This window comes from Streptomyces sp. NPDC111628, assembly GCF_055635195.1.
The window spans coordinates 871486-927341 of the sequence record NZ_JBVKBZ010000001.1 but is presented as its reverse complement, the minus strand read 5'-3'; the positions used below and the strand labels follow the sequence as shown (position 1 = coordinate 927341).

Here is a 55856-nt window from a genome sequence, read left to right as displayed (position 1 = left end):
TCCGGCACGACCCCGAACTCGGCCTCCCTCGCCTGGAACACGGTCTCCGGCGCCACCGGCTACAACGTCTACCGCGACGGCACGAAGGTGACCGCGGTGACCGGCACGTCGGCGACGGTGACCGGCCTCGCGGCCTCGACGTCGTACTCCTTCCAGGTCACGGCGACGAACGCGGCCGGTGAGTCCACGAAGTCGGCGGCGGTCACGGCCCGCACCACGGCGCCCGACGACGGCGGCGGGGACGGCGGCGACCTGCCCAAGCACGCGGTGACCGGCTACTGGCAGAACTTCAACAACGGGGCGACGGTCCAGAAGATCTCCGACGTGCCGTCCGCGTACGACATCATCGCGGTGGCCTTCGCCGACGCGACCACGACGCCGGGCGCGGTCACCTTCAACCTCGACTCGGCCGGACTCGGCGGTTACACCGTCGACCAGTTCAAGGCGGACGTACGGGCCAAGCAGGCCGCGGGCAAGAAGGTCATCATCTCGGTGGGCGGCGAGAAGGGCACCGTCTCGGTGAACAGCTCCGCCTCCGCGACGAACTTCGCGAACTCCGTGTACTCGGTGATGCAGGAGTACGGCTTCGACGGCGTCGACATCGACCTGGAGAACGGTCTCAACCCGACCTACATGACCCAGGCCCTGCGCGCCCTGTCGGCGAAGGCGGGCCCGGACATGATCCTCACGATGGCCCCGCAGACCATCGACATGCAGTCGACGCAGGGCGGCTACTTCCAGACCGCGCTGAACGTGAAGGACATCCTCACGGTCGTCAACATGCAGTACTACAACAGCGGCACGATGCTCGGCTGCGACGGCAAGGTGTACGCCCAGGGCACGGTCGACTTCCTCACCGCCCTGGCCTGCATCCAGCTGGAGGGCGGCCTCGCCCCGTCCCAGGTGGGCCTGGGCCTGCCGGCCTCGACCCGCGCGGCGGGCGGCGGCTACGTCTCCCCGTCGGTGGTGAACGCCGCCCTGGACTGCCTCACCAAGGCGACCAACTGCGGCTCCTTCAAGCCCTCGAAGACGTACCCCGACCTGCGGGGCGCGATGACCTGGTCCACCAACTGGGACGCGACGGCTGGCAACAGCTGGTCGAACGCGGTGGGCGCACACGTGCACGCCCTGCCGTAGGTCCTGCCACCCCCACCAGGTCCGGCTGATCCAATTCCGGCCCCCGCCCACTGCCACGTGGGCGGGGGCCTGCCGCTGCACGAGTGTGACCTGCGCCCTCAAGGTGCCCCGTACGCCGCCGCGCTCGCCCTTGGCAGCGTCGCCCACATGCGTGTCCCGCCGCCCGGCTCCCTCGCCTCGCCGAAGCCCCACGTGCCGTCGCAGGCGCGGCAGACGCAGGCCAGGACGCGGAGGGCCGCGCGGCGGCGGGTGTCGCAGGCGGTGGCCAGGTGGGGGCTGGTGTGGCGGGGGTGACTGTCGTAGGCGATCAGGCGGAGGGTGGAGAAGCGGTAGCGGAGGGTCAGGTAGTAGTTCGAGGATTCCGTGAATTGGGCGGCGACGGCCGTCAGTTCGCCCACCGCTTGCAGGGCCGGGTCCAGCATGTCCGTCAGGCCGTGCGCCCGCAGGACCTCCCGCGCCGTCGCCCGCGCGAGCGCTGCGCTGGCCAGTGCGGCGGGGAGCGTGAGGCTGTAGGCCAGGGTTTCGGGGATGGGTGGTGTCGGGTCCGCCGGGTAGGTAGGGGCGGCGGGGCAGCGGGTCGCGGGCACGGGTGACTCCTTCGTCGGGCGGGTGGGCGGTCGGTGGCTCCGTCGCGCGGCCAGGCAGGCCTGCGCGATGCACTGCCGACCTCTGTGTGACAGTTGCTTCACTGAAGGTAGTTTTCAATGTGGGTACATTGCCACTTGGTTGGAGAAAATGACCCGATCGTGGTGTGCGGGTGCAGAAGGGCGGCAGACTGCTGCGTGATCGCAGGGGAAGGAAGGGCATGCCTCCGAGAACGACACCGACCGAGCGTCAGCGGCGACTGGGCGCCGAGCTGCGCAAGATGCGGATCGCTGCGGGCATAACGGCCGATCAGGCCGCCGGCCTGCTGGGACTCGACCGGGCGAAGGTCTCCAACATCGAGACCGGCATCCGCAGCATCAGTCCGGAGCGGCTGCGCACCCTCGCCTGCAACTGCGACTGTTCCGACGAGGCCTACGTCGAGGCGCTCGTCCGCATGGCCCGGCCGGGCGGGCGCGGATGGTGGGAGCGGTACCGGGGATCGCTCTCCGCGGGGCTGCTCGACATCGCCGAGTTCGAGGCACGGGCAACCCGTATGCGCACCGTCCACATCGCGCACATTCCTGGGTTGCTGCAAACCAGCGACCACGCCCTCGAACTCTTCCGGGCCGTCCTTCCTCCGTTGCCGGAGCACGAGGCCGCGCTGCGGCTTGCCTACCGCGTCGAACGGCAGCAGGTACTGGAGGGCGATGACCCGCCCGAGTACGTCGCCGTCGTCCACGAGGCCGCCGTGCGGATGCAGTTCGGTGGCCCCAATGTCGCTCGGGCGCAGTTGGAGCATCTGGTCGCGGTCTCGGAGCGCCCGGCCGTGCGGCTGGTGGTCGTGCCCTTCGCCGCCGGGGCCTTCCCGGGCTCCGGGCAAATCTTCAACTACCTGGAGGGGCCGGTGCATCAGCTGGACACCGTCCAGATCGACAGCACCCACGGGCCGGAATTCCTCAGCGGTGAGACGCAGCTCGCGAAGTACCGTACGCATCTGGACCGGATGGAGCGCATCGCCCTGTCTCCGCAGGCGTCCCGCGACTTCATCCGGGACGTCGCCAACGGCCTGTGAGGAGACGCACCATGGACGACATCACCTGGGAAGAGCCGTTCTGCGGGGAGGGAGCGAGCTGCTTCCGCCTCGGCACCGACACCACCGGCAACGGCTACGTCGCCATAGCCGGGGCCGAGGACAGCCCCCTCACCGACAGCCGGGAGGCGCTGCGGCGCATGATCCTCGACATCAAGGCGGGGAAGGCCGACCACCTGCTGTGAATCCTGCTGTGAAGTCCGTATGAAACATTTTCCGGGGTCCACCGCATCAATGAGGTGAAGGCGGTACACCACGGCGGGGACTCGGGGGAACGGACGGATGAGGCAGGGGCGGGCGGACGAGTACGCCGAGTTCGCTGCGGCACGTGCCGGGCATCTGTACCGGTCCGCGTGTCTGCTCACCGCCGGGGACACGCATCTGGCCGAGGATCTCGTGCAGGAGACCTTCGGCCGGCTCTACGTGCGGTGGGGACGGGTGTCGCGGGCGGACAACCCGGCCGCCTACGCGCAGACCGTGCTCACCCGCACCTTCCTCGCCCATCAGCGGCGGCGCAGCAGCGGGGAGCGGGCGACCGACGTGTTCCCCGACCTGCCCGGCACCGGTGACGGGGACGCGTCCCTGCGGCTGACGCTGCTGGACGCGCTCGCGCGGTTGCCCGCCAAGGACCGGGCCGTCGTCGTCCTGCGGTACTGGGACGACCGTTCGGTCGCGCAGACCGCCGACGTGCTCGGCGTCAGTTCGGCGGCGGTGCGGACCCGGTGCTCGCGGGCGCTCGGACGGCTGCGGGAACTGCTGGGCGAGAACCTCTCGGAGTACGCCAGACCATAGAGACCACAGGCGGCCACTGCCCTGGCCGTCCCTTGTCAGCCGCTCCGCGCGGCACATCTCTACCCACGTGTGGAAAGGGTGGTTCACCATGCTCGAAAACGATCGTCAGGACCCCTTCGAGGACCGGCTGGGCGCCGCCCTGCGCGACGCCGGTGACGGCTTCGAGACCGATCGGGCGGCCCTCGTCACCGCCGGGCGGCTCCGGGGGCGCCGGGCCCTGCTGCGGCGCAGGGCGGCCGTGGTGAGCGGGGTGGCCGGGGTCGCGCTGGCCGGGGTGGGCGGGGTGCTGGTCCTGCCCGCGGACGAACCGGCCGGTCCCACGCGGTCCACCGTCGCCTCCGGCGGCAGCCCGACCGCCGCCGCGGCCGCCTTCTCCGGCGACGACCTGCTGAGCGAACTCAAGGGCCTCCTTCCCCGGGGCACGTACGGGAAGGAGTCGGCCCGGGGCTCGGACCACCGGCTGGGTCCGACCGCACAGCTCGTGTACGACGACGGTGCCGGGGCCGCGGCCATCGGCATGGGCTTCGCACGGGTGGAGCCGGGGAGCGCCGGGGTGCGGGAGCTGATGGCGTGTCCCGACCACGACGTCACGCCGTACGACGACTGCTCCTCCGAGCGGCTCCCCGACGGTTCGCTGCTCAAGCTGTACCAGGGCTACGAGTATCCGGACCTGCGCGTGGACACCAAGCTCTGGACCGCCGACCTCGTCACCGCCCGGGGACAGCACGTCAGCGTCTCCGAGTGGAACTCCCCCGCCGAGAAGGACGCGCCGGTCAGTCGCGACGAGCCTCCCCTGTCGACGGAGCGGCTGCGGACGCTCGTCACCGCCGGGGTGTGGCGCGAGGTGGTCGACGCCATCCCCCCGAGCCCGAAGCCGTCGCGGTCGGCCGCGCCCCGCACCGAGCGGCCCGAGGTCTCCGGGAAGTCGGTCGCCGCCACGCTCTCCGAGCTGCTCCCCGGGAAGCTGGACGTCGTCGCGCACGGCGGGCAGGAGTCGGAGTACGCCTACGTCGTCGTGGACGACGGCCGGGGCCGCAGCCTGGTCCAGATCAACGTGCAGTACGGCATGGGGGACGTCGCCTGGCAGTTGTACGCCGACGGCGAGACCCTGCCCGACGGCACCCGCGTCGCGACCCGGCAGGGGCCCGGCGAGAAGGCCGGTTCGGGCGTGGTGATGTGGACCGTGGACACGCTGCGTCCCGGGGCCGCGGGCTTCCGCGTGGTGATCAGCGCCTTCAACACCGGGGACCAGGACAAGGCCGCCACCCGTGACACCCCCGCGCTGACCATGGAGCAGCTGCGGAAGATCGCGCTCAGCGGGAAGTGGGACCGGCTGCGGTAGGGGCGGGGCTGGGCGGGTGTCCGGCGCTCCTGCTTCGCTCGAAGCGTTCCGTCCGCCGTCCACGGTCTGCGGTCCGCCGACGGCCGTCCTGAAGTCTGCACGTTCGACCACGTGGTCTGCCCGCGCGCACCTGGCTCCGCGCGCGTTCCTGCGGGTATCCAGGAAAGTCCTCGTCTGCACATCACCGCACAGCCAAGGAAGAGGTACTCCGTTGCGCGATCAAGCCGTCGACAAGACCACCGGAGGCGGCGCCGGTCGGCAGCCGCATCGTCAGCGCTCGACACGCGGCAGGACCGCGGCCCGTGGGATCCCCGGGGCCCAGACCTCCGTGGGCAATGCCGGAGTGGTCCAGATGCTGCGCATGGCCGGGCACCCCTGGGCCCAGGAACGGCACCAGCACGGCCCCGGCTGCGCACATCGGACCGCGGCGCCCTCGGGCGGCCTCGGTACGCCCGCGGTGCAGCGGCAGATCAGCGTGCGGGACGCGCAGTCGGCGACCCCGCAGGGCATGAACAGCGCCGGGGACGTGAAGGACTTCCTCTCCCGGCACCGCGTGTCGGTACCCGCCGAATACGCCCGGCTCAACCGGGTGACCGAGACCCGCGCGGCTGCCGTGCACTATCGCCTCGATGCGACGATCGACGAAATGCTGAGCGACAGCGATTCGCACGTCTACGAGGACAGCGAAGGCGGCGCGCGGAGACTGGCCGCCGACATCTGCCACCGGATCGGCCCGCCGACCGGTGCCGCCGCGGGCCAGGCGCAGTTCGGCAGCGGGGCTTCACCCTTCTCCCAGAGGCCCACTGCCGCGGGACGCACCCCCGGCCAGTCCGCCGGTCCGGCCGGGGCCGGACGCAGGACGATCATGGACAACCTGGCAGGCAGGGCCGCAGACGAAATGGCCGGTGCCACGCCGCAGACGTCGGTGGCGGAGGCCGCGATGCAGGGGGCGACCGGCGCCGTCACCGGGCGCGTCGATGTGCTGTCCGGCAACATCCCCAAGTGGGAGGACGTCAGAGACGGCGCCCGCCTGGTCGCCTACCTCGGATCCGAGGCGAACGTCTCCAAGGCGGACGAAATGGTGGAGAAGTTCGCGCAGCAGAGCCCGGCGGAAAGGGAGAGGGTCCTCCAGAACTGGGAGGAGATGAAGCGCACCTACGCCTCGAACTTCGCCGCGAAACAGGTCACTTCTATCGGCGTCGGTACCGTGCTGGGCCGACTCGCAGGCGCACTCATCCCTGGTGGCGGGGCGGTGACCATGGCTACCGGAATGGTCTCCGTGGGCAACGGCTTGGCCGAACTCGGCAAGAACTTCAGGCAGTTCGAGCAAAACAACCCCGCGATCGGGACCGCCGTCAGGACACACGCGGACCATTCCCTGGAGAAACTCAGCCAACGGTCGCGCGAGTCGACCATGGACGTCCAGATGCAGTCGGAGTGGGGATAGTCCGACATCCCTGACCGGACCGGACCGGTCCGGTCCGGTCCGGTCCGGTCCGGTCCGGTCCGGTCCCGTCAGAAGAACTCCGACCACGGCTGGTCCCAGACCTGCTTCACGCACAGGACGAGGAACAGCAGCCCGGCCACGGTGAGCATGCCGTTGCTGAGGCTGCCGTTGCGCCACTCTCTCGGTGTGCGGGAGGAGTTGAGGAGCCACATCAGGGTGAGGGCGAGGAAGGGCATGAAGGCGGCGCCCAGGACGCCGTAGATGATGATCAGGCGGAAGGGCTCGTCCTGGAAGAGCAGGACGATGGGCGGGAAGGTGAGCCACAGCAGGTAGGCGCGGAAGGCCCAGGAGCGTTCGCGGCGGCCCGAGGCCAGTTCGTCGCCCCGCGCCTCGCGCTCACCGCGCCGTCGGGCCAGGAAGTCGGCGAACATCAGGCTCACGCCGTGCCAGACGCCGATCAGCGAGGTGAAGCTGGTGGCGAAGAAGCCGATCAGGAAGAGCTTGCCGGTCGCCGTGCCGTACTCCTGCTCCAGGATGTCGCCGAGCTGGATCAGGCCCTTGTCGCCGCCCGCGATCGCGATGTTCGCCGAGTGGAGCATCTCGGCGCCCACGAAGAGCATCGCGACGACGAAGATGCCGGTCGTGGCGTAGGCGACCCGGTTGTCCAGGCGCATGATCTTCATCCAGCCGGTGTTGGTCCAGCCCTTGGCGTTGACCCAGTAGCCGTACGCGGCCAGCGTGATGGTGCCGCCCACGCCGCCGATCAGGCCCAGGGTGTTGAGGACCGAGTCCTTCTCGTCCGGGAGGACCGGGAGGAGTCCGGCGAAGGCGTCGCCCAGGTTGGGCGTGACGCGGATCGCCAGGTACACCGTCACCACGAACATGACGCCCACCAGGACCGTCATGACCTTCTCGAAGACGTTGTACTTGTTGAACCAGACGAAGACCAGGCCCACCAGGCCGCAGGCGATGCCCCACCATTCGAGGTCCATGACGTCCGGGAAGAGGGCCTGGAGGGGGAGGGCGCTGGACGACATCGCCGCAGCGCCGTAGACGAAGCCCCAGATCACCGCGTAGATCGCGAAGAACCACGTGGTCCAGGGGCCGATGCTCGCCCAGCCGTCGAAGAGGGTGCGGCCGGTGGCCAGGTGCCAGCGGCCGCATGCCTCGGCGAGGGAGATCTTCACCAGGCAGCCGATGACCGCCGCCCACAGCAGGGTGTAGCCGAAGTTGCTGCCCGCGATGAGGGTGGCCACGAGGTCGCCGGCGCCCACACCGGTCGCGGCGACGACGATGCCGGGGCCGATGTGGCGCCAACTGGACTTACGGGGGGCCTGGTCGGCCCCGACCGATACGCCTGCGTCTGAGGTGTTGCCCGTGGTGTCCGCCATGGAGGTCAAGAAAGCCCATGGCCGCCGGTGCGACAAGAGGGCGTGCACGGATCTTCACCCGAAACGCTTACTCCGCGCGGGACTTGGCCCCCTCGGCGTCCTTCTCTTCCGAGTCCGCCGGGTCCGCCGTCTCTGCCGTGTCCGCGGTCTCCTCGGCCTCCGCTTCGGACTCCGCCTCGGTTTCGGCCTCCGCCTCGCCGTCCTCGAAGTACGCGTCCAGGACCTCGTCCAGGGCCGATTCCCACTCGGCGAAGCGGCTTCGGGAGGTGGCCTCGATCTCGATCGGGTACCAGCGGCGGTCCGGCGTGTGCACCGTGACCGTGAACCGCTTGCCGAAGCGGCCGGTCTCCGTCTCGACGGCCCCGACCTCGTCCCAGCGGAACTCACAGCCCTGGTCGTCGAGGGAGAGACGTACGCCCTTGTGGTCGGCGACGATCTTGGCGCGGCGGTCGGACGCCTCGAAGACGGGGCCGTCCACGGGGGCCTCGTCCTCCGGTTCCCGGGCCTCCTCGGCGTCCTCCGCGTCCTCGGCGGGCGGTTCGCCGACGGCCGCGGTCTCCGCGGGCTCCGCGTCGGCGTCCTTCTCCGCCTCCGCCTCGTCGCGTCTCACGTCCTCGGGCTCACCGGACACGGGTGCGGTGAGCCCGGGGATGAATGCCGGGTCGAATCCGGCGCCTTCCAGGGGCTGGCTCGTCGATCCTCTGCGCTGCTCCACGCGGGCAGTATGGTCGACGATCCTGTGTCGGACACAGCCAGCCCCAACTTCGTTATCAGACGCCTACACGAAGAGGCTCACCACCGCGGCCACCACGAACCCGGCGACCGACAGGACGCTCTCCAGCACGGTCCACGTCTTGAGCGTGTCCCGCTCGCTGATGCCGAAGTACTTGGCGACCATCCAGAAACCGCCGTCGTTGACGTGCGAGGCGAAGATGGAGCCGGCCGAGATGGCCATGATGACCAGCGCGACGAACGCCTGCGAGTGGTCGCCCTCGGCGAGCAGCGGCGCCACGATGCCCGCCGTCGTCACGATGGCCACCGTCGCCGAGCCCTGCGCGACCCGCAGCACCACGGAGATCAGGTAGGCGAGGACGATCACCGGCAGGCCGACGTCGTTGAAGGTGTCGGAGAGGGCCTGGGCGACGCCGCTGGCCTTGAGGACGGCGCCGAAGACACCGCCCGCGCCGACCACCAGCAGGATGTTGCCGACCGGCTTCAGCGAGGCCGTCGAGACGGTCTCCAGGGACTTGCGGGACCAGCCGCGCCGGATGCCGAGCAGGTAGTAGGCGAGGAGCAGGGCGATGGTCAGGGCGACGAACGGGTTGCCGAAGAACTCGATCACGGAGCGGAGCGTGGACGGGTCCAGGGCGATGGAGGAGAAGGTCGCGGCGAGGATCAGGATCAGCGGGGTGCCGATGATGCCGAGGACCGTGCCGAGCGCGACCGGGGTCTCGGTGGGCGCGACGCCCGCCTTGCGCTGCTCCTCGATGACGGCCTGCTTGGCCTCCTCGGACGCCTCGACCATGTCCTGCGGCACGGGCACGAAGATGCGGCGGCCGATCCAGGCGGAGAACACCCAGGCGGCGAGGACGGCGGGGATGCCGCAGACGATGCCCATGAGGATGATCCAGCCGAGCTTGACGTTCAGCAGTCCGGCGGCGGCCACCGGTCCGGGGTGCGGCGGCAGGAAGGCGTGGGTCATGGAGAGACCGGCCAGCAGCGGCAGGCAGTAGAGCAGGATCGACTTGCCGGAGCGCTTGGCGGCGGCGTAGACGATGGGCGCGAGGACGAAGATGCCCACGTCGAAGAAGACCGGGATGCCGAAGATCAGGCCGGTGAGGCCCATGGCGAGCGGGGCGCGCTTCTCCCCGAAGAGGCCGAGGAGGCGTGAGGCCAGCACCTGTGCGCCGCCGCTGACTTCGAGGATCGCGCCGAGCATGGTGCCCAGGCCGATGATGATGGCGACGTGGCCGAGGATGCCGCCCATGCCGGACTCGATGGTCGAGACGGCGTCCGACTTCTGGACGGTGCCGAAGAGTTCGGTGACCGACAGTCCGGCGAGCAGGCCGACGGCTATGGAGACGGCGAGCAGCGCGACGAAGGGCTGGAGCCGCACCTTGATGATGAGGTAGAGCAGCAGCGCGATGCCGATGGCGGCGACGGTCAGCAGACCCGCGGTGCCGTCGATCAGGGTGAGCAGACCGCCGGTGTGGGGTGGGGCCTCGGAGGCGGCGGCGAGGGGGAGGGACGAGTAGGACATTCGGGGGTCCTCTGGATAAGTACATGGAGCTTTCGGGCAGGGTGGAGCGCGGCACGGCGTCCCCGGGGGTGGGGGACGCCGTGCCGTTCACAGGCAGTCGGGCAGGCGGGGTGGAGGGACGGTCAGCCGAGGACGGCGAGCGCGTCGATCTCGATGAGGAGGCCCGCGGGCAGACCGACGTAGACGGTCGTGCGCGCGGCGGGCGGCTGGGTGAGGCCCTGCTCCTCGAAGTAGGCGTTGTAGATCTCGTTCATCTCGGCGAAGTGGTCCACGTCCGTGAGGTAGACGCGGAGCATCATCACGTCGTCCCAGGAGGCGCCGCCCTCCGCCAGGATCGCCTTGACGTTGGCGAGGGTCTGGAGGGTCTGCTCGCGCAGGGTCGGACCGGCCGGGGTGGGGGCCTTGCCCTCCTCGTGGGGGAGGAAGCCGACCTGGCCGGCGACCTGGAGGATGTTGCCCTTCTTCACACCGTGGCTGAACTTCGCCGGGGGGACGGTGTGGGTCGCGGGGACGAGAGCGATCTTGTCGGTCATGCGGTGACTTCCTTGGCTGGGGTCCTGCCGGAGTACTCGCCGCTGATGGCGTCCGCCGTACGGCGCACCAGCGGGAGCAGGGTGAGGAGTTCGTCGGCGGTGACGACGACGTTCGGCGCGGAGACCGACATGGCGGCGACCACCCGGCCGGCCGCACCCCGGATGGGCGCGGCGACGCAGTTGATGGACTCCTCGTGGCCACCGAGGTCGGTGGCCCAGCCCTGTTCGCGCACCTTGGCGAGTTCCTTGAGGAACCCGTCGGCGTTCGGTGTCGAACGGGCCGTGTACATGGGGTAGTCGAGCTGCTCGGCCACGGCCCGGCGCTCGTCCTCGGGAAGGTCGGCGAGCAGCAGCTTGGCGACGGCCGCGACGGTGATGGCGACGGGCTTGCCGATCCGGGAGTACATGCGGACCGGGTAGCGGCTCTCGACCTTGTCGATGTAGAGGACCTCGTCCTCCTCGTGGACGGCGAGGTGGACGGTGTGTCCGACCTGTTCGTTGAGGCGTACGAGGTGGGGGTGGGCGATCTCGCGGACGTCGAGGTTCTCCATCGCCTCCTGGGCGAGGGAGATGAGCCGGGCGCCGAGGCGGTAGCGCTGGTCGGACTGCCGGTAGACGAAGCCGTGCTCGTGGAGGGTGCGCAGCAGGCGCAGGGCCGTGGACTTGTGCACGCCCAGGCGCTCGGCGACCCGGCCCAGGTCGGCGGGGCCCTCGGCGAGCAGCGGCAGGATGCTGAGCGCGCGGTCGACGGTCTGACTCATGGCGTACGTACCTCCTCGTCGGCCCCTCGGACGTCCTGTGTCCAGCCGGGGCCGAGTCGCAGTCTCCCCCACTCGGTGTCGTCGAGGGCGGCCAGGCGGTCGGCGTGGTCGCGGGCGGGGGGCGCGGCGAGGTCGCCGGGGACGGTGAGGGCGGCGGCGGCCATGAGGTGGCCGTGGCGCAGCCGCTCGCGCACCGGGAGCCCGCGCAGGGTGGCGGAGAGGAACCCGGCGGCGAAGGCGTCGCCCGCGCCGACGGCGGCGACGACGTCGACGTGCAGGGCGGGCACGGTGGTGACGTCGGCGCCGTGGAAGGCGGTGGCGCCGCTCGCGCCCTGCTTGACGACGAGCAGATCCGGCTCGGGCAGCGCGGCGCGGACGGCCTCGGGTCCGCCGAGACCCCAGGCGTCCCGTGCCTCGTCGTCGCCCACGAAGACGAGGTCGGCGCCGCGGGCCAGTTCCAGGAGCACCTCGGGGCCGTGTCCGTGACGGGCGTCGCGCCACAGGCCCGGGCGGTGGTTGACGTCGAAGGAGACGAGGGGCCGGCCGGGGCGGCGGGCGGTCAGCTCGCGCGTCAGGCCGAGGCAGTCGGCGGAGAGCGCGGGGGTGATGCCGGACAGGTGCAGGACGCGGCCGGAGCGGATCGCGTCGAGGTCCATGGTGTCGACGGACATCGCGGAGGCGGCCGAGCCCGCCCGGTAGTAGGCCACCTCGTGCGCGTCGGTGGCGCGGTCGCCCGCGGTGCGGAAGTAGATGCCGGTCGGGCGGGCGGGATCGCGGCGCACGGCGGAGACGTCGACGCCGTAGGCGCCGATCGCCTCGACGAGGTGGTCGCCGAAGCCGTCGGCGCCGACCCGGCCGGTCCAGCGCGCGGAGTGTCCGGCGGCGGCGAGCACGCAGGCCACGTTGGACTCGGCGCCGCCGATGGCGCGGTCGAAGGAGGGGACGTCGGCGAGGCGCCCGGGCCGGGAGGGCAGGAAGGTGACCATGGACTCGCCGAGCGCGACGACGTCCATGACGTCGGGGGCGGTGCTGGTGGGTCCGATGGCGGTCACGATGGTGGGGGCTCCTCGTCGCGTCTCGTGGGCGGCGGCTCCGTTGACCGCGCGTTCGCCGAGATGTTAGACAGCAGTAAGCGATATACGCAATGGTCGTTGCAGACTTTGCAACGCATCAGATCAGGGAGGCTCCATGGCCCTCGACTCCGGCCCCACCGACGGCCGCGACGCTCTCGCCAGGCTGGCCGAGGAGCACGTCGACCACCGCTTCAAGGGCCTCCCGCCGGACGCGTACGGCCTGACCCTCGCCGAGCTGGCCGGACAGCGCCGCAACCTCTTCACCGGTGGTTTCACCACCCCGGTCCTCGCGCTGTCCGCCGAGGGCCTGGAGCACAACCTGAAGCTCATGGAGACGTACTCCGCCCGGCACGGCCTCGCCTTCGCGCCGCACGGCAAGACCTCCATGGCGCCGCAGCTCTTCCACCGCCAGATCGAGCACGGCGCCTGGGGCATCACCCTCGCCGTGCCGCACCAGGTACGGGTGGCGCGGGCGTTCGGCATCCAGCGGGTCTTCCTGGCCAACGAACTGGTCGACGCCGCCGCCCTCGACTGGATCTCCGCCGAGCTGGACGCCGACCCCGGCTTCCGCTTCGTCTGCTACGCCGACTCCGTGCGCGGCGTCGAGCTGATGGACGCGGCCCTGTCGGGGGCGGGGGCCCGCCGCCCGGTGGACGTCGTGGTCGAGCTGGGCGCCGGTGAGGGCGCCCGGACCGGTGTGCGCACCGAGGCCGAGTGCGCGGCGGTCGCCGACGCGGTGGCCGCCACCCGGACGCTGCGGCTGGCCGGGGTCGCCGGGTACGAGGGCGAGGTGCCGGACGCCGACCCGGAGCGCGTGCACGCGTGGCTGCGGCGGCTGGTCGCGCTGGCCGCCGACTTCGACAAGGCCGGGCGGTTCGCCGGGACCGGCCTCGACGAGATCGTGCTGAGCGCGGGCGGCAGCGCCTGGTTCGACGCGGTCGCCGACGTGTTCGCCGAGGTCCCCGACCTCTCCCTGCCCGTCCTGAAGCTGCTGCGCTCGGGCGCGTACGTCTCCCACGACGACGGCCACTACCGCGAGCTGACCCCCTTCAACCGGGTCCCCGCGGAGGGTGCCCTGGAGCCCGCCTTCCGGCTGTGGAGCCAGGTCGTCTCCCGCCCCTCCCCCGAGCAGGCGTTCACCAACGCGGGCAAGCGGGACGCGGCGTACGACCTCCACCTGCCCTTCGCCCAGGTGGTGCGCCCCTCGGACGGCGGCCCGGAGCGCCCCGCGACCGGCATCGAGGTGACCGGTCTGTCCGACCAGCACGCGTGGGTGCGCACGACCGGGGAGGCGGAGCTGGAGGTCGGTGACTGGCTCGGGACCGGCCTGTCCCACCCGTGCACCTCCTTCGACAAGTGGCAGCTCATCCCGGTCGCCGAGGCGGACGGGACGGTCGTCGACTACATCCGCACGTTCTTCTAGAGGACCGGGTAGAGGATCCAAGCAGCGGATCCAGGAGGAGTCAGGCATGGAAGAGCTGGTCATCAGGGACGCCGACGTCGTGGACGGCTCCGGCGGCGACTCCTACCGCGCCGACGTCGTGGTCGACGGCGGCCGGATCGTCTCGATCGTCAAGGAGGCAGCGGCCGCCGGGTGCCAGCGCCCCAAGGCGCGCCGGGAACTGGACGCCGAGGGACTGGTCCTGGCCCCCGGCTTCATCGACATGCACGCCCACAGCGACCTGGCGCTGCTGCGGGACCCGGACCACAGCGCCAAGGCCGCCCAGGGCGTCACCCTGGAGGTCATCGGCCAGGACGGGCTGTCGTACGCGCCGGTCGACGACCGCACCCTCGGCGAGGTGCGCCGGGCGATCGCCGGGTGGAACGGCCACGGGGACGACGTCGACTTCGACTGGCGGTCGGTCGGCGAGTACCTGGACCGGCTCGACCGGGGCATCGCGGTCAACGCCGCGTACCTGATCCCGCAGGGCACGGTGCGCGCCCTCGCCGTCGGCTGGGACGACCGGGAGGCGACCGAGGCGGAGCTGGCGCACATGCGGCGCCTGGTCGCCGAGGGCCTGGAGCAGGGCGCGGTCGGCATGTCGTCGGGGCTGACGTACACGCCCGGCATGTACGCCAAGGACGCCGAGCTGACCGAGCTGTGCCGGGTGGTGGCGTCGTACGGCGGCTACTACTGCCCGCACCACCGCTCGTACGGGGCGGGGGCCCTGAAGGCGTACGAGGAGATGGTGGAGCTGACCCGGGAGGCGGACTGCCCGCTGCACCTGGCGCACGCCACCATGAACTTCGGCGTCAACAAGGGCAAGGCGCCCGAGCTGCTGACCCTGCTCGACGAGGCACTCGCGGGCGGCGCCGACATCACCCTCGACACCTACCCGTACACCCCCGGCTGCACCACCCTCGTGGCGCTGCTGCCGAGCTGGGCGAGCGAGGGCGGACCGGAGCAGATCCTGAAGCGGCTGGCGGACGACGACACCGCCGAGCGCATCCGGCACCACATGGAGGAGATCGGCTCCGACGGCTCCCACGGGGTGCCCATGGAGTGGGAGACGATCGAGATCTCCGGCACGGGGGACCCGGCGCTGGCGGAGTACGTCGGCCGCACGGTGCTGGAGTCGGCGCGGCTGCGCGGCGAGAGCCCGTGGACGGTCGCCCGGCACCTGCTGCTGGCCGACCGGCTGGCGCCGACCATCCTCCAGCACGTCGGCCACGAGGAGAACGTCCGCGCGATCATGCGGCACCGGGTGCACACCGGCGGCTCGGACGGCATCCTCCAGGGCGCCAAGCCGCACCCGCGCGCCTACGGCACGTTCCCGCACTACCTGGGCCACTACGTGCGCGAGCTGGGCGTGCTCCCGCTGGAGGAGTGCGTCGCCCACCTCACCTCGCGCCCGGCGGCCCGGCTGCGGCTGCCGGACCGGGGTCTGGTCCGCGAGGGCTACCGGGCCGACCTGGTGCTCTTCGATCCGGGGACGGTGGCCGCGGGCAGCACCTTCGAGGAGCCGCGGGTGCTGCCGACGGGCATCCCGTACGTGCTGGTGGACGGGCGGTTCGTGATGGAGGACGGGCGGCGCACCGACGTGCTGGCCGGACGGTCGGTGCGCCGGGTCCCGCGCTGAGCCGGGGCCGGTCCGGCTGGAGCCGCCGGGCCGGTCCGGGGCCGTGTCGTCAGGGCTTGGGCAGGACGCAGCCGCTGCGCGAGAGGTCGAGCTTGTTGTCGAGGCCGAAGCAGCCGGGGATCTGATAGGTCTGCTGGCCGTAGTTGATGCCCTCGTGGACCGTCACGGTGCCGTCCTCGGCGACCTCGCAGGGGTTGTTGTCGGTGCAGCGGCCGCCGTCCTCGTTGCCCGTGTTGTTGACGGCGACGACCTCGCCGGTGGCGTTGTCGACGACGGGCGATCCGGAGGTGCCGCCGATGGTCTGGCAGGCGGAGGTGTAGCGGACCGAGTCCTTCCAGGTCCACTCCCCCTCCTTCAGGCGGTACGCGAACCCGTCGACGTCGCAGGCGTAGGTGCGCTTCCAGTAGCCGGAGACGACGGTGATCGGGGTGCCGGCCGTGGGGCGGGTGTCGTCGAGGGTGAGCGGGCTGATCCCGTAGGAGCCGCGGATCTGGGCGTACGTGCTGGTGAGCTGGTAGAGCGAGACGTCGGTGTCGGTCATCGTCGCGTAGGCGATCTTGCCGGCCCGCAGGGTGCCGACGCGGGTGCCGGAGGCGTTGAGCAGCCCGAAGGTGCGGCTGGAGGGCTGGTCCACGACAACCTCGCCGGCCGCCGGGAAGCCGGTCTCCAGACAGTGGCCGTTGGACATGACCAGCGCCGGGTCGTCGTCCTCGGAGGCGGGCAGGCGCACGAGGGAGCCGGAGCAGTTGCTGAGCGCGACGGTGCCGGCGAAGGACACGGCGCGGGCGGCGGGGGCGGCGGCGGGGGCCGCGGACGACGCCGGAGCCGCGGGTGACGCGGCCGCCGGTGCCACGCCGACCCCGGTGACGGCCAGGGTGGCGAGCGCGGCAAGGAGAGGCTTGTTCATGTGGGGGTCCCCTCTATGGAGGGCACCGGCCGGAGATCGTCCGGACGGCGCCGTATTGTCATGAGCATTCTCATGACGGAGAGGGGTGCGGACAAGGGCCGGTAACCGGCCGTCAGTTGGCGCGAACCGGCCCACCGGGCGCCGTCACGAGCGGCCGCGACCACCCGGACGGGCGCGTCTCACGTGGTGGAAGACACGGCCCATGGGTCGTAACCGGGTCGTAAGCTCGCGGACATGCAGGTGATCCAGTCGACCAAGCTCGCCAACGTCTGTTACGAGATCCGGGGCCCGGTGCTCGAGGAGGCGATGCGGCTGGAGGCGGCCGGGCACCGCATCCTGAAGCTGAACACCGGGAACCCGGCGGCCTTCGGCTTCGAGTGCCCGCCGGAGATCCTGGAGGACATCCTCCGCAACGTCTCCACGGCGCACGGCTACGGCGACGCGAAGGGCCTGCTGGCGGCGCGCCGGGCGGTCGTCATGCACAACCAGACCCTCGGCATCGAGACGGACGTCGAGCACGTCTTCATCGGCAACGGCGTCTCCGAGCTGATCGTGATGGCGATGCAGGGCCTGCTCGACGACGGCGACGAGGTCCTCGTCCCGGCACCGGACTACCCGCTGTGGACGGCCGCCGTCTCGCTCTCCGGCGGTACGGCGGTGCACTACCGCTGCGACGAGCAGTCCGACTGGATGCCCGACCTCGCGGACGTGGAGCGGAAGATCACCGACCGCACCAAGGCGCTGGTGATCATCAACCCGAACAACCCGACGGGCGCGGTCTACGACGACGCGATGCTGCGCGGGCTGACGGACATCGCGCGCCGGCACAACCTGCTGGTCTGCTCGGACGAGATCTACGACAAGATCCTCTACGACGACGCCACCCACACCCCGACCGCCGCGATCGCTCCCGACCTGCTCACGCTCACCTTCAACGGCATGTCGAAGGCGTACCGGGTGGCCGGTTACCGGGTCGGCTGGATGTCGATCTCCGGGCCGCGCGCGCACGCCGAGTCCTACATCGAGGGCCTGACGATCCTGGCGAACATGCGCCTGTGCGCCAACATGCCGGGCCAGCACGGCGTGGTCGCGGCGCTCAGCGGGCGGCAGACCATCAACGAGCTGGTGCTGCCGGGCGGCCGGCTGCGCGAGCAGCGGGACGCCGCCCACGAGGCGCTGACCAGCATTCCCGGCGTGACCTGCGTGAAGCCGAAGGGCGCGCTGTACCTCTTCCCGCGGCTCGACCCCAAGGTCTTCAAGATCAAGGACGACCGGCGGATGGTCCTGGACCTGCTGCGCCAGGAGAAGATCATGGTCGTCCAGGGCACCGGCTTCAACTGGCCCGAGCCCGACCACTTCCGGGTGGTGACCCTGCCGACGGCCGCGGACCTGCGCGAGGCGGTGGGCCGGATCGGGAACTTCCTGGACGGGTACGGCCAGCACTGAGCATCCCGACCGAGTATCCCGAACGCCGTCAACTTTAGATTGGATCTAATGTAGGATGGTTTCCTGAAGCACTCAGGAGGCCATCCATGTACGAGCCGATCCGCAGCAAGTCGGTCCACAGCACGATGGCCGGCACCCCCACGGACTTCCCCCGCCGGTCCCGGGACGAGGAGCTGGACATCCAGCTCGCGGGCCACCTCGCGGCACTGCTCGCGGTCACCGACGAGCTGCGCGCCCTGGCACCCGACACCGGCCTGGACGCCGCCGCCGAGCGGCTCGCCGAGCAGGTGGCCCGGCTGCGGGGAGGTCAGGCGCCGGTCCGGCTGAAGGTCGCCGGCGGCCAGGAATCGCGTCCGGCGGTCCTGCACCGGCGGGCGCACACCCTGGCGGCCCGCGCCCTGGTGGTCGCGGCCTCCCGCGCCGACACGGCGGTCGCGATCCTGACCGCCGAGCGCATGGACGCGCACTCCGCGGCCCTGGAGCCGCGCCCGCTCGCGTCCCGCTGAGCCCTCCCGGGCCCCGAACGGCCCCGGTCCGCGCGCACCCGCAGCGACGCGCGGACCGGGTGCCACACACCCGCGCCCGCCCGCCGGATCACCCGAAGAGCACCGTCAGGACGACGAAGCCCAGGACGATCACGAGGATGATCGCCCACACGGGCCAGGTACCGCGGCCGTCCGGATCCTCCGGGCCGCCACCGCGCGGGCGGTCCTCCTTCAGCTGCGGGTCGGGGTCCCGCGGCCGGTCCCGCTTGTAGAAGTCATCACCGTCTGCCATGGCGGATCCCTCTCCCTTTCCCTGTTCTCCGCGGCCGCGGACCTCCGGGTGCTCCTCGACCGCGTCCCTCCGAGTACCGCGCGGAGAGCGGCGCATGCTTGACGCCCGCCGGGGCGTTGTCGGCGGGCGGAGTGGGCGGTTCCCGTTGCATACCGGTATGACGCGGTCACCTCCCGTTCACCGGGACCCGCCAGGAACGTCTGATTCCGGGAGCACGCTCGCCGCGTGAGACGAATCGCTGGAATCGTCCTCGCGGTCCTGCTGATCGGTGGCGTGGTGGCCGCCGTCGTCGCGGGCCGGGACAACGAGGAGACAGGCGCGGCAACGAAGACCGTGCGCATGGTCATCGGGTCGGAGAAGGCGCAGTTCTTCGCCGACCCCGAAGTGGTGAAGGCCCTCGCCGCCAGGGGCTACACCGTGCGGGCCGAGACCTCCGGGTCCTGGGCCATGGAGGAGCTGGACCTCAAGGGCTACGACCTCGCCTTCCCGTCCAGCCAGGCCCCGGCCGACGAACTCGCCGACAAGTACGGGGTGCGAAAGCCGCTGCCCCGGCCCTTCTACTCGCCCCTCGTCGTGGTGACCCACCGCTCCACCGCGGCGGTCCTGGCGGCGAACGGGCTCGTGACGCTGGAGCGCAGCCGGGGCGGCACCCTCAGGATGGACGCCTACCTCGACGCGGCCCGCGCGGGCCGCACCTGGCAGCAGCTGGAGGGCGCCGGCCGGCACACCGAGCTGACCGGGACGCTGTACGTGGCGACCACCGACCCGGAGACCTCCAACTCCGGCGCGCTCTACCTGGCAGCCGCCTCCTACGTCGCCAATGGCGGCCGCGTGGTGTCGAACGACGCCGGTCTGGACCGTACGGCGCCCCTGCTGCGCAGGCTGGTCCAGGTGCAGGGCGCCCAGAAGTCCAGCTCGGACGCCACCTTCCGGGACTTCACCAGCGGCGTCGGCGAACCGCTGGTGCTGGCGTACGAGTCACAGGTGGCCGCGCTGCTCGGGGAGGGCGGGGACGCCGTCTCGGACCTGGTCGTCCTGTACCCGGACACCACCGCCACCAGCGACCACACGGTCGTACCGCTCACCGACACGGGCCGGGAGCTGGGCGAACTCCTCTCCGCCGACCCGGAGCTGCGGCGACTGGCCGTGCGGCACGGGTTCCGGCCGCAGGGCGCGTCCGCCGAGTTCACCCGGGCCACCGAGGCCCACACCGCGTATCTCAACCAGCGGCTGACCGGCGTCCGGCAGGCGCCGGTGCCCACGTCCGAGGTGCTGCGCGAGATGGCCGTCAGGGCGCGCGGATGACGGCCCGCGACCACCGGCCGGCCCGGCCACCGGCGGACACGACCGGACCAGCAGCGGAACACCAGCGGACCACAGGGGGATTCGGCCACGTGAACGGCACCGACCACGACCTCACGCTCACTCTCACCCCGCCCGAGCCCGTCGCCCCCGTACCGCGGGAGCGGGCCGGCGGCCTCGTGCCCGTCGACGAGGCGACCCGCGCCGACATGGCCCGCAGGGCCGCCGCCTACGTGGACGGACTCGCCGCGCTCGACGCCCGCTCGCCCGAGTTCGCCGGCAAGGTCGGCGAGATCACCGGCCTCGGCGCCGCCGAGATGCGCACCGCCGCCGCGCAGTCCAACCGCATGCTGGAACGGACGGTGCGCAGCCTGCCCGACCAGGGCGGCGACGCCCAGACCCGGGTGGCGGGTTCCCTGGTGGAGCTGCGGCGCGTGGTGGAGGACCTGGACCCGCGCGATCTGCCCGCGTCGAAGGGCCGCAGGCTCCTGTCGCGGCTGCCCGGCGGCAACCGGCTGCGCGACCACGTCGCCAAGTACGCCTCCGCCCAGGGCACCCTGAACCGGGTCGTCGGCTCGCTGCGCGGCGGACAGGACGAACTGCGGCGTGACAACGCGGCGTTGCAGACCGAGCGGGTCCGCCTGTGGGAGACCATGGGCAAGCTCCAGGAGTACGTCGTGCTCACCGAGGCGCTCGACACGGCCGTGCAGGAACACGTCGCCGGGGTCGAGCGGGGCGACCCGCAGGCCGCCGACGCCCTGCGCGCGGACGTCCTCTTCCCGGTCCGGCAGAAGCACCAGGACCTGCTCACCCAGCTCGCGGTGTGCGCCCAGGGCTACCTCGCGATGGACGTCGTACGCCGCAACAACGAGGAGCTGGTCAAGGGCGTCGACCGGGCGGCCACGACCACCGTGTCGGCCCTGCGGATCTCCGTGATGCTGGCCACCGCGCTGGACCACCAGAAGAAGGTCGTCGCACAGGTCGACGCGTTGCGCGGGACGACGGAGGACCTGATCCGGGGCAACGCGGAGATGCTCGCCACCCAGACCGGTGACATCCAGCGCATCGCCGCCGACCCCGCGGTGGGGGCGGAGACCCTGCGCGCCGCCTTCCAGCAGATCTACCGCACCCTCGACACCATCGACTCCTACAAGGCCCAGGCCACGGAGGCGATGGCGGCGACCGTGGAGTCCCTGACCGGTGAACTCCGGCACGCGAACGCGTACCTGGAGCGCAGCCGTTCACGGGGCGCCCTGGACATCTCCCGGGACGGGGGCCTCGCATGAGACACGGCCGTCGCACGAGACGCGCCCTCGCCGTCTGCCTCACCGCGCTCGCCCTGCTCACCGCCTGTACCTCGCAGGGGGACGGTGACGGGTCGGGCGGGGCGCCGACTCCCGGGGTGCTGGGCAGCGCCGAGCCCGGCACCCTGCGCGTCCTCGCCTCCAGCGAACTGAGCGACATGAAGCCGGTGCTCGACCGGGTCCGCGAGGACACCGGCCTCACCGTCCGGCTCACCCCGATCGGCACCCTGGATGCCGTGGACCTGCTGGCGAAGGGCACGACGGACGGCAAGTACGACGCCGTGTGGCTGTCCTCCAACGACTCGCTGCGGCTGCGCCCCGAGGCGGCCGGGCGGATCGTCTCCGAGACGCCGGTGATGGCCAGCCCGGTCGCGATCGGCGTCAAGGACGCCACCGCCCGGCGGCTGGGCTGGCGGCCCGGGTCGGTCACCTGGTCCCAGGTCGAGCGGGCCGTCACCGACGGGAAGCTCACCTACGGCATGACCGACCCGGCCCGCTCCAACTCCGGCTTCGCCACCCTCGTCTCGGTCGCCTCCGCGCTCTCCGGCGCCCAGTCCGCGCTCACCGACGCCGACGTGGCGAAGGCGACGCCCAGACTGCGGGAGTTCTTCACCGGGCAGCAGCTGACCTCGGGTTCGTCGGGCTGGCTGGCGGCGGCGTACGAGCGGCGCGGGAACGTGGACGCGCTGCTGAACTACGAGTCCGTCCTCATGGGCATCCCGGGCCTCACCGTGATCCGCCCCACCGACGGCGTGCTCACCGCCGACTACCCGCTCTCCACCCTCGCGTCCACGGACGAGGCCACCCGCGACGACGTCCGCCGCCTCGCCGAGGCGCTGCGCACACCGGAGATCCAGCGGGAGATCACCCGCACCACGCATCGCCGCCCGGTCCTCACCTCCGTGCCGCCCGCCACCGGCCTGGACACGAGCCGGCGGCGCGAACTGCCCTCCCCCGGCTCGCGCTCCGTCGCCGACGGCCTGCTCGACGCGTACGAGAACGAGCTGCGCCGCCCGTCCCGGACCGTGTACGTCCTCGACACCTCCGGCTCGATGGCGGGCGAGCGACTGGAGCGGCTGAAGACCGCGCTCACCGCCCTGACCGGGGACTTCCGCGACCGCGAGGAGGTGACGCTGATGCCGTTCGGGTCGCGGGTGAAGCGGGTGGCGACCCATGTGGTGGACCCCGCCGACCCCGGCTCCGGTCTGGAGGGCATCCGCCGGGACACCGCGCGCCTGACCGCCGAGGGCGACACCGCGGTCTACACCTCGCTGGAGAAGGCGTACGGCCATCTCGACGGCGGGCGGGACGCGTTCACGTCGATCGTGCTGATGACGGACGGCGAGAACACCACCGGCACCGACGCGGCCGGCTTCGACCGCTTCTACGGCTCGCTGAGCGAGGAGCGGCGGGAGATCCCGGTGTTCCCGATCCTGTTCGGCGACTCCGACCGTGCGGAGCTGACGCACATCGCCGAACTCACCGGCGGCCGGCTCTTCGACGCGCAGAAGGGGTCCCTGGACGGCGCCTTCGAGGAGATCCGTGGCTACCAGTAGGCTCATCGGCTTCCTGGAGTCCCGCAAGAACCTGACCGGTGGCGCCTGCGGGCTGGCCGGACTGGTGCTGACCTTCACGGGCACGGCGGGGCCCTACTGGCCGGTGGTCGTCGCGGGTCTGTACGGCGCGGGCGCGCTGCTCGCCCCGCCGGAGCGGCCCGCACTACCCGACTTCCCGGACCCGTCGGCCCAGTTGGAGGAGGTACGCGGCGACTTCGGCCGGCTGCGCGGCTATCTGACGGACGTGGAACTGCCGCAGACCGCCGAGGAGCGGCTGGCCGGACTGACCGGGCTGCTGGCAGCGCTGCTGGAACCCGGCTGGGTCGCCGAGGTGCTCGCGGCCGACCCCGAGGGACTGCACACCGTGTCGCGGGCGGTGCGGCAGGACGTTCCGGAGGCCGTCGACGCCTACGTGCGGACCCGCTGGTGGACGCGGCTGACGCCCGGGCAGGAGCCGCCGGAGCGGCATCTGGAGCGGCAGTTGGCGCTGCTGCGGGAGGAGGCGGAGCGGCTGACGGACCGGCTGCGGGACGCCGAGGCCCGGCGGCAGGAGTCGCACACGCGGTATCTGCGGGACCGCTCGGAAAGCTGACCCGCGTGCCGAAGGGCCGGGTCCGTCGCACGCCGTTGTGCGGGGACCCGGCCCGAGCGGGGCTTCCCCGCGCTCCGGGGTACGAAGAGCTACTGGAGCGCGGGGAGACCCCCTACGTGACCGGCCTTCGTGACGACTTCGCGGGTCAGGGCTAGTCGGACCGGCCACGGAGCTGGGTGGGGACGGTGCTCAGCCCAGGCGCCGCACCAGCGCCCGGTACTGGTCCCACAGTTCGGCGGGCGTGTGGTCGCCGAAGGTGTTCAGGTGCTCGGGGACGAGTGCCGCCTCCTCGCGCCACACCTCCTTGTCGACGCCGAGCAGGAACTCCAGGTCGGCGTCGGCGAGGTCGAGTCCTTCGGTGTCGAGGGACTCCTTGGTCGGCAGCACGCCGATCGGGGTCTCGACGCCGTCCGCCCTGCCCTCCAGGCGCTCCACGATCCACTTCAGGACGCGGCCGTTCTCGCCGAAGCCGGGCCAGACGAACTTGCCGTCGTCGTCCTTGCGGAACCAGTTGACGTAGTAGATCTTGGGCAGCTTGGACTGGTCCTTGTCCTTGGCCACGTCGACCCAGTGCCCCATGTAGTCGCCCATGTTGTAGCCGCAGAACGGCAGCATGGCGAAGGGATCGCGGCGCAGCTCGCCGACCTTGCCCTCGGCGGCGGCGGTCTTCTCGGAGGCCACGTTGGCGCCGAGGAAGACGCCGTGGTTCCAGTCGAAGGACTCGGTGACCAGCGGGACCGCGGTGGCACGGCGTCCGCCGAAGAGGATCGCCGAGATCGGCACGCCCTTGGGGTCCTCCCACTCCGGCGCGATGATCGGGCACTGCGCGGCGGGCGTGGTGAAGCGGGCGTTGGGGTGCGCGGCGGGCGTGCCGGACTCGGGCGTCCAGTCGTTGCCCTTCCAGTCCGTCAGGTGGGCGGGCGTCTCCTCGGTCATTCCCTCCCACCACACGTCGCCGTCGTCGGTGAGGGCGACGTTGGTGAAGACCGAGTTGCCCCAGAGGGTCTTCATCGCGTTGGCGTTGGTGTGCTCACCGGTGCCGGGCGCGACGCCGAAGAAACCGGCCTCGGGGTTGATGGCGTACAGGCGGCCGTCCTCGCCGAAGCGCATCCAGGCGATGTCGTCGCCGATGGTCTCCACGGTCCAGCCGGAGATCGTGGGCTCCAGCATGGCGAGGTTGGTCTTGCCGCAGGCCGACGGGAAGGCGGCGGCGACGTACTTGGGCGCGCCGGTGGGCGGCGTCAGCTTCAGCACCAGCATGTGCTCGGCGAGCCAGCCCTCGTCGCGGGCCATGACGGAGGCGATGCGCAGGGCGTAGCACTTCTTGCCGAGCAGGGCGTTGCCGCCGTAGCCGGAGCCGTAGGACCAGATCTCGCGGTCCTCGGGGAAGTGCGAGATGTACTTGGTGCTGTTGCAGGGCCACGGGACGTCCGCCTCGCCCTCCGCGAGCGGGGCGCCGACGGAGTGCACGGCCTTGACGAAGAAGCCCGTCTCGCCCAGCCCGTCCAGGACCGGCTGTCCCATGCGGGTCATGGTGCGCATGGAGGCGGCGACGTACGCGGAGTCGGTGATCTCGACGCCGAGCGCGGAGAGCGGGGAGCCGAGGGGGCCCATGCAGAAGGGCACGACGTACATGGTCCGGCCGCGCATGGAACCGCGGAACAGCCCGCCTTCTCCCTGGTCACCACGGAAGATCTCCCGCATCTCGGCGGGGTCCTTCCAGTGGTTGGTCGGGCCGGCGTCCTCCTCCTTGGCGGAGCAGATGAAGGTCCGGTCCTCGACGCGCGCGACGTCGGAGGGGTCGGAGGCCGCGTAGTACGAGTTGGGGCGCTTGATCGGGTCGAGTTTGCGGAAGGTGCCCTTCTCGACGAGCTCCCCGCACAGGCGCTCGTACTCGGCCTCGGATCCGTCGCACCAGACCACTGCGTCCGGCTGGGTCAGTTCGGCGATCTCGTTCACCCACGAGATCAGTTCCTGGTGGTTGGTGGGGACGGGGGGAGCCGCGATGTCGCGCGCCACGATTGCTCCTAAATGAGGGGTTTTTTGTTGGAGGCCCCGTGGGGGCTGCGACCCGGATGCGTGACGTGTGCCTCGTGAGCGCTCATCCGGTGTCGACCGCACTCATTTGATCATCCGACCCGAGCGCCCATCTGTCCAGAGGGCGTCACAACTGAGCGGCGTGAGGATCGCCACGTGCCCGCACCGCGGGTGCACCCCCGGGCCCCCCGTGAGACGATGGCCACTCGCCGTTCGTCATACGTCCGTACTGATACGTAACTTACGGAACCGTAGGTACGATGCGCCCATGACTGCGTCCGTCCCCGACGCGCCCAGGGACCTGCCGGCCGACGGCCGCGGGCCCGTAGCGCTCTCCCTCCCGCATCCGGTCAAGCCGAAGCTGCGCGGCTGGCTGCACCTCGGCATGTTCCCCGCCGTCCTGATCGCCGGTCTGGTGCTCACCGCCCTCGCCGAGTCGCCCGAGGGCCGCATAGCCTGCGGTGTCTACGTCCTGACGGCCTGCCTGCTGTTCGGCGTCAGCGCGCTCTACCACCGGGGCAACTGGAGCCCGCGCATGGACGGCGTACTGCGCCGCCTCGACCACGCCAACATCTTCCTGATCATCGCGGGCACCTACACCCCGCTCACGATGCTGCTGCTGCCCGGCGCCAAGGGCGAGTGGCTGCTGTGGGGCATCTGGGCGGCCGCCGCGGCCGGCATCGTCTTCCGGGTCTTCTGGGTCGGCGCCCCGCGCTGGCTCTACACCCCCTGCTACCTCGCCATGGGCTGGGCGGCCGTCTTCTACCTGCCCGAGTTCATGCGGGCCGGCGGCATCGCCGTCCTCGTCCTGGTGATCGTCGGCGGCCTGCTCTACAGCGCGGGCGGCGTGATCTACGGCCTCAAGCGCCCCAACCCCTCACCGCGCTGGTTCGGCTTCCACGAGGTGTTCCACTCCTTCACGCTGGCCGCCTTCATCGCGCACTACGTGGGGATCTCGCTGGTCGCGTACTGAGCCGCCCGGGCCGCCGTCGGTCGCCCCCGCCGCACGGTCGCCACGCGGTCCCCGCGTGGCCGAGAATGATCCGTATGACCGCCGCACGTTCCGCCCCCTCCCCCGCCGAGGCCCCGCGGCCGGGTCTGCGGGAGCGGAAGAAGATCAAGACCCGTGAGGCGATCCGCGCCGCGACCTACGGGCTGATCCGTGAGCAGGGGTACGAGGCCACGACGGTCGAGCAGATCGCCGAGCGCGCCGAGGTGTCGCCGTCGACCGTGCTGCGCTACTTCCCGGCCAAGGAGGACATCGTCCTCACGGACGAGTACGACCCGGTCATGGCCGCGGAACTCGCCGCCCGGCCCGCGGGGGAACCGTGGTCGGACTCCCTGCGGCACGTGCTGCGCAAGGCCCTCGACCTCGGCGCCGGTGAGGAGGCCGAGCTGACCCGGCTGCGGACGCGGCTGCTGGCCGAGGTGCCCGCGGTGCGTGCGCGCATGCTGGAGGACATGTCGGCCACCGGTCGGATGCTCGCCCGCGCCATCGCCGACCGCACCGGCCTCGACCCGGACGGCCTCGAGGTCAGGATCGTGTCGATGTCCCTGGTCGGCGGCCTGATGGAGGTCTCCAGGTACTGGGCCGAGCACGACCACGAGGAGAGCCTGGCCGAGCTGGTCGACCGCGCGCTGGACACCCTGGAGAACGGGCTGCCCGCCCTCCGGGAAGGCCACCGGGAAAGCCACCGAAAAGGCCCTCCGGAAGGCCCTCCGGAAGGCCCTCGAAAAGGCTGAGGCCCGGGCGCCGTCCCGTGGCATCCTGACCGGGTGAACGGTCCCGAGATCCACGTCGAGTTCGCCCCCGAGCTGCACCTGTTCGTCCCGCGCGCCCGCCCCACCGGCGCCGCCCGCGCGGCCACCGACGGCGTCTCCACCCTCGGCCATCTCGTCGAGTCCCTCGGGGTCCCGCTGACCGAGGTCGGCGCCCTGCTCGTCGACGGCCGCGAGGTGCCGCCCGGCCACATCCCGGCGGGCGGCGAGTCGGTGCGCGTGCGGCCCGTCCAGCACCCCCAGCAGGTGCCCGGCGCTCCCCTGCGGTTCCTGCTCGACGTGCACCTCGGCACCCTCGCCCGCCGGCTGCGGCTGCTCGGCGTGGACACGGCGTACGAGTCGACGGACCTCGGCGACCCGGCGCTCGCCGCGCTGTCGGCGGCCGAGAAGCGGGTCCTGCTCAGCCGCGACCGCGGACTGCTGCGCCGCCGCGAGCTGTGGGCCGGCGCCTACGTCTACAGCATCCGCCCCGAGGAGCAGCTCCAGGAGGTCCTGGACCGGTTCCGGCCCGCACTGAGCCCCTGGACGCGGTGCACCGCCTGCAACGGACTGCTCAGGACGGCCACCAAGGAAGAGGTGGCGGAGCAGCTCAAGGGCGGCACGCAGCGGTCGTACGACGTCTTCGCCCAGTGCACCGCGTGCGGCCGCGCCTACTGGCGGGGCGCGCACCACGAGCAGCTGGAGGCGATCGTGGAGCGCGCCGTGAGCAGTACCCGCGACGCCTGAGCGGACCGGCTCAGCTGCTCGGGGCGACGCCCAGCGCCGCACGCAGCCGGTCCGGGTCGGTGGTCGGGGCGTCGCAGGTGAAGTTCCGGCAGACGTACGCGGCCGGGGCGCCGCCCACCAGGGGCCGGTCGGCGAGCAGCGGGAACTCGTCGCTCCCCTCGGTGCCGAAGGCGACCACCGCTCCCGGCGCGGTCCCGAGCAGCGCCGTACGGTGCAGCCCGCGCGCGGCGGGGTCGGCCGGCGTCGGCGCGACCACGGCGACCTCGCGCGGGCCGTCGAGCAGCGCCTCGGCGGCCGCCAGCCCCCAGCCGATGAAGCGCGGGACGCGCGGGCCGAGCGCCTTCACCACGCCGAGGGCGCGCTCGGCGGCCGCGCGGTGGGGTGCGGAGCCGGTGTGCGCGGCGTACGACAGCAGCGCGCCCGCTGCGGCGCTCCAGCCGGACGGCGTGGCGTTGTCGGTGGGGTCCTGCGGGCGGCGGATCAGCTGCTCGGCGTCGGCCGCGGTGTCGTACAGCGAGCCGGACTCGTCCGTGAAGCGGACGAGGACGTGGTCGAGCAGGAAACCGGCGAAGTCCAGCCAGACGCCCTCCCCGGTGACCGACGCCAGCGCGAGGAAGCCCTCGGCCACGTCGGCGTAGTCCTCCAGCACCCCGGCGTTGGCCCCGGCCCTGCCGTCCTTGCTGGTGCGGGTGAGCCGGACCTGCTCGTCCAGGTGCAGGCGCACCAGCAGGTCGGCGGCGGCGACGGCGGCCTCGACCAGGTCGGGGCGTTCGAAGTAGGCGCCGGTCTCGGCGAGCGCGGCGATCGCCAGGCCGTTCCAGGCGGCGACCACCTTGTCGTCCCGGCCCGGGGCGGAACGGCCGTCCCGCGCGGCGAGCAGCCGCTCCCGGACCGACGCGATCCGCGCGGCGTCGAAGACACCGTCCTGCTGCGGCAGTTGCAGCACGGAGGCACCGTGCTCGAAGGTCCCCTCCGGGGTCACGCCGAAGTACTGCGCGGCCACTTCCGCGTCGTCCGCCCCGAGCACCTCGGTGAGCTGCGCGGGCGTCCACACGTAGTAGGCGCCCTCGACGTGCTTCCCGGTCCCGTCGTCGCTGTCGGCGTCCAGCGCGGAGGCGAACCCGCCCTCGGCGGTGCGCAGTTCCCGCACCATGAAGTCGGCGGTCTCCAGCGCGACCCGGCGGGCCAGGTCCGAGCCGGTGGCCCGCCACAGGTGGGCGTACACGCGGCACAGCAGCGCGTTGTCGTACAGCATCTTCTCGAAGTGCGGCACGACCCACTCTCGGTCCACGGAGTAGCGGGCGAAGCCGCCGCCCAGCTGATCGTAGATGCCGCCGCGGGCCATCCGCTCGCAGGTGTCGGCCGCCATCTGGAGCGCGCCCTCGGCGCCGGTGCGGGCGTGGTGGCGCAGCAGGAACTCGATCACCATGGACGGCGGGAACTTCGGCGCCCCGCCGAACCCGCCGCGCTGCGCGTCGTACTCCCGGGTGAGCCCGAGCAGCGCCTGCCCGAGCTGCTCCTCGCCGGGCGCCTCGGCGTCGCCGTAGGAGATCTCCCGCCCGGCGAGGTCCCGCACGATCTTCCCGGCGACCTCGTCGACCTCGTCGCGCCGTTCCGCCCAGGCCTGCTGGACGCCCTGGAGCACCTGCCGGAAGGAGGGCATGCCGTGCCGGGGCTCGGGCGGGAAGTAGGTGCCGAAGTAGAAGGGCTCCGCGTCCGGCGTGAGGAACACGGTCATGGGCCAGCCGCCCTGCCCGGTGGCCGCCTGCACGGCCTCCATGTAGACGGCGTCGACGTCGGGACGCTCCTCGCGGTCGACCTTGACACTCACGAAGTGCGAGTTGAGGTACTCGGCGGTGGGCCCGTCCTCGAACGACTCGTGCGCCATGACGTGGCACCAGTGGCACGCGCTGTAGCCGACGCTCAGCAGGACGGGGACACCGCGCCGCCGGGCTTCTTCGAACGCCTCGGCCTCCCACGGCCACCAGTCGACCGGGTTCTCCGCGTGCTGGAGGAGGTAGGGGGACGTCGCCTGCGCAAGTCGGTTGGGCATGTGTCCATCCTTGCGCACGCGCCGCCGCCCCGCCCATACGCCACGGGTGCGGGGGCGTACGGACGGGGCGGCCGGAGGTCAGGAGGGGCTGGTGTTCAGTAGTCGACGCGGTCGGTCTTGGCGATCCAGGCGTCGAACGGCTGGGTGCGGTGGGGCAGGTCGAGGTGTTCCACGGTCATGGGCCACAGCTCCTGGGGCCGCTTCTCGAACAGGTCGTAGAACTTGCGGTCGTCGAAGCCGGCCACGGCGGCGTCGTGGCGGTCGGCGGAGAAGACGAGGCGGTCGACGCGGGCCCACAGGGCCGAGGAGAGGCACATCGGGCAGGGCTCGCAGGACGTGACGAGGGTGCAGCCCTCCAGGCTGAACGTGCCGAGCGTCTTGCAGGCGGCGCGGATGGCGCTGACCTCGGCGTGCGCGGTGGGGTCGAGGCTGGAGGTGACCTGGTTGTTGCCGAGGGCGACGATCTCACCGCCCTTGGCGATCAGGGCGCCGAAGGGGCCGCCGCCGTTGCGGACGCTGGTGGTGGCCAGCTCGATGGCCTTGTCCATCCAGGCGCGCTCGAACTCGCGGATGCCGGTCTCGAGGGTGTCGGTCGTCATGCGTGCTCCTTCTTGGGCAGGCAGCGTGCGGGAGTACGGCGTGCGGGCCGGTGCGCTTCACGGGGAGGAGGCGTAGGAGCAGTACACCGCTCGCCGACGAGACCCGGCCAGGGGCCGAAAACATGAAGTACGGGCAGGCTGCGACCGGCGCTTCATAGATTCCTACAAGGGCGGACAACCACCCCGCAGGGGTCAGTCCCCGTCCGCCTCGAAGGTGCGCAGCAGGTCCGCCGCGACGCTCACGGCGATGGTCGCGGGTTCCTTGCCGGTGATGTCGGCCAGCCCGATCGGGGTCTTGATGCGGTCGATGACGGCGTCGTCGTGGCCGCCCTCGGTGGCGAGGCGCTTGCGGAACCGCGCCCACTTGGCGGCCGAGCCGATCAGGCCGATGGACCCGAGGTGGTCCGTGCGCAGGGCGGCGTCGCACAGGGCGGCGTCCTCGGCGTGGTCGTGGGTCATGATCAGGACGTGGGTGCCGGGCGGCAGCTCGGCCAGCACCTCCTCCGGCAGCAGCGGCGTGTGGTGCGTGTGCACCTGCGCCACCGCGTCCGCCAGCACCCCGAGCCGCTCCTCGGTCAGGAGCTCGGCGCGGCTGTCGATCAGGTGGAGGTCGAGGTCCTGTCGGGCCAGGACGCGCGCCAGTTCCAGACCGACGTGCCCCACGCCGAAGACCGCCACCGCCCGGACCACCGGCAGTGGTTCGAGCAGCACGGCGACGGTGCCGCCGCAGCACTGCACGCCGTGCCGGTTGGTCACCTTGTCGTTGAGGGCGAAGTCCAGCATCTCCGGTTCCGGTGCGGCCGCGGCGATCATCTCCCGGGCCCGGTCGATGGCGACGGCCTCGACATTGCCGCCACCGATCGAGCCCCAGGTCCCGGTCCGCCCCACGACGAGTTTGGCGCCGGCGTCACGTGGGGCGTGGCCGCGCACGGTCGCGACGGTCACCAGCACGCCGGGCTCCCGGCGTGCCCGCAACCGCGCGACCGCGGCGATCCAGGTCATGTCAGGCACCGCTCAGCGCTTCCACGCCGGTGCGGGCCCCGCTGCCGACGGCCGACTCGTCGCGGACGCGGCCGTTCCCGGCGGCGCCACCGTGCCGGGCCGACTCGATCGCCCAGTACACCGCCTCCGGCGTGGCGGGCGAGGCCAGCTCGACGGCCGTCCCCCGCGGCCCGAACGCGGCGGCCGCCTGCCGCAGCGCCTCGCGCACCGAGAACGCCAGCATCAGCGGCGGCTCGCCCACCGCCTTGGACCCGAACACCGCACCCTCTTCGGTGGCGTTCTCCAGGAGGGTGACGTTGAACTCCTCGGGCATCTCCGAGAAGCTCGGCAGCTTGTACGTGCTGGCGGCCTGGGTCAGCAGGCGGCCGCGGTTCGGTCCTTCACCGGTGTCCCAGCGCAGGTCCTCCAGGGTCAGCCAGCCCGCGCCCTGCACGAAGCCGCCCTCGACCTGGCCGATGTCGATCAGCGGGGACAGGCTGTCGCCGACGTCGTGCACGATGTCCACCCGCCGGATGCGGTACGCGCCGGTGAAGCCGTCCACCTCCACCTCGGTCGCGGCGGCGCCGATGGCGAAGTACTTGAACGGCGACCCCTGGAAGGTCTTGGCGTCCCAGTGCAGCCCCTCGGTCCGGTAGTAGCCGGCCGCGGAGAGCTGGACCCGCTGGAAGTACGCGGTGTGCACGAGGTCGTCCCAGGCCAGCTCCTGGTCGCTGCCCAGGGTGCGCGCGACGCCCTCGACGATGCGCACGTCCGAGGCGCTGGAGCCCAACTGGCTCGCGGCCACCCGCAGCAGCCGTTCGCGCAGCTGCTCGCAGGCGTTCTTCACCGCCCCGCCGTTGAGGTCGGCTCCGGAACTGGCCGCGGTGGCGGAGGTGTTGGGCACCTTGTCGGTGCGGGTCGGGGCGAGGCGCACCTTGTGCAGCGGGATGCCCAGCGTGGTCGCGGCCACCTGGAGCATCTTGGTGTGCAGGCCCTGGCCCATCTCGGTGCCGCCGTGGTTGATCAGGACGGAGCCGTCCTTGTAGATCAGCACCAGCGCGCCGCCCTGGTTGAAGGCGGTGAGGTTGAACGAGATGCCGAACTTCACGCCGGTGACCGCGAGGGCCCGCTTGGTGTGCGGGTGCGCGGCGTTGAAGGCGGCGATCTCGCGCTCGCGGTCGGCGATGTGGCCGTTGTCCTGGACCTGCTGCCAGACGGCGGCGATCCGCTCGGGCTGGGTGACCGGCTGCCCGTACGGGGTCGTCTGGCCCTGGCCCGGCCGGTAGAAGTTGCGTTCGCGCAGCTTCTTGGCGTCCACGCCGAGCCGGGGCGCGCAGCGGCCCAGGATGTCCTCGATCACCAGCATGCCCTGCGGCCCGCCGAAGCCGCGGAAGGCGGTGTTGGAGACGGTGTTGGTCCTGGCGATGCGCCCGGCGACACGGGCGTTGGGGATCCAGTAGGTGTTGTCGATGTGGCACAGCGCGCGGGCGAGCACCGGCTCGGACAGGTCCAGGCTCCAGCCGCCGTCCGCGGTAAGCGTGGCGTCGAGGGCCTGGATGCGGCCCTCGGTGTCGAAGCCGATCTTCCAGGTGGCGTGGAAGCCGTGCCGCTTGCCGGACATGGTGAGGTCCTGGGTGCGGTTGAGCCGGAACCGCACCGGGCGGCCGGTCAGCTTGGCGCCGAGCGCGGCGACGGCCGCGAACCCGTGCGGCTGCATCTCCTTGCCGCCGAAGCCGCCGCCCATCCGCAGGCACTGCACGGTCACCTCGTGGGAGGGCACACCGAGCACGTGCGAGACGATCTCCTGGGTCTCGGACGGGTGCTGGGTGCTGCTCTGGATGAACACCTGCCCGTTCTCGTCGACCTGGGCGAGGGCCGCGTGCGTCTCCAGGTAGAAGTGCTCCTGGCCGGAGAACTGGAACTCGCCGGTGAACACGTGTGCCGAATCGGCGAAGCCCGCGTCGACGTCGCCGTGCGTCATGACGGGCCGGGCGCCGTGGTAGCTGTCCGCCGCGATGGCGTCCTGGAGCGTGATCAGGGAGGGCAGTTCCTCGAGGTCCACCTCCACGGCCGCCGCGCCGATCCTGGCCGCCTCCAGGGTCTCGCCGAGCACCCAGGCGACCGCGTGGCCGTGGAACATGACCTCGTCGGGGAAGAGCGGCTCGTCGTGCTTCATGCCGGCGTCGTTGACGCCGGGCACGTCGGCGCCGGTCAGCACCCGCACCACGCCGGGCACCGCGAGGGCGGGTCCGGTGCGCAGTGCGGTGACCTTCCCGCGGGCCTTCATGACCTGGACCGGGTAGGCGTGCAGCACGTCCTTGGTGCGCTGGACCAGGTCGTCGGTGTACAGCGCGGCACCGGTGACGTGCTGGACGGCACTCTCGTGCGGCATGGAGACGCCGACGACGGGCTTCTCGGGACGCTCGGACAGGTGGCTCATGACGGCACCGCCTCGGTGGTCTGTGCGTACAGCTTCAGCAGGCTCTGGCCGAGCATCGCGGCCCGGTAGCCGGCACTGGCCCGGTGGTCGCTCATCGGCGTGCCTTCGCCCCGCAGCACCTCGGCCGCGGCCTCCGCGGTCTCGGTGGTCCACGGCCGGCCCTCCAGGGCGGCCTCGGTGGCGAGCGCGCGGACCGGGGTGGCGGCCACGCCGCCGAGCCCGATGCGCGCCTTGCGGACGGTGCCGCCCTCGACGTCGAGCGCGAAGGCGACCGCCACGCTGGAGATGTCGTCGAAGCGCCGCTTGGCGATCTTGTGGAAGGCCGTGACCGGTGACAGCGGCAGTGGCAGGCGCACGGCGCGGATCAGCTCGCCGGGACGGCGCACGCTCTGCCGGTAGCCGGTGAAGTAGTCGGCCAGCGGGACCTCGCGCTCGCCGTCGGCGTCGGCAAGCACCAGCGACGCCTCCAGCGCGAGCAGCACCGGCGGGCTGTCGCCGATGGGCGAGCCGGTGCCCAGGTTGCCGCCGAGGGTCGCGCCGTTGCGGATCAGCCGGGACGCGAACTGCGGGAACAGCTGCGCCAGCAGCGGGACACTGCCGTCCAGGCGGCGTTCGATCTCGGTGAGCGTCAGCGCGGCGCCGATCTCGACGTGGTCGGACTCGACCCGCAGGTCCCGCAGTTCGGGCAGCCGGTCGACGGCGACCACGCAATCGGCCCGGCGGGAGCGGATGTTGACCTCCACGCCGTAGTCGGTGCTGCCCGCGACCACCACCGCGTCGGGCCGCTCGCGCAGCAGCCGCAGCGTCTCGGCCAGGGTGCTCCGGCGCAGGAAGGCGCTGTCGTCCTGGCGGTACTCGGTGGCGACCGGCGCGGGCGGGTCCTGCTCGCGGCGCCGGGCCAGCGGGTCCTCGTCGGTGGGCGTGCCGACGGCGAACGCGGCGTCGCGGATCGGCCGGTAGCCGGTGCAGCGGCACAGGTTGCCGCTGAGCGCGTGCAGGTCGAAGCCGTTCGGACCGTGCTCGGCGTCGCCGCCGTCGCCGCCGTCGGCGCTGTCGGCAGCGCTCGGGTCCGCACCCTGGTCCGCGTGTGCGCAGCGGTCCGGCCGGTAGTACTCGGCCGCCATGCTGCACACGAACCCCGGCGTGCAGTAACCGCACTGGGAGCCGCCGCGGACCGCCATCTCCTCCTGCACCGGGTGCAGGACGGGCGGCGTGCCGGGCGCCTCGACGGTGGCGAGGCCCTCGGAGGTGACGACCTCCTGCCCGTCGAGCGCCGCGACCGGGACCAGGCAGGCGTTGACCGGAACCCAGTCGGTGGGCTTGTTCACCCCCGGGCGGGCCACCAGGACCGAACAGGCGCCGCACTCACCCTCCGCGCAGCCCTCCTTGGTGCCGGTGAGGCCGCGCTCGCGCAGGAAGTCGAGCACCGTGGTGTGCGGGGCGGCCGGTGCGATGGGCGCTTCTTTTCCGTTGACCGTGATCCGTGCCGTCACCATGACAGACCTTCATTTCGACGCGGGGCGGGTCGATTCGGGACAGGTCGATTCGAGACACGTCGATTCATCATGTTCGCCAATTTCAGGCAGCTTTCTATGCTCGGACGCGCCGCGTGAGAAATAGCGAGCGCAGATCGGCACGCGACAGGGGCATGCCGTGAAGTGGTGAAAGTGAGGGAGAAACCCAGAAACCCAGAAACCCGGAACGTGCCACGCGGGGGCACGGCGGAACGGCGTGTCAGCAGCCGTGCGCGACCCGACCCGAAACCCACACGGTGCGGCGGGCGAGGCGACTCAGGTCAGAGTTGGTGTACATCTGCCGGTCGCCTCCTGTCGGTAGTCATGGGTCTGCTTCCCACGCAAATTAGTGGCTGCGGTCACCGGGGTCAAGAGCGGAATTCGTCGATTTTCCCGGCCGGTGCGGTCCACCCCTCCCCAGGTTCTCCTCGTCGCAGGACACTTGACCTACGCACAACCGGGGAAGGACCCGGGGATGGGCCGGAAGGGCCCCTGGGACGCTTGGGGCCACCGGGGCGCCCGGGGCGACCCGGCAGGACACCGATGCCGCCGGAGGGGGCGCGACATGCGGGACAGTCATCGGGCGGAGGCCGAAGGGCTGCTCAGGCGGGCCGTGGAGGAGGAGGTACGACGTTCGGGCGGACGCACGGACGGGAACGTACTGCTCTCCCGGGCCCGAGCGGCGCTGGACGCGATGGCGGGGAGGGCCGGCGAGGAGTACTCGGCCTACACCCACGCCCTCGACGAGGCGGCGGCCGGGCAGCTCACCTTCCGCCAGCGCTACGCCCGTGAGGGCGCCGGCACTCCCCTGCTGGTGGCCGCCGTGGCCGCGGTCGCCGCGGTGGTGGCCGACGTGGCGCTGGGCACCGGCACCGGCACCGCGGTGGGCGCGGGCGTGACGGTCGGGGTCGTCGGCGCGGCGGCGACCGTGGTGAAGGTGGTCGGTGCCCATGTGCCGGCCGCCCACCACCGGGCCGGGGCGGTCAGCCAGCCCGGCGGGCCCGAGCAGCTGCGGCTGCAGTGGCTCACCGCGTTGGAGGTGCGCGGCATCCGGCCGTTCCTGGACCAGCAGCGGATGCTCGCCGCGTCCACCGGACCGGCCAAGACCGGGCCGAAGCTGCGGGGTGCCGACAAGAGCGCGGCCGCCCGGGGACGCAGCGCGCTGGAGCAGTCGTTCGGGCAACTGCCCGAACCGGAGGGCGCGTTCGCGGGCCGGCGGGCGGAGATGGCGCGGCTGCGGCAGTGGGTGCAGGCGGCCCGCGCGAGCACGGAGACCAAGCCGACGGTGGTGGTGCTGCACGGGGCGCCCGGCAGCGGCCGTACGACGCTTGCGGTCCGGGCCGTCCACGAGCTGCGGGACTACTTCCGCGGGGCCTGCCTGGTCGATCTGCGCGGGGCCGGGTCCGCGGCGGCCGGCTCCGGACCGGGCGGCGCCGGGCCCGGCGGACCGGGATCGGACGGCTCCGTGGAGGGCGGAGAGTCGCCGCTGAGCACCCGGGACGCCCTGCTGCACCTGCTGAACCGGCTCGGGGCGCCGCGCGAGCAGCTGCTGTTCCGGGAGCGCTCCTCCGCGGACCAGCAGGTCAAGCGGCTCAGCGAGCTGTACCACCAGCATCTGACGGGCGTCCCGGTCACCGTCGTCCTCGACGACGCCTCGGACCCCGAGCAGGTGCGCACACTGGTGCCGGAGCGGTCGGACAGCCTGGTGCTGGTCACCGCGCGCCAGGCGCTGCGGCTCCCGCCCGACCTGCCCGCCCGGGTGTACGACCTGCCCGTGGAGGCGCTGGACTCGGCGGGCGCGGAGGAGCTGCTGGGCGCCGCCGCCGAGGACGCGTCGGGGCCGTACGACGCCGAGTCGAGCGAGCAGATCCGGCAGCTGTGCGGCGGGCTGCCGCTGGCGCTGCGGGTCGCCGGGTCGTCGCTTGGCCCGCGCTCGCCGCGCGCGCTGGCGACCGACCTGGCCGCCTACGGCCCGGTGGAGCCGGTCGAGCGGGCGCTGTGGCTGCGCTACACCGACCAGTCGGAGCCGGCCCGTCGGCTGCTGCGCCGGCTGGCGCTGGCGGGGCGCACCTCGCTGGGTGCCGCGGCCGCCGCCGCGCTGCTGGCCACGGACGAGACGGAGGCCGAGCGGCAGCTCGCGGCGCTGTCGCGGGCGGGACTGATCGACCACGTCCGGGGCAGCCGCTACCGCCTGCACGACGTGGTGCGCGCCTTCGCCCGTGCCCGCCTCGCCGACGAGGAGGAGCCCGGTGAGCGGACGGCCGCGCAGGAACGGCTCATCGCCAACTACGCCGAGCTGGCCGACTCCGTGCTGCGCCTGGTGGACGGCAACATGTCGACCCGCTCCAACCAGTTCGGGCAGTACGGCTTCACGTCCCTGGACGAGGCGCTGCGCTGGCTGGACGACGAGTCGAGCTTCATCACGGCGGCGCTGCGGCACGCGGAGGGCGTCGACCAGGGCACGGTGCTGAACCTGCTGGGCGCGCTGTGCGACTACTGCCTGCTGCGCGGCGACCTGTACCGGCTGGGTGAGATCAGCGAGCTGGCGCAGTCCGTGGACCAGGGGCTGCTGGTGCGCTCGGTGCAGTGGCGCACCGGTATCGCGGCCCGGCAGCTGGGCGAGCTGGACAAGGCGCGTACGACGCTGGCCTCCGTGGTCGACCTGTACCGGGACGCCCACCACGACGCCGGTGCGGCGCGGGCCCTGTGCTCGCTGGGGATCACGCTGCACCACCAGGGGAACCTGACCGACGCGGCGGCCAAGCTCCAGGAGGCGCTGGACCTCCAGGCCGCGCCGGAGCTGGCCACGGACCGGGCGTGGACGCTGCACGCGCTGGCGGCGGTGCAGCGCGACCGGGCCCGGCTGGGCGAGGCGCTGGAGCTGCTCACCGAGTCACTGGTGCTGCACCGGGCGGGCGAGTCGGTGCACGGCCAGGCGTGGGCCCACTTCCAGCTCGGCCAGCTGCACCTGCGCATGGGCGACGTACCCGGGGCCGAGTCGGATCTGCGGGCGGCCCTGGACCTGTACGGGCGCACCCAGGACGCCCGCGGCGAGGCCTGGGCCCTGACCCAGCTGGCGCGGGCCCGGCTGGTGGACGGGGACGTGTCCGCGGCGGTGGAGGGGCTGCGACGGGCGGAGACCCGGCACCGGGAGAACGAAGACGCGCGCGGCAAGGCGTGGACCATCTACTACCTGGGCCAGGCACTGGAGGAGACGGGCGCCCTGGACCAGTCGGTGCGCGCACTGGAACGCTCCCGCACGATGTTCTCCCGGATGCGGGACGTGTACGGCCTGGCCTGCGCCCGGCACCACTCGGCCCGCGTCACCCGGGACCAGCGGGCCGCCCAGACCGGCTCCCTGCGCAACTCGGGCTTCGCCCGCCAGCTCCTGGTCGACGCGCGCGCCGACTTCCAGCGCATCGGCGTCGGGCACGGCGAGGCGTGGACGTGCCTGGAGCTGGCGGTCGTGGACGCGGGCAACGCGCGTACGCCGCAGGCGCTGGCCCTGTGCGACGAGGCCGCCGCCCTCTTCGCCGGGTACGGCGACCGGCGCGGCGAGGACTGGGCCCGCTTCCTGCGCTGCACGCTGCTGCCCTACGCCGCCCCGGGCGGGATCGAGATCGGCACGGCGGTGGCGCAGGAGGAGCTGGCCCAGCTGTCCCGCGCCCGCCATCCCGCCCGCGACTCCAAGCTGGACGACTACCTGGACGCCTACCAGCTCCTGCTGGAGCGCGGCGTACAGCTGGAGGCGGGCTGGCAGGCCTGGCGCCTGGGCATGGTCCCCGGCCGCCAGGCGCGGGAGGTGATGGGCGTGGCGGTCACGGCCTGAGGCCGGGGCCGCCCGCCCCAGTGCCTGTCCGGGGTCAGCCCCGCTGGGGCTTCGCCTCGGGGCCGGAGGCGTCCTGCTCCGCCGGCTCCTTGAAGTCCACCTTGCCCATGTGCCGGTTCATGGACTTCATCAGACCCCACACCGCCAGGGCCATCACCGCGAACACGATGAACCCGAGGACACCGGGGGTGACCTTGTCCTCGTCGAGCTCGGCGAGGGTGACGAGGTGCGTCATTGCCAGGCTTGCGCTTGCACTCATGTCAGGCATTGTCGCGGATGCCCGCGAAGAGGTCGTCCTCGGGGAGGGAGGTTTCCACGAGGGACTTGGCCAGCTCGTACTCCTCGGTGGGCCAGACCTCCTTCTGGATCTCCATCGGCACCCGGAACCAGCCCCCCTCGGGGTCGATCTGCGTGGCGTGCGCGATCAGCGCCTTGTCACGGGTCTCGAAGAAGTCCGCGCAGGGCACGTGCGTGGTGAGGGTGCGCTCCTTGCGCTCGAACTCCGACCAGCGCTTGAGCCAGTCCTCGTAGGGCGACTCCAGGCCGCGGTCCAGCAGCGCGTGGTGCAGCGCCTCGGTGCGGGGCCGGTTGAAGCCCTGGTTGTAGTAGACCTTCAGCGGCTGGTACGCCGGTCCGTACTCGCCCTCCGGGTACTTCTCGGTGTCCGCCGCGCCCTCGAACGCCACCATCGTGATCTTGTGGGTCATGATGTGGTCGGGGTGCGGGTAGCCGCCGTTCTCGTCGTAGGTGGTGATCACCTGGGGCCGGAAGGAGCGGATCTTCCGCACCAGCTCACCGGCCGCCTTGTCGACGTCCTCCAGGGCGAAGCAGCCCTCCGGCAGCGGCGGCAGCGGGTCGCCCTCGGGCAGCCCGGAGTCGACGAAGCCGAGCCACTCCTGCCCCACGCCCAGGATCTCCCGGGCCTCGTCCATCTCCTTCTTGCGCACCTCGTGGATGTTCTCCTCAATGTACGCGTCCCCCTGGAGCTTCGGGTTGAGGATGGAGCCGCGCTCCCCGCCCGTGCAGGTCACCACCAGCACGTCCACCCCCTCGGACACGTACTTCGCCATGGTGGCCGCGCCCTTGCTCGACTCGTCGTCGGGGTGGGCGTGAACGGCCATCAGTCGCAGCTGGTCAGTCAAGACTCAATCCTCGGTCAGTCGGCGCCCCGGCGTGCAGCGGCGCAATCACAGGCTTCTATAGTGACCGAATCGGGAGCGGAATAATTCCGGGGCCCGGGAAGCCCCGCTCCCACGGAGAGGACGATCATGAGCACGGCGAGCACGCGGACTCCTCAGGGCCGCTACGGCCGCTCCTCGGACGAGCAGGCCGACCGCACGCTCAAGATCGTCGGCGCCGTGCTCGGCGCGCTCCTGCTCGCGCTGATCGGCTGGTTCGGCTACCACTACGTCGGTCAGAACAAGATCAGCGGTGAGGTGATCGGCTTCGAGCTCGCCGAGGACTCGGTGCAGGTGCACCTGGAGGTCCGCAAGGACGCCGGCGTCACCGGCTACTGCACGGTGCGCTCCCAGGCGGAGGACGGCGACGAGGTGGGCCGGGCCGACTTCCGCTTCGACGGGGACGACACCCGCATCGACAAGGTCGTCACGCTGCGGACCAAGACCGCCGGGACGACGGCCGAGCTGCTCGGCTGCCATCCGGAGTGACCGAGCGGGCCCCGCTGGCGCCAATGCAGGCCACCTGACCTGCGGTGACAGGAATCTGGTGGCTTATGTCCTCCCCCTTTGGCCACTGAATTGTTAGGCTCGTGGTTTCGCCCTTCCGTGAAGGAACATCCTTCTGGGTAGGGCGTTGATTTGTATTCCCAGTACCAACGAGGAGCACCCGTGACCCAGACCAGCGAGAACGTCACCTGGCTGACCCAGGAGGCGTACAACAAGCTCAAGGAGGAGCTTGAACACCTTACTGGTCCTGCGCGCACCGAGATCTCTGCCAAGATCGCCGCGGCTCGCGAGGAGGGGGACCTGCGTGAGAACGGCGGGTACCACGCGGCGAAGGAGGAGCAGGGCAAGCAGGAGCTCCGCGTGCGCCAGCTGACCCAGTTGCTCGAGAGCGCCAAGGTGGGCGAGGCCCCGGCCGCCGACGGCGTCGTGGCGCCCGGCATGGTCGTCACGATCGCCTTCGACGGCGACGAGGACGACACGCTGACCTTCCTTCTCGCCTCCCGCGAGTACGCGAGCTCGGACATCGAGACGTACTCTCCGCAGTCTCCGCTCGGCTCCGGCGTCCTCGGCCACAAGGTCGGCGACGACGCGCAGTACGAGCTGCCCAACGGCAAGCCGGCCTCGGTGAAGATCCTCAAGGCCGAGCCGTACAACGGCTGACCGGCCGCACTCCGGTCAACGAGCCCCCGTCGTCCCCGTGACGCCGGGGGCTCGTCGTCTGCCTGCCGTCTTGCCGCCCCGTCGTCAGCTGGCCGCAGAGCGGTACTTGCGCACCGCCAGCGTCCGGAAGAGCGCGATGATCAGGACGGACCAGATCACCGAGGCCCAGACGGGATGCTGCATGGGCCAGGCGTCGGACTGCACGACGCCGGGGTTGCCGAACAGCTCGCGGCAGGCCTGCACCGTGGCACTGAACGGATTCCACTCGGCGATGTGCCGGAGCCAGGGCGTCATCTGGCTGGAGTCGACGAAGGCGTTCGAGATGAACGTCACCGGGAACAGCCAGATGATCCCTCCGGAGGTCGCCGCCTCCGGGGTGCGCACGGACAGACCGATCAGCGCCCCGATCCAGGTGAAGGCGTAGCCCAGGAGCAGCAGCAGCGCGAATCCGGCCAGGATCTCGCCGGCGCTGGTCGGGTCGGCGGAGCCGGTGCGCCAGCCCACGATCAGCGCGACTATCGCGAGGATGAGCAGGGTGACGGCCGTCTGTACGAGGTCGGCGACGGTGCGGCCGGTGAGGACCGCGCCGCGGGCCATCGGCAGGGAGCGGAAGCGGTCGACGAGCCCCTTCTGCATGTCGTCGGCGATTCCGGCCGCCGATCCCGCGGTGGCGAAGGTGACGGTCTGCGCGAAGATGCCCGCCATCAGGAAGTCCTTGTAGACGCCCGCGTCGGTGGTGTTCCCGATCTTCATCGAGCCGCCGAAGACGTAGGTGAAGAGGACCACGAACATCACCGGCTGGATGATCCCGAACAGGACCATCTCCGGGATCCGGGTCATCCGGATCAGGTTTCTGCGGGCGATGACCAGCGAGTCCCGGACGGACTGGCCGATGGGGTTGCCGGGTGCCGTGACCGGCGCGGCGTCGGTGGCGGCGCTCACTTGGCGGTCTCCTTCTCCTGCTCGTGGTCGGCGTCCTCCGCCGAGCCGTTCGTCTCGTCCTCCACCTCGGCCACGTGGCCGGTGAGGGAGAGGAAGACGTCGTCGAGGGTGGGGCGGCGCAGGCCGATGTCGTCGATCTCGATGCCACGGACGTCGAGCTCGCGGATGACCTCGGCGAGCAGCTTCGCGCCGCCGGTGACGGGGACGGTCAGCTTGCGGGTGTGCTCCTCGACGGTGGTCGGGCCCTTGCCGAAGCCGGCGAGCACCTCGGAGGCCGTCGCTATGCGGCCGCGCTCGTGGACCACGACCTCGACGCGCTCTCCCCCGGTGCGGGCCTTGAGCTGGTCGGAAGTGCCCCGGGCGATGACGCGGCCGTGGTCGACGACCGCGATGTCGTGCGCGAGGTGGTCGGCCTCCTCCAAATACTGCGTGGTGAGCAGGAGGGTCGTACCGCCCGCGACCAACTGTTTGATGACCTCCCACAGCTCCTGCCGGTTGCGGGGGTCGAGGCCGGTCGTGGGTTCGTCCATGAACATGACGGGCGGGGAGACGACCAGGGCGGCCGCCAGGTCGAGCCGGCGGCGCATGCCTCCCGAGTACGTCTTGGTGGGACGGTCGGCGGCGTCCGAGAGGTGGAACTGGTCGAGCAGCTCGGTGGCCCGTGCCTTCGCGGCCCTGCCCTTCATCTGGTAGAGCTGGCCGACCATTTGCAGGTTCTCCCGGCCGGTCAGGTACTCGTCGACCGCGGCGAACTGGCCGGAGAGGCCGATGGAGCGGCGTACCTCGTTGGGTTGCCTGAGGACGTCGATGCCCGCGACGACCGCCTTGCCGCTGTCGGGGCGCAGCAGGGTCGTGAGGCAGCGGACGGCGGTGGTCTTGCCTGCGCCGTTCGGCCCGAGCAGGCCCAGGACCGTGCCCTCGGGAACGTCGAGGTCGACGCCGTCCAGAGCCCTTACGTCACCGAAGGTCTTGACCAGGCCTTCGGCATAGATGGCGCCTGGCATATGAGTCTCCACGTCGTCGGGGATTCTTCGGAAAGCCTAGGTTTGTACGTTTCGCCGCGCTCAGCGAGCGATTTACGACACACCATAACGCGATGTATCGCGTCTCACAATGCAGTTGCTCGAACGAGTGACGAAGTGGCTGCCGCCGCCCTGTTCGGGCTCAGGCGATGACGGTGTATCCCGCTTCCCGCAGCGCGCGGCCGACCTCGGTGCAGTGCTCCGGGCCCTTCGTCTCCAGGTGCAGTTCGACCTCCGCCTCCGTGAGCCCGAGCCGCGGATGGGTTCGGACGTGGCTCACATCGAGGACGTTAGCGTCGACCACTGACAACACCCCGAGCAGCGTGGCCAGGGCGCCGGGCCGGTCCGTCAGCCGCAGCCGGACCGCCAGGTAGCGGCCCTGCGCGGCCATGCCGTGCCGCAGCACGCCCTGCATCAGCACCGGGTCCACGTTGCCGCCGGACAGGACCGCCACCACCGGCCCCTCGAAGGAGCCCGGCGCGCTCAGCAGCGCCGCCACCGGGCTCGCCCCGGCCGGTTCCACGACCAGCTTTGCCCGCTCCAGGCACAGCAGCAGAGCGGTGGACAGCTCGTCCTCGGAGACCGTGCGGACCTCGTCGACCAGCTCGCCGACGATCCCGAACGGCACGTCGCCGGGCCGCCCCACCTTGATCCCGTCGGCCATCGTCGCCGGGTTCTCGACGGCGACCGGGCGCCCGGCGGCCAGCGAGGGCGGGTAGGCGGCCGCGCCCTGAGCCTGCACGCCGACGATCCGCACGTCCGGCCGCAGCGCCTTCACCGCGACCGCGATCCCGGCCGCCAGCCCGCCCCCGCCGATGCCGACCACGACGGTCCGCACCTCGGGGCACTGCTCCAGGATCTCCAGCCCGACCGTGCCCTGGCCCGCGATGACGTCGGGGTGGTCGAAGGGGTGGATGAAGACCGCGCCGGTCCGCTCCGCGTACTCCTGCGCGGCGGCCAGCGTCTCGTCCACCACCTGGCCGTGCAGCCGCACCTCGGCGCCGTAGTCCCGGGTCGCGCTGATCTTCGGCAGCGGCGCCCCCTGCGGCATGAATACCGTCGAGCGCACACCGAGCAGCGACGAGGCCAGCGCGACGCCCTGCGCGTGGTTGCCCGCGCTCGCCGCGACCACGCCCGCGGCCCGCTGCTCGGGGAGCAGCCCGGCGATCCGCACGTAGGCGCCGCGCAGCTTGAACGAGCCCGTCCGCTGGAGGTTCTCGCACTTGAGGTGCACCGGCGAGCCGACCAGCTGGGAGAGGTGCCTGCTGCCCTCCATGGCCGTCACCCGCGCCACGCCCGAGAGCATCTTCTGGGCTCCGCGCACGTCGTCGAGGGTGACGGGAGCGACGCGGGACGCCGTGCTGTAGCTCATAGCCTCCAGCATCGCAGTTCACGGGCGCCGTGCGCCGTTGTGACCAACCTCCGAGACCCGCTTTGCCCAGCGCCGGTACGCCCTGCCGCCCGGCCGCGTACCCTGTCCCCCAATTAGCAGCCCTCCACGAAGTGAGCCCCCGGCCATGCCCACAACACCTGAAATGTCGATGGACATGACGACCGCCGGTGACACCGGTCTTCTCGAGACGCTCCAGCACGAGGTCGCGCTCTTCGCCCGACGTGCCGAACAGACCCGGCTCGGCGGGGTCGGGCAGGTGCGCAACTCCATGGACCGCGCCGCCTACCTGCTGCTCAACCGCCTCGACAAAGAGGGCCCGATGGGCGTGAAGGCGCTCGCCGCGAGCATGGGGATCGACTCCTCGACGGTCACCCGGCAGGTGGCCCCGCTCGTCGACACCGGACTCGTCAAGCGGACCTCGCACCCCGAGGACGGACGCGCGGTGGTCCTCCAGCTGTCGCCGCGCGGCGTGGCGCGGCTGGAGGAGGTCCGCTCCTCCCGGCGTCAGCTCATGGCCGAGCTGACCCACGACTGGGCGCCGCAGGAGCGCGAGACGTTCTGCGCGCTCCTCGCGCGCTTCAACGGCGCCCTGTCCGCCCGTATGGCCCCGTCCGGCGTGTCGCCCACCGACGCGTCCTCGGGCTCCTGAACGACCCTTCCCGTCGTTTCCGGAGCTTTCCAAACTCTCCGGAGCCTTCCAGAGCCATCCAGATTCTTCCGGAGCTTTCCGGAACGGGGTTCGCACCGAACTCTTGACCGGCGGCCCGCCCCTGGCCTGATATGAGACCTCAGGGGTCGTCGCCGTCTGGGCGGGAGGCGCGGTGCGAGAACGGCATGCGTCCCGAAATGCCCGCCGGGCCCGCGAGTTCGAGGCGTTCGTCGCGGGTGCGGCCGGGCGGCTTCTGCACGCCGCCACGCTGCTCACCGCCGAGGCCCCGGACGCCAACCCGCGCGCGCGGCGGCTGCTGGCCCTGAGCCTGGCCCACACGTACGCGGACTGGGACCGGCTGCACGGGGAGGACCCGTACGACCGCGCCCGCCAGCACCTGGCCACCCGCTTCGCCCGTGAGGCCTGGCACCGGTACGGCGTTCTCGGCCGGGCCCGCCGGCGCCCCGCCGGCCCCCTGGGCGGGCTCGCCCCGCAGGAACGCCTGCTCCTGGTGCTGAGGCTGTACGAGGGCGTCGCCGAGGAGCAGACGGCCGCGCTGCTGGGCCTGCCCGTGGAGCGGGTACGGACGATCTGCGACCGGGCGACCGCCGCGCTGCTGCGCCCACCGCCGTCACCCGCCCGCCCGGTCACTGCGGACGCGAAGGCGGCGACGCCATGACGGACCCGGCGACCGGCACGCGCGCGTGGCGCCCGGGGAGGTGCCGCCGGTGAACCGCCCCCGGCGCGAGGCCGCCGCACGGCAGATCATGGAGCAGTCGCCCCCGCGCGTGCCGCCCGACCTCTACGCGGAGGCCGTCCGCCGAGGCGCCCGCATGCTGCGGCGCAGGACCGCCGCCCGCCGCCTGATGTGGCTGCTGCTGGGCGCCGCGGCCGTGGCGTTCACGGTGTGGGCGCTGACCGTGCAGCCCTGGGTGGAGCCGCCCTCGGAGACGACCCCTCCCGTGACCGGCTGGGAGGGCTGGTGAGCCCCGCCCCTCGGGGCCGCCCTAGCCCAGCGCCTGCTGGAGGTCGGCCAGCAGGTCGTCGGCGTTCTCGATGCCGACCGACAGCCGCACCAGGTCGGCGGGCACCTCCAGGGCGGAGCCCGCCGCGGAGGCGTGCGTCATCCGGCCCGGGTGCTCGATCAGCGACTCGACGCCGCCGAGGGACTCGCCGAGCGTGAAGACCTTCGCGCGGTTGCACACCTCGACGGCGGCCTGCTCACCGCCCTCGACGCGGAACGACACCATGCCGCCGAACGCCTTCATCTGCTTGGCGGCGACCTCGTGCCCCGGGTGCTCGGGCAGGCCCGGGTACAGCACGCTCGTCACGCGCGCGTGCCGGGAGAGCATGTCGGCGACCTTGGTCGCGTTCTCACTGTGCCGGTCCATGCGCACCGCGAGGGTCTTGGTGCCGCGCAGCACCAGCCAGGAGTCGAAGGGCCCGGCGACCGCGCCCATCGCGTTCTGGTGGAACGCCAGCTCCTCGCCCAGCTCCTGGTCGCCCACGATCAGCGCGCCGCCGACCACGTCCGAGTGCCCGCCCATGTACTTGGTCAGCGAGTGCACGACGACGTCGGCGCCGAGGGCCAGCGGCTGCTGGAGGTACGGAGTGGCGAAGGTGTTGTCGACGACGAGCCGGGCGCCGGCGTCCCGGGCCACCTGGGCGACCTGCGCGATGTCGGTGATGCCGAGCAGCGGGTTGGAGGGCGTCTCGACCCACACCGCCTTGGTCTTCGGGGTGAGGGCGGCCCGCACGGCGGCGGCGTCGCTCGTGTCGGCCACGGACCACTCCACGCCCCACCGGGTGGCGACCTTCGCGAAGAGGCGGAAGGTGCCGCCGTACGCGTCGTTCGGGATCACCACGTGGTCGCCGGGGCGCAGCAGCGTACGCAACAGGCAGTCCTCGGCCGCCAGGCCGGACGCGAACGCGAGGCCGCGACGGCCGCCCTCCAGGGCGGCGAGGTTCTCCTCCAGCGCCGTGCGGGTCGGGTTGGCGCTGCGGCTGTACTCGTAGCCGCCCCGCAACCCGCCGACGCCGTCCTGCTTGTAGGTCGACACCTGATAGATCGGCGGGACGACCGCGCCCGTCAGGGGATCGGCGGTGTTGCCCGCGTGGATCGCGAGCGTCTCGAAGTGCTGACTGATGTGCCTGTCGCTCATGGGCACCGAGGGTAGCCGTGCGGAACGCTTCGCGCGTTTTCCACAGGGCGGGGGACGGGTTGGCCAATTGTCGGCGGCGTCTGGTTCGCTTGAGACATGGAGATTCTCTGGGTCCTGATGGCACTGGTCATGCTCGGCTTCGTGCTGCTCCAAATCTCGCGGCGCCGGCGCGGCGCGGTCGGCCTGGTCGAGCCCGGCCACCCGGACGCCGCCGACCCCGCGAACTACGGCTTCGCCCGCGAGGAGGAGCTGGACATCCGGATGCCGGGGCCCGACCAGGACCTGCTGGACGTCCTGGACCTGGTGCAGCGCACCCAGGACTACCGGGGGGCGATGCAGCTCCTCGCCGGCACGGAGGCGGCGGGCGAGCGTCGCTGGCAGCGCGTGCAGGCCTTCGCGGGTGCCGCCTCGCTGGAGCTGCGGCAGCGGCCCGGCGGTGTCGGGGAGACGCCGGGCGGGCAGTGGCTGCGGGTGTGGCGGGCCGAGGCGCCCAAGGACGCGGGAGGCGCGGCGGTGCACGCCGAGTTCCTGGTGCAGCAGGCGTGGCGGACGTCGACGCCGGGCTCGGACGACTTCCGGATCATCATGGAGGAGGCGAAGGCGGCCTGCGGCGAGGCGGCCCTCCTCGCCCCCGGGGACCCGATCCCGTACATCGTCGAGCTGTCGGTGGCCCGCGGCCTCGGCTACTCACGCGAGGAGTTCGAGCAGCTCTGGCTGAAGATCCTGGACCGCGCCCCCAACCACATGGGTGCGCACCTGGCCGCCCTGCAGTACTGGTGCGAGAAGTGGCACGGCTCGCGCGAGCTGGCGTACTCCTTCGCGGAGGCGGCGGCCGCCCGTGCGCCGCGGGGCTCACTGCTGGCGGCGATGCCGCTGTTCGCGGTCTTCGAGCACCTGCCCGAGGTCAATCTGGTCAGCGGCTTCTACCAGAGCGAGGTCGTCACCAAGGCCGTCCACGGCGCCCTGCACGCGGTCCACTCGGCCCGCCCGGACGACCCCATGCAGGCGCACGTCCGCCACCTTCTGGTGTTCTTCCTGGTCCGCGGGGAGCGCTGGGCCGAGGCCATGAACCAGCTGACGGTCATAGACGGCCACGTGGGCGCCCTGCCCTGGACGCTGTCCACCGACCCGGCGGCGGAGTTCGCGGTGTACCGCGCGCTCGCGGTGGCGGGGTACGAGGCGAACGGCGGCAGCCCGGCGACGCTGCCGCACTGAGCGCCGCCCCACGACGAACGGTCCGGCCGCAACCGGCCGGACCGCTTCTCGGTGAGCTTCTCAGCCCTCGCTGCGGGCGGGCAGCCGCCATCCCGGGCGCGGGAAGTGGCAGGTGTACCCGTCCGGGTAACGCTGCAGGTAGTCCTGGTGCTCCGGCTCGGCCTCCCAGAAGGGGCCGACCGGCTCCACCTCGGTGACGACCTTGCCGGGCCACAGTCCGGAGGCGTCCACGTCCGCGATCGTGTCCTCGGCGATCCGCTTCTGCTCGTCGTCCACGTAGTAGATCGCCGAGCGGTAGCTGAGGCCGATGTCGTTGCCCTGGCGGTTTCTGGTGCTCGGGTCGTGGATCTGGAAGAAGAACTCCAGGAGCGCGCGGTAGTCGGTCGCCTCGGGGTCGAAGAGGATTTCGATGGCCTCCGCGTGCGTGCCGTGATTGCGGTACGTCGCGTTCGGCACGTCACCCCCGGTGTATCCGACCCGGGTCGCGGTCACGCCCGGGAGCCGACGGATCAGCTCCTCCATCCCCCAGAAGCACCCGCCCGCCAGCACGGCCCTCTGTGTCTGCGCAGCCATCGCGGCCCTCCAATGTCTCTCGGCTCGGTCACTCGGGCTGCTCGGCCCGCACGCGACCGGCCTGCCATGCCCACCCTGCGTGCAACACACGAGGCCCCCCGACGATTCCACGCCCGCTCGATCCCCCTCCGGCGGTTCGCAGCCGTCCCCGCCGAAAACCGGTGGCCCGGGCCGAGGCCGCCGACCGAAGCTGTACGGCATGCAAGAACCGCAGCGCGAGATTCGGGCGGCCCACACGGCGTCCACCGTCACCGTCTACCAGGCGTACGCCCCGGAGATCGGCCTCCCCGCCGCCCGCGAAGGCCGTTTTCCCGCGGCGTGGAAGCGGGACAGGATGACATGGATCAAGCCGTCGTTCCTGTGGATGATGTACCGCTGCGGATGGGCCACCAAGGAGGGCCAGGAGACCGTCCTGGCCGTAGAGATCAACCGCGAGGGCTTGGAGTGGGCCCTGCGCAACGCGTGCCTGTCGAGCTACAAGCCCGGCGTGCACCCCGACCGAGCCACCTGGCAGCGCGAGCTGAAGCGCTCGCCCACCCGCGTCCAGTGGGACCCCGAACGCGATCTGCGCCTCCAGCCCCTGCCCTACCGCTCCCTGCAACTCGGCCTGTCCGGCGAGGCCGCACGCCGGTACGCCGACGAGTGGACGGTCGGGATCCGCGACGTGACTCCCCTCGCCCACGAGATCCACGGCCTCGTACGCGACGACGACCTCGACTCCGCGCGGCGCCTGCTGCCCCGGGAGCAGCCGTACCCCGCCGCGGAAGAACTGCTGAGCACCCTACGGCCGTGATGGTGCTCTCGTCGTGGACGCGTCAGTCGACCTCGACGCCGAAGTCGCGCAGTAGCTCCTCCAGGCCGCCCGAGTAGCCCTTGCCGCCCACGACGAAGTCCCAGTCGCCGTTGGACCTGCGGCGGAAGGAGCCGAGGACCAGGGCGGTCTCGTGCGGGCGGCCGTCGGAGACCTGGAGTTGGCCCAGTTCCGTCCGCGCCGGGTCGAGCAGGCGGATGCGCGCGTCCGTGAAACCGGACAGGTCGGCGTCCGGATTGACCTCCGGGTCGACCGCGGCCACCAGCACGAGGCGGTCGGCGTCGTCCGGCAGGGTGTCGAACGAGGCACAGAGCGCGGCCTTGTCGGGTGCGGTGGCGGACAGCGTCCGTACGGAGCCGTCCGGGGTCCGCGGGTTGTTGTAGAAGACGAAGTGGTCGTCGGTCAGGATCCGGTTGCCCCGGCACACCAGGGCGCACACGTCCAGGGCGACGCTCCCGGACCAGGACATGCCGAGGATGTTGTAGTCGTCGGGCACCGACGGGTCCGGGGCGGGCGGCGGGGCGGCGCCCGGGCGGCCGCCCTCGCCCAGCCGGCCGCGCAGGCCGTGGCGGTGCAGCAGGTCGACGAGTTCGGCCCCCGAGATCAGCTCCAGCGGCTTGCCGTTGGCGAAGGTGTGCGAGCCGGGGCCGAACCCCGACGTGGTGACGAGGACGCCCTTGTTCGCCCCGGCGTCCTGCACGGTGCCGTACAGGTCGCGGACGGCGGTGGGCGGCACCGTGCTGCGGTACCGCTTCACCTGGACGACGATCTGTCCGCCCCGGATCGGGGTCGGGTCCAGCGCGTGGACGTCCACCCCGCCGTCGTTGGAGCGCTGCGTGGTGACCGCCCGCATCCCCATGGCCTCGAACAGCTCGGCCACGAGGCCCTCGAAGGCGATCGGGTCCATCTCGTACAGATCGGGTTCCTCGCCGTCGCCGTGGGTGGCGACGCGATGGCCGACCTCCTCGGGCCGGCGGCCCGGTCTGATCGCGACGAGCTGGTCCGGGCGGGCCGACACCTGCCCGCGCAGCGCGTCGGCCAGGCAGCTCTCCGCGTCCACCTGGGCCAGATGCAGTTCACGGAAGGAGGAGCGTTCGGCCATGACGGTGGCCAGGAAGATGCGGTCCGGCCTGCCCGTCGTGGGGTCGTGTCCGTCGACGAAGCCGTTGAGGGCCACCGACTCCAGGGCGCCGGACTCGTCGGCGGCGAACAGTTCGTGCAGCACGAGCAGCACGCACTGAGCGATGACTTCCTTGTAGAGGGCCCTGCGCTGTCCCACCGGGCGGGGGGTTTCCCGGTACTGGTCGGCCGCGTACATGTACCGCACGTACTTGGACTGCGGGACGACATCGCCCGCGGGCAGCTCCCAGTCCACCACCAGCTGCCGGGCCACGGGGTCGTAGGTCATGGCGACCCGGCGCGGGAACCCCTCGGGCCAGGCCGTCGAGGTGTAGAGGGCCGCGGAGAAGTACTCGACCACGGCGTCGGGTTCCCGGCGTCCGACGCCTTCGATCACCGCGGCCAGGGACGGCAGCTCTTCGGCGCGCATGAGCGCGGAGGGCCGGAAGACCGATGCCCGGCACCCCGAGGCCAGCAGTTCCTGGAGCGCGGCGACCCGTGCGTCCAGCTCCTCGGTGCGGCGGATCGCGTCAGCCTGCTTGTATCCGCGATAGCTCTGAGCGGCTCGCCGCTCGTAGGCCCGCGCCTGCCGGGCCTCCTGTCTGTGCTGCCGCGCCTCGGCCTCCTGCTGGCGCTGTCGCTGCCGCTGCATCTCGGCCCAGACCCCGAAGGGCCCCGTGGTGCGACGACTCATGGGTTGTCAGCCCTCCCCCCAGCACCGGTTGTCCCCACAACCAGTTGTAGCGGGTCGACTTTATCCAGCAATCGCTGCCGCGCACATCCACTCGCCGCCCTTCGCGGCCGGGCCGGGGTCAGTCCGCCGCGCGCAGCCCCGCGATCAGGGTGCGTACCAGTTGCCGCGCGTCGTAACTCGGGTTGGGGGTCTCCGCGCCGATGCAGAGGTTGCCGACGCCGCGCATGAGGGCCAGGGCCGGTACGTCGGTGTCGATCTCGCCGGAGGCGGTCGCGGCGGCGAGGAGGTCGGTGCAGACGGGGACGAGGCGGTCCAGGAAGTACGCGTGGAGGGTCTCGAAACCGGCGCTGTCGGACTGGAGGACCGCGGCGAGGCCGTGCTTGGTGACCAGGAAGTCGACGAACAGGTCGATCCAGCCCGCGAGCGCCGCGTACGGGGTCGGGCCGCTCGCCAGCAGGGCGGGACCGGCCTCGGCGCAGGCCTCCACCTGGTGCCGGTAGACGCCGATGATGAGGTCCGCGCGGGTGGGGAAGTGGCGGTAGATCGTGGCCGTGCCGACGCCGGCCTCGGCCGCGATGTCGCGTACGGGGGCCTCCACGCCCGATCTGACGAACACCGCGGCGGCCGCGTCGAGCAGGGTCTTCTCGTTGCGCCGGGCGTCCGCGCGCTTGGGCCGGGCGGCCGCCTGTCCCGTCGCCGCTTCGCCGTCCTTCACCGTGCCGTTCCCTTCACCGATTGATAAACGGGACACCGTTCCGTATTGTGGGGCGAGTAAACGGGACGGCGTTCCGCTTGGTTTCCTCATGATGCCAGAGCACCGAGCCCGCCACCAAGTCATGCCTCGATCCACCCCCAGCGGAGGAACCGTCATGCAGTACCGCACCTTGGGCCGCACCGGTGTGCAGGTCAGCTCGCTCGCGCTCGGCGCCATGAACTTCGGCAGCATCGGGCGCACCACCCAGGACGAGGCCACCGCCATCGTCGACGCCGCCCTGGAGGCGGGGATCAACCTCATCGACACCGCCGACATGTACGGCGGCGGCGAGTCCGAGGAGATGGTCGGCAAGGCGATCGCCGGACGCCGCGACGACATCGTGCTGGCCACGAAGGCGAACATGCCGATGAGCGACGAGCCCAACCACCGGGGCTCCTCGCGCCGCTGGCTGGTCACCGAGCTGGACAACAGCCTGCGCCGCCTCGGCGTCGACCACGTCGACCTCTACCAGATCCACCGGTGGGACCCGGACACGAGCGACGAGGAGACGCTGTCGGCCCTCACCGACCTGCAGCGGGCGGGGAAGATCCGGTACTTCGGTTCCTCGACCTTCCCGGCCTACCGCGTCGTCGAGGCCCAGTGGGCCGCCCGTGAGCACCGGCTGAGCAGGTACGTCACCGAGCAGCCCAGCTACTCCCTCCTCCAGCGCGGGGCCGAGAGCCACGTGCTGCCCGTGACCGAGCGGTACGGGCTCGGCGTGCTGGTGTGGAGCCCGCTGGCCTCCGGGTGGCTGTCGGGCGCGGTGCGCGCGGGGCGGGAGGTCGCCACGCACCGGTCGGCGGTCCTGCCCGAGCGCTTCGACACCGCGCTGCCCGCCAACCGGGCCCGGCTCGACGCCGTCGAGAAGCTCGCCGCGGTGGCCGACGAGGCCGGGCTGAGCCTGATCCAGCTCGCGCTCGGCTTCGTCACCGCGCACCCGGCCGTCACCGCCGCGCTCGTCGGGCCCCGGACCCTGGACCATCTGCGCTCCCAGCTCGCCGCCGCCGACACCGTGCTCTCCGACGACGTCCTCGACGCGGTCGACGCCGTCGTCGCGCCGGGGACCGACCTCGCCGCGCACGAGAAGTTCGACGCCACGCCCGCGCTGCTCGACCCGGCGCTGCGCCGTCGGCGCCACCCGGCAGCCCGGTGAGCGGCGAACGCTGAACGGCGGTCGCTGAGCGGTCAGCGCACCGGCCGCCCCGCCCCCACCTCGCCGCGCCCCCGGGAGCGGTACACGACGTACGGCCGCACCAGGTAGCCCAGCGGCGCCGTGAAGGCGTGGATCAGGCGGGTGAAGGGCCACAGGGCGAAGAGGGCCATGGCGAGGAGTGCGTGCAGGCGGTAGACCAGCGGGGCCTCGGCCATGGCGGTCACGTCCGGGTCCAGGGCGAACAGGCTGCGGAACCAGACGGAGACGCCGAGCCGGTAGTCGTACGTGGACGCCGCCGTCGCGCCGGAGGCGGTGGCCGTCAGTCCGGCGAGGACGACCGTGATCAGCACCGGGTAGACGATCCGGTCGCTGCGGCTGGTCGCGGCCCTGATCGCGGGGGTGCGCAGGCGGCGGTACAGCAGGAGGGCGAGGCCCGCGAGCGTGGCCAGGCCCGCCGTGCCACCCGCGATCAGGGCGTTGGCGTGGTAGAGGTGCTCGCTGACGTGGAGGCGGTCGGTCAGCGTTTCGGGGACCAGGAGCCCGGCCACGTGACCGGCGATCACGAACAGCAGGCCGTAGTGGAAGAGCGGGCCCGCGATCCGCAGCAGCCGGCTCTCGTGCAGCTGGCTGGAACGGGTGGTGAAGCCGAAGCGGTCGTAGCGGTAGCGCCAGGCCGTCCCCGCCACCAGCACCACCAGGGTCAGGTAGGGCAGCACGCCCCACAGGGCGGTGTGCAGGTGTCTCATCGGCGTTCTCCGTCGTCGTGCGGCTGGGGCTGGGCGGGGAAGGTCCCCAGGACGTCCAGCCCCACCGCCTCGGTCGGCGGGCCGGTACGGGTCAGGCGCAGGGCCTCCTCACGGCTGGCCGGTGCCCGGCCCGGCAGGCACCGGCCGACGGCCTGGAGGAGGGCGGCGTAGGGGCTGCGGTGGGCTTCGAGGGCGTAGCGCAGGACCTCGATCGCCGCGCGGTGTTCCGTCAGCAGTGCGGTGCCCGCCTCGGGCGTGCGGGCGGCGAACTCCAGCATCAGCGGCAGGAAGTCGGGCAGTTCGTCGTCCGGCGGCAGCCAGCCGTGGGTGCGGTACACGGACTTGATACGGGCCAGCGCGGCGCCCCTGCGGCGGGTGTCGCCGTCGGTGTAGTAGGTGAGGTAGAGGCAGCGCCGGCGGCTGCGGTCGAAGGTGGCGACGTAGCGGGCGGCCACGGTGAGTGGGTCCTCCCGCTCCGCCCGGTCGCAGAAGGAGAGCAGGAGCTGGATCTCGGGGCCGGGGAGCGCGGCGACCGTCTCGCGGACGGTGTGCGGGCGGCGGGGCCAGTCCCGGTCCGGGTAGGCCAGCAGCAGGGCGGCGGCCTGAAAGACGACCGGGGCGGTGGTGGTCGTTCCGGTACGGCTACGGATCCGGCTGTGGCTACGGCTACGGCTCACAGGTCGGGCTCCGTCCGGACGGTGCCGCGGGCGCGCGGGAAGAGGCCGTTCGGGCGTCCCTTGCCGTTCCAGTTCAGGAGGTTGACCCGGCCGCGCAGCGCGGACGACGACGTTCCGGACCCGGCGGTCGGCGGCGCGTGGAAGGCGTCCGGGTCGAACTCCCCGGAGCCGGAGCCGGAGCCGAAGCCGGGGCCGAAGCCGGGGCCGCCGCCCGCGCCCTCCGGCATCATCCCCGGCCCGCCCACGCCGTCCAGGCTGCAGCCCGCCC

At 72.0% G+C, this 55856-nt stretch carries 53 protein-coding genes (2 of these 53 only partly in view); 26 read left to right on the top strand and 27 right to left on the bottom strand.

Annotation, left to right across the window (positions count from 1 at the left end):
* Positions 1–1137, top strand: the 3' portion of a protein-coding gene (locus tag ACZ7MF_RS04635) for a chitinase (protein ID WP_471474480.1). Its footprint begins 579 nt before the window's first position; only the last 1137 of its 1716 coding nucleotides appear in the window; the start codon falls outside the window, past its left edge; the stop codon is at positions 1135–1137.
* A 98-nt stretch (positions 1138–1235) separates the two neighbouring features.
* Here the strand turns inward: ACZ7MF_RS04635 and ACZ7MF_RS04630 are convergent, their stop codons facing one another.
* Positions 1236–1724 (bottom strand): ATP-binding protein, encoded by a 489-nt coding sequence (locus tag ACZ7MF_RS04630; protein ID WP_471474478.1) that lies wholly within the window; start codon positions 1722–1724, stop codon positions 1236–1238.
* A gap of 218 nt (positions 1725–1942) precedes the next feature.
* Between ACZ7MF_RS04630 and ACZ7MF_RS04625 the strand changes: the two genes are divergently transcribed.
* The 5 genes from ACZ7MF_RS04625 (at position 1943) to ACZ7MF_RS04605 (ending at position 6393) form a co-directional block, all read left to right on the top strand.
* A complete protein-coding gene (locus ACZ7MF_RS04625) occupies positions 1943–2794 on the top strand; it encodes a helix-turn-helix domain-containing protein (RefSeq protein ID WP_471474477.1) in 852 nt (283 codons plus the stop codon).
* An 11-nt stretch (positions 2795–2805) separates the two neighbouring features.
* Entirely contained in the window at positions 2806–2997 is a 192-nt protein-coding gene (locus tag ACZ7MF_RS04620; RefSeq protein ID WP_471474476.1) for a hypothetical protein, read from the top strand.
* Positions 2998–3094: 97 nt separating this feature from the next.
* Positions 3095–3604, top strand: a complete 510-nt coding sequence (locus ACZ7MF_RS04615) for a SigE family RNA polymerase sigma factor (RefSeq protein ID WP_471474474.1) — start codon at positions 3095–3097, stop codon at positions 3602–3604.
* A gap of 88 nt (positions 3605–3692) precedes the next feature.
* Positions 3693–4946 carry a hypothetical protein gene (locus tag ACZ7MF_RS04610; protein ID WP_471474473.1) on the top strand — a complete coding sequence of 418 codons (1254 nt, stop codon included), beginning with the start codon at positions 3693–3695 and terminating at the stop codon, positions 4944–4946.
* 457 nt (positions 4947–5403) lie between these two features.
* Positions 5404–6393: a hypothetical protein gene (locus tag ACZ7MF_RS04605; RefSeq protein WP_471474472.1), complete on the top strand. Its 990-nt coding sequence runs from the start codon at positions 5404–5406 to the stop codon at positions 6391–6393.
* 68 nt (positions 6394–6461) lie between these two features.
* On the opposite strand, the gene ACZ7MF_RS04600 is transcribed toward ACZ7MF_RS04605, so the two are convergent.
* From ACZ7MF_RS04600 to ACZ7MF_RS04575, 6 genes are all read right to left on the bottom strand, one after another.
* On the bottom strand, positions 6462–7784 hold the full coding sequence (locus ACZ7MF_RS04600) for an Nramp family divalent metal transporter (protein WP_471474470.1): 1323 nt from the start codon (positions 7782–7784) through the stop codon (positions 6462–6464).
* Positions 7785–7851: 67 nt separating this feature from the next.
* Positions 7852–8499 carry a hypothetical protein gene (locus tag ACZ7MF_RS04595; RefSeq protein WP_471474469.1) on the bottom strand — a complete coding sequence of 216 codons (648 nt, stop codon included), beginning with the start codon at positions 8497–8499 and terminating at the stop codon, positions 7852–7854.
* A gap of 63 nt (positions 8500–8562) precedes the next feature.
* Complete coding sequence (locus ACZ7MF_RS04590) at positions 8563–10044, bottom strand: GntP family permease (RefSeq protein WP_471474468.1); 1482 nt, start codon at positions 10042–10044, stop codon at positions 8563–8565.
* Positions 10045–10166: 122 nt separating this feature from the next.
* Positions 10167–10577 (bottom strand): RidA family protein, encoded by a 411-nt coding sequence (locus ACZ7MF_RS04585; protein ID WP_356860439.1) that lies wholly within the window; start codon positions 10575–10577, stop codon positions 10167–10169.
* On the bottom strand, positions 10574–11338 hold the full coding sequence (locus ACZ7MF_RS04580; RefSeq protein ID WP_471474466.1) for an IclR family transcriptional regulator: 765 nt from the start codon (positions 11336–11338) through the stop codon (positions 10574–10576). The genes ACZ7MF_RS04585 and ACZ7MF_RS04580 overlap by 4 nt, the downstream gene beginning before the upstream one ends.
* A complete protein-coding gene (locus ACZ7MF_RS04575; RefSeq protein ID WP_471474465.1) occupies positions 11335–12390 on the bottom strand; it encodes a sugar kinase in 1056 nt (351 codons plus the stop codon). The genes ACZ7MF_RS04580 and ACZ7MF_RS04575 overlap by 4 nt, the downstream gene beginning before the upstream one ends.
* A gap of 136 nt (positions 12391–12526) precedes the next feature.
* Here ACZ7MF_RS04575 and ACZ7MF_RS04570 point away from each other — a divergent pair, with 136 nt between their 5' ends.
* Together ACZ7MF_RS04570 and ACZ7MF_RS04565 are read left to right on the top strand one after the other, a co-directional pair.
* The gene (locus ACZ7MF_RS04570; RefSeq protein WP_471474463.1) at positions 12527–13834 is read left to right on the top strand and encodes an amino acid deaminase; all 1308 of its coding nucleotides are present in this window, start codon (positions 12527–12529) and stop codon (positions 13832–13834) included.
* 46 nt (positions 13835–13880) lie between these two features.
* Complete coding sequence (locus tag ACZ7MF_RS04565) at positions 13881–15491, top strand: N-acyl-D-amino-acid deacylase family protein (RefSeq protein ID WP_471474462.1); 1611 nt, start codon at positions 13881–13883, stop codon at positions 15489–15491.
* 49 nt (positions 15492–15540) lie between these two features.
* Here the strand turns inward: ACZ7MF_RS04565 and ACZ7MF_RS04560 are convergent, their stop codons facing one another.
* Positions 15541–16398 carry a S1 family peptidase gene (locus tag ACZ7MF_RS04560; RefSeq protein ID WP_471474461.1) on the bottom strand — a complete coding sequence of 286 codons (858 nt, stop codon included), beginning with the start codon at positions 16396–16398 and terminating at the stop codon, positions 15541–15543.
* 234 nt (positions 16399–16632) lie between these two features.
* On the opposite strand from ACZ7MF_RS04560, the gene ACZ7MF_RS04555 reads away from it, so the two are divergent.
* Positions 16633–17844 carry a pyridoxal phosphate-dependent aminotransferase gene (locus ACZ7MF_RS04555; RefSeq protein ID WP_102931996.1) on the top strand — a complete coding sequence of 404 codons (1212 nt, stop codon included), beginning with the start codon at positions 16633–16635 and terminating at the stop codon, positions 17842–17844.
* Positions 17845–17930: 86 nt separating this feature from the next.
* Positions 17931–18350: an SCO4983 family protein gene (locus tag ACZ7MF_RS04550; protein WP_471474459.1), complete on the top strand. Its 420-nt coding sequence runs from the start codon at positions 17931–17933 to the stop codon at positions 18348–18350.
* Positions 18351–18438: 88 nt separating this feature from the next.
* On the opposite strand, the gene ACZ7MF_RS04545 is transcribed toward ACZ7MF_RS04550, so the two are convergent.
* On the bottom strand, positions 18439–18621 hold the full coding sequence (locus ACZ7MF_RS04545; RefSeq protein WP_471474458.1) for a hypothetical protein: 183 nt from the start codon (positions 18619–18621) through the stop codon (positions 18439–18441).
* A 225-nt stretch (positions 18622–18846) separates the two neighbouring features.
* On the opposite strand from ACZ7MF_RS04545, the gene ACZ7MF_RS04540 reads away from it, so the two are divergent.
* The 4 genes from ACZ7MF_RS04540 to ACZ7MF_RS04525 all read left to right on the top strand — a co-directional run bounded on the left by ACZ7MF_RS04540 (position 18847) and on the right by ACZ7MF_RS04525 (position 23375).
* Positions 18847–19926, top strand: coding sequence for a hypothetical protein (locus ACZ7MF_RS04540; protein WP_471474457.1), 1080 nt, complete (start codon positions 18847–18849; stop codon positions 19924–19926).
* Positions 19927–20015: 89 nt separating this feature from the next.
* On the top strand, positions 20016–21209 hold the full coding sequence (locus ACZ7MF_RS04535) for a toxic anion resistance protein (RefSeq protein WP_471474455.1): 1194 nt from the start codon (positions 20016–20018) through the stop codon (positions 21207–21209).
* Positions 21206–22783 (top strand): vWA domain-containing protein, encoded by a 1578-nt coding sequence (locus tag ACZ7MF_RS04530; RefSeq protein ID WP_471474454.1) that lies wholly within the window; start codon positions 21206–21208, stop codon positions 22781–22783. Before ACZ7MF_RS04535 ends, ACZ7MF_RS04530 begins: the two co-directional genes overlap by 4 nt.
* On the top strand, positions 22770–23375 hold the full coding sequence (locus ACZ7MF_RS04525) for a hypothetical protein (protein WP_471474453.1): 606 nt from the start codon (positions 22770–22772) through the stop codon (positions 23373–23375). Before ACZ7MF_RS04530 ends, ACZ7MF_RS04525 begins: the two co-directional genes overlap by 14 nt.
* A 189-nt stretch (positions 23376–23564) precedes the next feature.
* Here the strand turns inward: ACZ7MF_RS04525 and ACZ7MF_RS04520 are convergent, their stop codons facing one another.
* Positions 23565–25394 carry a phosphoenolpyruvate carboxykinase (GTP) gene (locus tag ACZ7MF_RS04520; protein ID WP_471474451.1) on the bottom strand — a complete coding sequence of 610 codons (1830 nt, stop codon included), beginning with the start codon at positions 25392–25394 and terminating at the stop codon, positions 23565–23567.
* A 286-nt stretch (positions 25395–25680) separates the two neighbouring features.
* Between ACZ7MF_RS04520 and trhA the strand changes: the two genes are divergently transcribed.
* The 3 genes from trhA to ACZ7MF_RS04505 all read left to right on the top strand — a co-directional run bounded on the left by trhA (position 25681) and on the right by ACZ7MF_RS04505 (position 27917).
* The gene (gene trhA / locus ACZ7MF_RS04515) at positions 25681–26385 is read left to right on the top strand and encodes a PAQR family membrane homeostasis protein TrhA (RefSeq protein ID WP_356860411.1); all 705 of its coding nucleotides are present in this window, start codon (positions 25681–25683) and stop codon (positions 26383–26385) included.
* 74 nt (positions 26386–26459) lie between these two features.
* On the top strand, positions 26460–27155 hold the full coding sequence (locus ACZ7MF_RS04510; RefSeq protein WP_471474450.1) for an acyl-CoA-like ligand-binding transcription factor: 696 nt from the start codon (positions 26460–26462) through the stop codon (positions 27153–27155).
* A 33-nt stretch (positions 27156–27188) separates the two neighbouring features.
* Complete coding sequence (locus ACZ7MF_RS04505) at positions 27189–27917, top strand: Mut7-C RNAse domain-containing protein (protein ID WP_471474449.1); 729 nt, start codon at positions 27189–27191, stop codon at positions 27915–27917.
* Positions 27918–27927: 10 nt separating this feature from the next.
* Here ACZ7MF_RS04505 and ACZ7MF_RS04500 read toward each other — a convergent pair whose 3' ends face one another.
* The 5 genes from ACZ7MF_RS04500 to ACZ7MF_RS04480 form a co-directional block, all read right to left on the bottom strand.
* Positions 27928–29970, bottom strand: a complete 2043-nt coding sequence (locus ACZ7MF_RS04500; protein WP_471474447.1) for a thioredoxin domain-containing protein — start codon at positions 29968–29970, stop codon at positions 27928–27930.
* Between the two features lie 95 nt (positions 29971–30065).
* A complete protein-coding gene (locus tag ACZ7MF_RS04495) occupies positions 30066–30569 on the bottom strand; it encodes a nucleoside deaminase (RefSeq protein ID WP_471474446.1) in 504 nt (167 codons plus the stop codon).
* Between the two features lie 192 nt (positions 30570–30761).
* Positions 30762–31571: a xanthine dehydrogenase accessory protein XdhC gene (xdhC, locus tag ACZ7MF_RS04490; protein ID WP_471474445.1), complete on the bottom strand. Its 810-nt coding sequence runs from the start codon at positions 31569–31571 to the stop codon at positions 30762–30764.
* A 1-nt stretch (position 31572) separates the two neighbouring features.
* A complete protein-coding gene (gene xdhB, locus ACZ7MF_RS04485; protein ID WP_471474443.1) occupies positions 31573–33990 on the bottom strand; it encodes a xanthine dehydrogenase molybdopterin binding subunit in 2418 nt (805 codons plus the stop codon).
* On the bottom strand, positions 33987–35486 hold the full coding sequence (locus tag ACZ7MF_RS04480) for a xanthine dehydrogenase small subunit (protein WP_471474442.1): 1500 nt from the start codon (positions 35484–35486) through the stop codon (positions 33987–33989). Before ACZ7MF_RS04480 ends, xdhB begins: the two co-directional genes overlap by 4 nt.
* Positions 35487–36069: 583 nt before the next feature.
* On the opposite strand from ACZ7MF_RS04480, the gene ACZ7MF_RS04475 reads away from it, so the two are divergent.
* On the top strand, positions 36070–39333 hold the full coding sequence (locus ACZ7MF_RS04475; RefSeq protein WP_471474441.1) for a tetratricopeptide repeat protein: 3264 nt from the start codon (positions 36070–36072) through the stop codon (positions 39331–39333).
* A 34-nt stretch (positions 39334–39367) separates the two neighbouring features.
* On the opposite strand, the gene ACZ7MF_RS04470 is transcribed toward ACZ7MF_RS04475, so the two are convergent.
* Positions 39368–39601, bottom strand: coding sequence for a hypothetical protein (locus ACZ7MF_RS04470; RefSeq protein WP_356860393.1), 234 nt, complete (start codon positions 39599–39601; stop codon positions 39368–39370).
* Positions 39594–40454, bottom strand: a complete 861-nt coding sequence (gene mca / locus ACZ7MF_RS04465; RefSeq protein WP_356860505.1) for a mycothiol conjugate amidase Mca — start codon at positions 40452–40454, stop codon at positions 39594–39596. Before mca ends, ACZ7MF_RS04470 begins: the two co-directional genes overlap by 8 nt.
* A gap of 147 nt (positions 40455–40601) precedes the next feature.
* Here mca and ACZ7MF_RS04460 point away from each other — a divergent pair, with 147 nt between their 5' ends.
* A complete protein-coding gene (locus ACZ7MF_RS04460; protein WP_356860391.1) occupies positions 40602–41000 on the top strand; it encodes a DUF4307 domain-containing protein in 399 nt (132 codons plus the stop codon).
* A gap of 180 nt (positions 41001–41180) precedes the next feature.
* On the top strand, positions 41181–41678 hold the full coding sequence (greA, locus tag ACZ7MF_RS04455) for a transcription elongation factor GreA (protein ID WP_471474439.1): 498 nt from the start codon (positions 41181–41183) through the stop codon (positions 41676–41678).
* An 84-nt stretch (positions 41679–41762) separates the two neighbouring features.
* On the opposite strand, the gene ACZ7MF_RS04450 is transcribed toward greA, so the two are convergent.
* From ACZ7MF_RS04450 to ilvA, 3 genes are all read right to left on the bottom strand, one after another.
* Positions 41763–42620 carry an ABC transporter permease gene (locus ACZ7MF_RS04450; RefSeq protein WP_471474438.1) on the bottom strand — a complete coding sequence of 286 codons (858 nt, stop codon included), beginning with the start codon at positions 42618–42620 and terminating at the stop codon, positions 41763–41765.
* On the bottom strand, positions 42617–43624 hold the full coding sequence (locus ACZ7MF_RS04445; RefSeq protein WP_471474437.1) for an ATP-binding cassette domain-containing protein: 1008 nt from the start codon (positions 43622–43624) through the stop codon (positions 42617–42619). The genes ACZ7MF_RS04450 and ACZ7MF_RS04445 overlap by 4 nt, the downstream gene beginning before the upstream one ends.
* A 160-nt stretch (positions 43625–43784) precedes the next feature.
* Entirely contained in the window at positions 43785–45014 is a 1230-nt protein-coding gene (gene ilvA / locus ACZ7MF_RS04440) for a threonine ammonia-lyase (RefSeq protein WP_471474435.1), read from the bottom strand.
* Positions 45015–45177: 163 nt separating this feature from the next.
* On the opposite strand from ilvA, the gene ACZ7MF_RS04435 reads away from it, so the two are divergent.
* From ACZ7MF_RS04435 to ACZ7MF_RS04425, 3 genes are all read left to right on the top strand, one after another.
* Positions 45178–45684, top strand: coding sequence for a MarR family winged helix-turn-helix transcriptional regulator (locus tag ACZ7MF_RS04435; protein ID WP_471475191.1), 507 nt, complete (start codon positions 45178–45180; stop codon positions 45682–45684).
* 172 nt (positions 45685–45856) lie between these two features.
* Entirely contained in the window at positions 45857–46363 is a 507-nt protein-coding gene (locus ACZ7MF_RS04430; protein ID WP_356860381.1) for a sigma factor-like helix-turn-helix DNA-binding protein, read from the top strand.
* A gap of 49 nt (positions 46364–46412) precedes the next feature.
* Positions 46413–46670, top strand: coding sequence for a hypothetical protein (locus tag ACZ7MF_RS04425; protein WP_356860379.1), 258 nt, complete (start codon positions 46413–46415; stop codon positions 46668–46670).
* A 21-nt stretch (positions 46671–46691) separates the two neighbouring features.
* Here the strand turns inward: ACZ7MF_RS04425 and ACZ7MF_RS04420 are convergent, their stop codons facing one another.
* Positions 46692–47846: a cystathionine gamma-synthase gene (locus tag ACZ7MF_RS04420; RefSeq protein ID WP_030870223.1), complete on the bottom strand. Its 1155-nt coding sequence runs from the start codon at positions 47844–47846 to the stop codon at positions 46692–46694.
* A 96-nt stretch (positions 47847–47942) separates the two neighbouring features.
* Between ACZ7MF_RS04420 and ACZ7MF_RS04415 the strand changes: the two genes are divergently transcribed.
* Complete coding sequence (locus ACZ7MF_RS04415; RefSeq protein ID WP_471474434.1) at positions 47943–49061, top strand: hypothetical protein; 1119 nt, start codon at positions 47943–47945, stop codon at positions 49059–49061.
* Positions 49062–49121: 60 nt separating this feature from the next.
* Here ACZ7MF_RS04415 and msrA read toward each other — a convergent pair whose 3' ends face one another.
* On the bottom strand, positions 49122–49634 hold the full coding sequence (gene msrA, locus ACZ7MF_RS04410; protein WP_471474432.1) for a peptide-methionine (S)-S-oxide reductase MsrA: 513 nt from the start codon (positions 49632–49634) through the stop codon (positions 49122–49124).
* Between the two features lie 199 nt (positions 49635–49833).
* Here msrA and ACZ7MF_RS04405 point away from each other — a divergent pair, with 199 nt between their 5' ends.
* Positions 49834–50427, top strand: coding sequence for a DUF4291 domain-containing protein (locus ACZ7MF_RS04405; protein WP_471474431.1), 594 nt, complete (start codon positions 49834–49836; stop codon positions 50425–50427).
* Positions 50428–50449: 22 nt separating this feature from the next.
* Here ACZ7MF_RS04405 and ACZ7MF_RS04400 read toward each other — a convergent pair whose 3' ends face one another.
* Both ACZ7MF_RS04400 and ACZ7MF_RS04395 read right to left on the bottom strand, forming a co-directional pair.
* Complete coding sequence (locus ACZ7MF_RS04400; RefSeq protein ID WP_471474430.1) at positions 50450–52258, bottom strand: restriction endonuclease; 1809 nt, start codon at positions 52256–52258, stop codon at positions 50450–50452.
* A 118-nt stretch (positions 52259–52376) separates the two neighbouring features.
* Entirely contained in the window at positions 52377–52973 is a 597-nt protein-coding gene (locus tag ACZ7MF_RS04395; protein ID WP_471474428.1) for a TetR/AcrR family transcriptional regulator, read from the bottom strand.
* Positions 52974–53127: 154 nt separating this feature from the next.
* On the opposite strand from ACZ7MF_RS04395, the gene ACZ7MF_RS04390 reads away from it, so the two are divergent.
* On the top strand, positions 53128–54165 hold the full coding sequence (locus tag ACZ7MF_RS04390) for an aldo/keto reductase (RefSeq protein WP_471474427.1): 1038 nt from the start codon (positions 53128–53130) through the stop codon (positions 54163–54165).
* Positions 54166–54197: 32 nt separating this feature from the next.
* On the opposite strand, the gene narI is transcribed toward ACZ7MF_RS04390, so the two are convergent.
* The 3 genes in view from narI to narH are tightly spaced (each overlapping or abutting the next) and all read right to left on the bottom strand, a layout consistent with a single transcriptional unit that may run on beyond the window.
* Complete coding sequence (gene narI, locus ACZ7MF_RS04385; protein WP_471474426.1) at positions 54198–54911, bottom strand: respiratory nitrate reductase subunit gamma; 714 nt, start codon at positions 54909–54911, stop codon at positions 54198–54200.
* Positions 54908–55588, bottom strand: a complete 681-nt coding sequence (narJ, locus tag ACZ7MF_RS04380) for a nitrate reductase molybdenum cofactor assembly chaperone (protein WP_471474424.1) — start codon at positions 55586–55588, stop codon at positions 54908–54910. Before narJ ends, narI begins: the two co-directional genes overlap by 4 nt.
* Positions 55585–55856 carry the 3' portion of a nitrate reductase subunit beta gene (narH, locus tag ACZ7MF_RS04375; RefSeq protein WP_471474423.1) on the bottom strand. The gene runs 1417 nt beyond the window's last position, so the window shows 272 of its 1689 coding nt (coding positions 1418–1689); its start codon lies off the right edge, out of view; its stop codon occupies positions 55585–55587. Before narH ends, narJ begins: the two co-directional genes overlap by 4 nt.

Bases quoted from the DNA above. Each gene is read 5' to 3' on its own strand.
- ACZ7MF_RS04625 (WP_471474477.1), top strand. From the start codon at position 1,943: ATGCCTCCGAGAACGACACCGACCGAGCGTCAGCGGCGACTGGGCGCC.
- ACZ7MF_RS04620 (WP_471474476.1), top strand. From the start codon at position 2,806: ATGGACGACATCACCTGGGAAGAGCCGTTCTGCGGGGAGGGAGCGAGC.
- ACZ7MF_RS04615 (WP_471474474.1), top strand. From the start codon at position 3,095: ATGAGGCAGGGGCGGGCGGACGAGTACGCCGAGTTCGCTGCGGCACGT.
- ACZ7MF_RS04610 (WP_471474473.1), top strand. From the start codon at position 3,693: ATGCTCGAAAACGATCGTCAGGACCCCTTCGAGGACCGGCTGGGCGCC.
- ACZ7MF_RS04600 (WP_471474470.1), bottom strand. From the start codon at position 7,784: ATGGCGGACACCACGGGCAACACCTCAGACGCAGGCGTATCGGTCGGG.
- ACZ7MF_RS04590 (WP_471474468.1), bottom strand. From the start codon at position 10,044: ATGTCCTACTCGTCCCTCCCCCTCGCCGCCGCCTCCGAGGCCCCACCC.
- ACZ7MF_RS04585 (WP_356860439.1), bottom strand. From the start codon at position 10,577: ATGACCGACAAGATCGCTCTCGTCCCCGCGACCCACACCGTCCCCCCG.
- ACZ7MF_RS04580 (WP_471474466.1), bottom strand. From the start codon at position 11,338: ATGAGTCAGACCGTCGACCGCGCGCTCAGCATCCTGCCGCTGCTCGCC.
- ACZ7MF_RS04570 (WP_471474463.1), top strand. From the start codon at position 12,527: ATGGCCCTCGACTCCGGCCCCACCGACGGCCGCGACGCTCTCGCCAGG.
- ACZ7MF_RS04565 (WP_471474462.1), top strand. From the start codon at position 13,881: ATGGAAGAGCTGGTCATCAGGGACGCCGACGTCGTGGACGGCTCCGGC.
- ACZ7MF_RS04560 (WP_471474461.1), bottom strand. From the start codon at position 16,398: ATGAACAAGCCTCTCCTTGCCGCGCTCGCCACCCTGGCCGTCACCGGG.
- ACZ7MF_RS04555 (WP_102931996.1), top strand. From the start codon at position 16,633: ATGCAGGTGATCCAGTCGACCAAGCTCGCCAACGTCTGTTACGAGATC.
- ACZ7MF_RS04550 (WP_471474459.1), top strand. From the start codon at position 17,931: ATGTACGAGCCGATCCGCAGCAAGTCGGTCCACAGCACGATGGCCGGC.
- ACZ7MF_RS04545 (WP_471474458.1), bottom strand. From the start codon at position 18,621: ATGGCAGACGGTGATGACTTCTACAAGCGGGACCGGCCGCGGGACCCC.
- ACZ7MF_RS04530 (WP_471474454.1), top strand. From the start codon at position 21,206: ATGAGACACGGCCGTCGCACGAGACGCGCCCTCGCCGTCTGCCTCACC.
- trhA (WP_356860411.1), top strand. From the start codon at position 25,681: ATGACTGCGTCCGTCCCCGACGCGCCCAGGGACCTGCCGGCCGACGGC.
- ACZ7MF_RS04510 (WP_471474450.1), top strand. From the start codon at position 26,460: ATGACCGCCGCACGTTCCGCCCCCTCCCCCGCCGAGGCCCCGCGGCCG.
- ACZ7MF_RS04500 (WP_471474447.1), bottom strand. From the start codon at position 29,970: ATGCCCAACCGACTTGCGCAGGCGACGTCCCCCTACCTCCTCCAGCAC.
- ACZ7MF_RS04495 (WP_471474446.1), bottom strand. From the start codon at position 30,569: ATGACGACCGACACCCTCGAGACCGGCATCCGCGAGTTCGAGCGCGCC.
- xdhC (WP_471474445.1), bottom strand. From the start codon at position 31,571: ATGACCTGGATCGCCGCGGTCGCGCGGTTGCGGGCACGCCGGGAGCCC.
- xdhB (WP_471474443.1), bottom strand. From the start codon at position 33,990: ATGAGCCACCTGTCCGAGCGTCCCGAGAAGCCCGTCGTCGGCGTCTCC.
- ACZ7MF_RS04480 (WP_471474442.1), bottom strand. From the start codon at position 35,486: ATGGTGACGGCACGGATCACGGTCAACGGAAAAGAAGCGCCCATCGCA.
- ACZ7MF_RS04475 (WP_471474441.1), top strand. From the start codon at position 36,070: ATGCGGGACAGTCATCGGGCGGAGGCCGAAGGGCTGCTCAGGCGGGCC.
- ACZ7MF_RS04470 (WP_356860393.1), bottom strand. From the start codon at position 39,601: ATGCCTGACATGAGTGCAAGCGCAAGCCTGGCAATGACGCACCTCGTC.
- mca (WP_356860505.1), bottom strand. From the start codon at position 40,454: ATGGCCGTTCACGCCCACCCCGACGACGAGTCGAGCAAGGGCGCGGCC.
- ACZ7MF_RS04460 (WP_356860391.1), top strand. From the start codon at position 40,602: ATGAGCACGGCGAGCACGCGGACTCCTCAGGGCCGCTACGGCCGCTCC.
- ACZ7MF_RS04445 (WP_471474437.1), bottom strand. From the start codon at position 43,624: ATGCCAGGCGCCATCTATGCCGAAGGCCTGGTCAAGACCTTCGGTGAC.
- ilvA (WP_471474435.1), bottom strand. From the start codon at position 45,014: ATGAGCTACAGCACGGCGTCCCGCGTCGCTCCCGTCACCCTCGACGAC.
- ACZ7MF_RS04435 (WP_471475191.1), top strand. From the start codon at position 45,178: ATGTCGATGGACATGACGACCGCCGGTGACACCGGTCTTCTCGAGACG.
- ACZ7MF_RS04420 (WP_030870223.1), bottom strand. From the start codon at position 47,846: ATGAGCGACAGGCACATCAGTCAGCACTTCGAGACGCTCGCGATCCAC.
- ACZ7MF_RS04415 (WP_471474434.1), top strand. From the start codon at position 47,943: ATGGAGATTCTCTGGGTCCTGATGGCACTGGTCATGCTCGGCTTCGTG.
- msrA (WP_471474432.1), bottom strand. From the start codon at position 49,634: ATGGCTGCGCAGACACAGAGGGCCGTGCTGGCGGGCGGGTGCTTCTGG.
- ACZ7MF_RS04405 (WP_471474431.1), top strand. From the start codon at position 49,834: ATGCAAGAACCGCAGCGCGAGATTCGGGCGGCCCACACGGCGTCCACC.
- ACZ7MF_RS04400 (WP_471474430.1), bottom strand. From the start codon at position 52,258: ATGAGTCGTCGCACCACGGGGCCCTTCGGGGTCTGGGCCGAGATGCAG.
- ACZ7MF_RS04390 (WP_471474427.1), top strand. From the start codon at position 53,128: ATGCAGTACCGCACCTTGGGCCGCACCGGTGTGCAGGTCAGCTCGCTC.
- narI (WP_471474426.1), bottom strand. From the start codon at position 54,911: ATGAGACACCTGCACACCGCCCTGTGGGGCGTGCTGCCCTACCTGACC.